The 57,671-nt window shown below is 62.7% G+C and carries 41 protein-coding genes and 2 pseudogenes (1 of these 43 running past the window's edge); 12 read left to right on the top strand and 31 right to left on the bottom strand.

The window, feature by feature from the left end; genetic code table 11:
* Together NKI24_RS18430 and NKI24_RS18425 are read left to right on the top strand one after the other, a co-directional pair.
* A protein-coding gene (locus NKI24_RS18430) for a propionyl-CoA synthetase (protein WP_352747215.1) crosses the window boundary here: on the top strand, positions 1 to 1,665 show its 3' portion. Its footprint begins 243 nt before the window's first position; the window shows 1,665 of its 1,908 coding nt (coding positions 244-1,908); the start codon falls outside the window, past its left edge; the stop codon is at positions 1,663 to 1,665.
* A 193-nt stretch (positions 1,666 to 1,858) separates the two neighbouring features.
* Positions 1,859 to 2,560, top strand: coding sequence for a metallophosphoesterase family protein (locus NKI24_RS18425; RefSeq protein ID WP_352448461.1), 702 nt, complete (start codon positions 1,859 to 1,861; stop codon positions 2,558 to 2,560).
* Positions 2,561 to 2,575: 15 nt separating this feature from the next.
* On the opposite strand, the gene NKI24_RS18420 is transcribed toward NKI24_RS18425, so the two are convergent.
* From NKI24_RS18420 to NKI24_RS18395, 6 genes are all read right to left on the bottom strand, one after another.
* A complete protein-coding gene (locus tag NKI24_RS18420; RefSeq protein WP_352448460.1) occupies positions 2,576 to 4,996 on the bottom strand; it encodes a polysaccharide biosynthesis tyrosine autokinase in 2,421 nt (806 codons plus the stop codon).
* A gap of 149 nt (positions 4,997 to 5,145) precedes the next feature.
* Entirely contained in the window at positions 5,146 to 6,042 is an 897-nt protein-coding gene (locus tag NKI24_RS18415) for a UTP--glucose-1-phosphate uridylyltransferase (RefSeq protein ID WP_023676320.1), read from the bottom strand.
* A 75-nt stretch (positions 6,043 to 6,117) separates the two neighbouring features.
* A complete protein-coding gene (locus NKI24_RS18410) occupies positions 6,118 to 7,068 on the bottom strand; it encodes a glycosyltransferase family 2 protein (RefSeq protein ID WP_352747210.1) in 951 nt (316 codons plus the stop codon).
* On the bottom strand, positions 7,058 to 8,008 hold the full coding sequence (locus NKI24_RS18405) for a glycosyltransferase family 2 protein (RefSeq protein ID WP_352747207.1): 951 nt from the start codon (positions 8,006 to 8,008) through the stop codon (positions 7,058 to 7,060). The genes NKI24_RS18410 and NKI24_RS18405 overlap by 11 nt, the downstream gene beginning before the upstream one ends.
* Positions 8,008 to 9,000 carry a glycosyltransferase family 2 protein gene (locus NKI24_RS18400; protein ID WP_352747205.1) on the bottom strand — a complete coding sequence of 331 codons (993 nt, stop codon included), beginning with the start codon at positions 8,998 to 9,000 and terminating at the stop codon, positions 8,008 to 8,010. The genes NKI24_RS18405 and NKI24_RS18400 overlap by 1 nt, the downstream gene beginning before the upstream one ends.
* A gap of 11 nt (positions 9,001 to 9,011) precedes the next feature.
* A complete protein-coding gene (locus NKI24_RS18395; RefSeq protein ID WP_352747202.1) occupies positions 9,012 to 10,184 on the bottom strand; it encodes a glycosyltransferase family protein in 1,173 nt (390 codons plus the stop codon).
* A 304-nt stretch (positions 10,185 to 10,488) separates the two neighbouring features.
* On the opposite strand from NKI24_RS18395, the pseudogene NKI24_RS18390 reads away from it, so the two are divergent.
* Positions 10,489 to 11,541, top strand: a pseudogene (locus NKI24_RS18390) (polysaccharide pyruvyl transferase family protein); the annotation flags it as partial.
* Between the two features lie 222 nt (positions 11,542 to 11,763).
* Here the strand turns inward: NKI24_RS18390 and NKI24_RS18385 are convergent.
* From NKI24_RS18385 to NKI24_RS18350, 8 genes are all read right to left on the bottom strand, one after another.
* Positions 11,764 to 13,227 carry a lipopolysaccharide biosynthesis protein gene (locus tag NKI24_RS18385; protein WP_352747199.1) on the bottom strand — a complete coding sequence of 488 codons (1,464 nt, stop codon included), beginning with the start codon at positions 13,225 to 13,227 and terminating at the stop codon, positions 11,764 to 11,766.
* Positions 13,224 to 14,510: a glycosyltransferase gene (locus tag NKI24_RS18380; protein WP_352747196.1), complete on the bottom strand. Its 1,287-nt coding sequence runs from the start codon at positions 14,508 to 14,510 to the stop codon at positions 13,224 to 13,226. Before NKI24_RS18380 ends, NKI24_RS18385 begins: the two co-directional genes overlap by 4 nt.
* 70 nt (positions 14,511 to 14,580) lie before the next feature.
* On the bottom strand, positions 14,581 to 15,660 hold the full coding sequence (locus NKI24_RS18375; RefSeq protein WP_352448452.1) for a glycosyltransferase: 1,080 nt from the start codon (positions 15,658 to 15,660) through the stop codon (positions 14,581 to 14,583).
* A 31-nt stretch (positions 15,661 to 15,691) separates the two neighbouring features.
* Entirely contained in the window at positions 15,692 to 17,023 is a 1,332-nt protein-coding gene (locus tag NKI24_RS18370) for a UDP-glucose dehydrogenase family protein (protein WP_352448451.1), read from the bottom strand.
* A gap of 85 nt (positions 17,024 to 17,108) precedes the next feature.
* On the bottom strand, positions 17,109 to 17,975 hold the full coding sequence (gene exoK, locus NKI24_RS18365; RefSeq protein WP_502901471.1) for an endo-1,3-1,4-beta-glycanase ExoK: 867 nt from the start codon (positions 17,973 to 17,975) through the stop codon (positions 17,109 to 17,111).
* Between the two features lie 132 nt (positions 17,976 to 18,107).
* Positions 18,108 to 18,509, bottom strand: a complete 402-nt coding sequence (locus tag NKI24_RS18360) for a hypothetical protein (protein WP_352448450.1) — start codon at positions 18,507 to 18,509, stop codon at positions 18,108 to 18,110.
* Between the two features lie 269 nt (positions 18,510 to 18,778).
* Positions 18,779 to 19,801 carry a glycosyltransferase family 2 protein gene (locus NKI24_RS18355; RefSeq protein WP_352448449.1) on the bottom strand — a complete coding sequence of 341 codons (1,023 nt, stop codon included), beginning with the start codon at positions 19,799 to 19,801 and terminating at the stop codon, positions 18,779 to 18,781.
* Positions 19,802 to 20,257: 456 nt separating this feature from the next.
* Complete coding sequence (locus tag NKI24_RS18350) at positions 20,258 to 20,578, bottom strand: exopolysaccharide production repressor protein (RefSeq protein ID WP_352454700.1); 321 nt, start codon at positions 20,576 to 20,578, stop codon at positions 20,258 to 20,260.
* Positions 20,579 to 21,136: 558 nt separating this feature from the next.
* Here NKI24_RS18350 and NKI24_RS18345 point away from each other — a divergent pair.
* Positions 21,137 to 21,814, top strand: coding sequence for a sugar transferase (locus tag NKI24_RS18345; protein ID WP_352448447.1), 678 nt, complete (start codon positions 21,137 to 21,139; stop codon positions 21,812 to 21,814).
* A gap of 207 nt (positions 21,815 to 22,021) precedes the next feature.
* Complete coding sequence (locus NKI24_RS18340) at positions 22,022 to 23,233, top strand: polysaccharide biosynthesis/export family protein (RefSeq protein ID WP_352448673.1); 1,212 nt, start codon at positions 22,022 to 22,024, stop codon at positions 23,231 to 23,233.
* Positions 23,234 to 23,358: 125 nt separating this feature from the next.
* Here NKI24_RS18340 and NKI24_RS18335 read toward each other — a convergent pair whose 3' ends face one another.
* Positions 23,359 to 24,630 carry an O-antigen ligase family protein gene (locus NKI24_RS18335; protein WP_352448446.1) on the bottom strand — a complete coding sequence of 424 codons (1,272 nt, stop codon included), beginning with the start codon at positions 24,628 to 24,630 and terminating at the stop codon, positions 23,359 to 23,361.
* Positions 24,631 to 24,958: 328 nt separating this feature from the next.
* Between NKI24_RS18335 and NKI24_RS18330 the strand changes: the two genes are divergently transcribed.
* Entirely contained in the window at positions 24,959 to 25,711 is a 753-nt protein-coding gene (locus NKI24_RS18330) for an SDR family NAD(P)-dependent oxidoreductase (RefSeq protein WP_352747190.1), read from the top strand.
* A 41-nt stretch (positions 25,712 to 25,752) separates the two neighbouring features.
* Here the strand turns inward: NKI24_RS18330 and NKI24_RS18325 are convergent, their stop codons facing one another.
* Both NKI24_RS18325 and NKI24_RS18320 read right to left on the bottom strand, forming a co-directional pair.
* Positions 25,753 to 26,334 carry a DUF1349 domain-containing protein gene (locus tag NKI24_RS18325; protein ID WP_352448444.1) on the bottom strand — a complete coding sequence of 194 codons (582 nt, stop codon included), beginning with the start codon at positions 26,332 to 26,334 and terminating at the stop codon, positions 25,753 to 25,755.
* Positions 26,335 to 26,371: 37 nt separating this feature from the next.
* Positions 26,372 to 27,808 (bottom strand): aldehyde dehydrogenase family protein, encoded by a 1,437-nt coding sequence (locus NKI24_RS18320; RefSeq protein WP_352747287.1) that lies wholly within the window; start codon positions 27,806 to 27,808, stop codon positions 26,372 to 26,374.
* Positions 27,809 to 27,983: 175 nt separating this feature from the next.
* On the opposite strand from NKI24_RS18320, the gene NKI24_RS18315 reads away from it, so the two are divergent.
* Positions 27,984 to 29,015: a hydroxyacid dehydrogenase gene (locus tag NKI24_RS18315; RefSeq protein ID WP_352448443.1), complete on the top strand. Its 1,032-nt coding sequence runs from the start codon at positions 27,984 to 27,986 to the stop codon at positions 29,013 to 29,015.
* Positions 29,016 to 29,040: 25 nt separating this feature from the next.
* Here NKI24_RS18315 and NKI24_RS18310 read toward each other — a convergent pair whose 3' ends face one another.
* The 9 genes from NKI24_RS18310 to NKI24_RS18270 all read right to left on the bottom strand — a co-directional run bounded on the left by NKI24_RS18310 (position 29,041) and on the right by NKI24_RS18270 (position 40,501).
* Positions 29,041 to 29,526 (bottom strand): hypothetical protein, encoded by a 486-nt coding sequence (locus NKI24_RS18310; RefSeq protein ID WP_352747188.1) that lies wholly within the window; start codon positions 29,524 to 29,526, stop codon positions 29,041 to 29,043.
* 104 nt (positions 29,527 to 29,630) lie between these two features.
* A complete protein-coding gene (locus NKI24_RS18305) occupies positions 29,631 to 32,585 on the bottom strand; it encodes a nitrate reductase (protein ID WP_352448441.1) in 2,955 nt (984 codons plus the stop codon).
* A 3-nt stretch (positions 32,586 to 32,588) separates the two neighbouring features.
* Entirely contained in the window at positions 32,589 to 32,918 is a 330-nt protein-coding gene (gene nirD, locus NKI24_RS18300) for a nitrite reductase small subunit NirD (protein ID WP_352448440.1), read from the bottom strand.
* A gap of 66 nt (positions 32,919 to 32,984) precedes the next feature.
* On the bottom strand, positions 32,985 to 35,435 hold the full coding sequence (gene nirB, locus NKI24_RS18295; protein WP_352448439.1) for a nitrite reductase large subunit NirB: 2,451 nt from the start codon (positions 35,433 to 35,435) through the stop codon (positions 32,985 to 32,987).
* 19 nt (positions 35,436 to 35,454) lie between these two features.
* Positions 35,455 to 36,756, bottom strand: coding sequence for an MFS transporter (locus NKI24_RS18290; RefSeq protein ID WP_352448438.1), 1,302 nt, complete (start codon positions 36,754 to 36,756; stop codon positions 35,455 to 35,457).
* A gap of 58 nt (positions 36,757 to 36,814) precedes the next feature.
* Entirely contained in the window at positions 36,815 to 37,012 is a 198-nt protein-coding gene (locus NKI24_RS18285) for a twin-arginine translocation signal domain-containing protein (RefSeq protein WP_352448437.1), read from the bottom strand.
* A 392-nt stretch (positions 37,013 to 37,404) separates the two neighbouring features.
* Entirely contained in the window at positions 37,405 to 38,202 is a 798-nt protein-coding gene (locus NKI24_RS18280) for an ABC transporter ATP-binding protein (RefSeq protein ID WP_352448436.1), read from the bottom strand.
* A gap of 11 nt (positions 38,203 to 38,213) precedes the next feature.
* Positions 38,214 to 39,110, bottom strand: coding sequence for a nitrate ABC transporter permease (gene ntrB, locus NKI24_RS18275; RefSeq protein WP_352747183.1), 897 nt, complete (start codon positions 39,108 to 39,110; stop codon positions 38,214 to 38,216).
* A 74-nt stretch (positions 39,111 to 39,184) separates the two neighbouring features.
* A complete protein-coding gene (locus tag NKI24_RS18270) occupies positions 39,185 to 40,501 on the bottom strand; it encodes a CmpA/NrtA family ABC transporter substrate-binding protein (protein WP_352747181.1) in 1,317 nt (438 codons plus the stop codon).
* Between NKI24_RS18270 and NKI24_RS18265 the strand changes: the two genes are divergently transcribed.
* Positions 40,485 to 40,616, top strand: a complete 132-nt coding sequence (locus tag NKI24_RS18265) for a hypothetical protein (RefSeq protein ID WP_352747178.1) — start codon at positions 40,485 to 40,487, stop codon at positions 40,614 to 40,616. The genes NKI24_RS18270 and NKI24_RS18265 overlap by 17 nt on opposite strands.
* Before the next feature lie 243 nt (positions 40,617 to 40,859).
* On the opposite strand, the gene NKI24_RS18260 is transcribed toward NKI24_RS18265, so the two are convergent.
* Together NKI24_RS18260 and NKI24_RS18255 are read right to left on the bottom strand one after the other, a co-directional pair.
* Positions 40,860 to 42,098, bottom strand: coding sequence for a CmpA/NrtA family ABC transporter substrate-binding protein (locus NKI24_RS18260; RefSeq protein ID WP_352747175.1), 1,239 nt, complete (start codon positions 42,096 to 42,098; stop codon positions 40,860 to 40,862).
* 2 nt (positions 42,099 to 42,100) lie between these two features.
* Entirely contained in the window at positions 42,101 to 42,700 is a 600-nt protein-coding gene (locus NKI24_RS18255; RefSeq protein ID WP_023676288.1) for an ANTAR domain-containing response regulator, read from the bottom strand.
* A gap of 127 nt (positions 42,701 to 42,827) precedes the next feature.
* Here NKI24_RS18255 and NKI24_RS18250 point away from each other — a divergent pair.
* From NKI24_RS18250 to NKI24_RS18240, 3 genes and pseudogenes are all read left to right on the top strand, one after another.
* A pseudogene (locus tag NKI24_RS18250) lies at positions 42,828 to 43,184 on the top strand (ABC transporter permease subunit); the annotation flags it as partial.
* A gap of 243 nt (positions 43,185 to 43,427) precedes the next feature.
* Positions 43,428 to 44,522, top strand: coding sequence for a branched-chain amino acid ABC transporter substrate-binding protein (locus NKI24_RS18245; RefSeq protein WP_352747172.1), 1,095 nt, complete (start codon positions 43,428 to 43,430; stop codon positions 44,520 to 44,522).
* 42 nt (positions 44,523 to 44,564) lie between these two features.
* Positions 44,565 to 47,069, top strand: a complete 2,505-nt coding sequence (locus tag NKI24_RS18240) for an adenylate/guanylate cyclase domain-containing protein (RefSeq protein WP_352681415.1) — start codon at positions 44,565 to 44,567, stop codon at positions 47,067 to 47,069.
* A gap of 232 nt (positions 47,070 to 47,301) precedes the next feature.
* Here the strand turns inward: NKI24_RS18240 and NKI24_RS18235 are convergent, their stop codons facing one another.
* The 3 genes from NKI24_RS18235 to NKI24_RS18225 all read right to left on the bottom strand — a co-directional run bounded on the left by NKI24_RS18235 (position 47,302) and on the right by NKI24_RS18225 (position 56,778).
* Positions 47,302 to 48,801: a helicase HerA domain-containing protein gene (locus NKI24_RS18235; RefSeq protein WP_352747168.1), complete on the bottom strand. Its 1,500-nt coding sequence runs from the start codon at positions 48,799 to 48,801 to the stop codon at positions 47,302 to 47,304.
* A gap of 146 nt (positions 48,802 to 48,947) precedes the next feature.
* Positions 48,948 to 51,014, bottom strand: coding sequence for a PAS domain-containing hybrid sensor histidine kinase/response regulator (locus tag NKI24_RS18230; protein WP_352747165.1), 2,067 nt, complete (start codon positions 51,012 to 51,014; stop codon positions 48,948 to 48,950).
* Between the two features lie 52 nt (positions 51,015 to 51,066).
* Positions 51,067 to 56,778: a HAMP domain-containing protein gene (locus NKI24_RS18225; RefSeq protein ID WP_352747284.1), complete on the bottom strand. Its 5,712-nt coding sequence runs from the start codon at positions 56,776 to 56,778 to the stop codon at positions 51,067 to 51,069.
* 287 nt (positions 56,779 to 57,065) lie between these two features.
* Between NKI24_RS18225 and NKI24_RS18220 the strand changes: the two genes are divergently transcribed.
* A complete protein-coding gene (locus tag NKI24_RS18220) occupies positions 57,066 to 57,368 on the top strand; it encodes a hypothetical protein (protein WP_352448428.1) in 303 nt (100 codons plus the stop codon).
* Positions 57,369 to 57,671 lie beyond the last annotated feature (303 nt).

The raw sequence follows: 57,671 nt of genomic DNA, 5'->3' as shown, positions 1-57,671 counted from the left end.
GGCACAATCAGGAAGTTCACCTATACCGAGTTGAAGCGCGAGGTGATCGCGCTGACCTCGGTGCTCAAGAATCGTGGCATCCAAAAAGGCGATCGCGTCATCATCTACATGCCGATGGTGCCGGAAGCAGCCTTCGCCATGCTTGCCTGTGCGCGGATCGGCGCCGTGCATTCGGTGGTCTTCGGCGGCTTTGCCTCGCATGAGCTCGCCACCCGCATCGACGACGCCAAGCCGAAGCTGATCATCTCCGCTTCCTGCGGCCTGGACCCAGGGCGCGTGGTTGCCTATAAGCCGCTGCTCGACAAGGCGATCGAGATGTCGCGGCACAAGCCGGAAAGCTGCCTTATCCTGCAGCGCGACCAACTGCGCTGCGAACTCAGGGAAAACCACGATATCGACTATGCCGACGCCGTGGCGCGGGAGCGGGCCGCGGGTGCCAATGTCGACTGTGTTCCGGTGCTTGCCACCGATCCGCTCTACATCATCTACACGTCGGGCACGACCGGCCAGCCGAAGGGAATCGTGCGTGACAATGGCGGCCATATGGTCGCGCTGAAATGGTCGATGGAAAACGAGTTCGGCGTCAAACCGGGCGAAGTGTTCTGGGCGGCTTCCGATGTCGGCTGGGTGGTCGGCCATTCCTATATCGTCTACGGCCCGCTGCTGCATGGCTGCACAACGATCCTGTTCGAGGGCAAGCCGGTCGGCACGCCCGATGCCGGCACCTATTGGCGTGTGATCGCCGAGCATGGCGTCGTCGCGCTGTTCACCGCGCCAACCGCCTTTCGCGCCATCAAGGGACAGGACCCGAAGGGCGAATTCGTCCCGAAATACGACCTGTCCAAATTCCGGACGCTGTTCCTCGCCGGCGAGCGCGCCGATCCGGAAACCATCAAATGGGCGGAGCAGAAATTGACCGTGCCGGTGATCGACCATTGGTGGCAGACCGAGACCGGCTCGCCGATGACCATCAACCCCGCCGGACTGGGCCTGCTGCCGGTCAAATACGGCTCGCCCGGCGTGCCGATGCCCGGTTATGACATCCGCGTGCTCGACGATGCCGGGCATGAGGTCAAGCGTGGTACGCTTGGCAATGTCGTGGTGAGATTGCCGTTGCCCCCCGGCTGCCTGCCGACGCTGTGGAATGCCGACGAGCGGTTTCGCCAAGCCTATCTCGACGAGTCCCCCGGCTTCTACAAAACCGCGGATGCCGGCATGATGGACGAGGATGGCTATCTCTATGTCATGGCTCGCACCGACGACATCATCAATGTCGCCGGCCACCGGCTATCGACCGGCGCCATGGAGGAGGTTCTGGCCGCGCATCCCGACGTCGCCGAATGCGCCGTCGTCGGTATTGCCGATGCTATGAAAGGCCAGGTTCCACTCGGCTTCGTCGTGCTGAATGCCGGCGTCGACCGCGACGCCGGCATCATCGAAAATGAGGTTGTCACCCTGGTGCGCGAACGGATCGGCCCGGTCGCTGCCTTCAAGACGGTGGTGACGATCAAGCGCCTGCCGAAGACGCGCTCCGGCAAGATCCTGCGCGGCACCATGCAGAAGATCGCCGACAAGGAGGAATGGGCCATGCCGGCAACGATCGACGACCCGGCCATCCTCGACGAGATCACCGCCGCGCTGAACCGGCGCGGCATCGGCCTGTAAGGGGCGCCGAAGCCGAGTTGCGTCCGAAGCTCCGGTATGGAACGACCGGCGCCGGACGTGGTATCCACGCGCGGTGTCGTCATGTTGTTTCGGAATCGAGACGCACCCACAGCCATGCGAGATGCCATACGTGACCCTATTCCAGCGATCGAGAAAGCCCCAGGCCGCGGCACGCCAGCGGCTGGAGATCGATATGCGGGGCGCAGTCGTCTATGCGATCGGCGACGTGCATGGCTGCTACAAGGAACTCCGCGCCCTGGAGCAGAAGATCCTGCTCGATTCGGCGCCCTTCGAAGGGCGCAAGCTCATCATCATGCTTGGCGACTACGTCGATCGTGGCCCCCAGTCGGCGCGCGTGCTCGATCATCTGCTGGCGCCGCCACTCCAAGGCTTCCAGCGCATCTGCCTTGCCGGTAACCACGAAGTCGTGATGCTGAACTATCTCGACGGGATCATTTCGAGAGAGTCGTGGCTGGCAATAGGCGGCCTGCAAACGCTGTTTTCCTACGGCGTCGACCCGTCGCGCATGGCCGATCTCTATGGGTCAAGCGAGGAGGTCGACAAGCGCATTCGGGAAGTCATTCCAGCCGACCACATTAGCTTCATGCGCGCGCTGCCGGTCATGGTCTGTTCGGCGAAATTCGTGTTCGTCCATGCCGGCATCAGGCCCGGCATCGAGCTGGCCGCGCAAGACGAGGACGACCTGCTGAATATCCGTTCGGACTTCTTCGACGCTGCGCATCTTCTCGACCGCTATGTCGTGCACGGACATACGCCGGTCGACACTCCGAAGCTCGAGGGACGCCGGCTCGGCATAGACACCGGCGCCTTCCAAACCGGCCAGCTGACCGCCCTCAGGATCGTCGACAACCGCGCCAGGTTGATATTTTCCTGAGCGCGATGTCGTCGCTCAGGCGGCTGCCCTGGTGCGCGCTTCCGATTTTTCCAGATAGTAGCTCGAATATTTGTCGAAGAATTTTTCCGAGCCGCCGATCGCGCCATATTTGGCCAGCTTCTTCAGTTCGACCTTGTTCAGCACCGCGCCAATGATCTTCTTGGCGATGTAGGGCTCCGAGCTGAGCATGGATTGCACCATCGCACGCGGCGTGCGTCCCCACTCGGTGACCAGCACGAAGCCGTCGACAAGCGGAGCGAAGGCCTTGGCGTCGACGACAGGCCCGAGCGGCGGCAGATCGACGATGATGTATTCGAAGGTTTCCTTGGCGTTATCGATGAAACGCCGCATGCCGGCTGAAGACAGAAGCTCGCTGGTATGCGAAAACTGGCCACGCAGGACGGCCGGGATGATAGCCAGCTTGGTCTGCCGGTCGATCTTGCCGACCGACTGCCATGTCTGCCCGCTCACCACAGCTTCCATCAGGCCCTGCTCGGCCTCCATACCGAGGCTGCGGCTGAGGCCGGGATTGCGCAGGTCGCCATCGATCAGCAGCGTTTTCGATCCGTTGACGGCAAGCAGCCCGGCAAGATTGGCCGCCACCGTCGACTTGCCCTCGCCGGGAAGCACCGAGACCACGCCGATGACCCGGCTGCCCTGGCCCTCCATCACGACGTCGAAAGCGATCTTGGCGTTGCGCAGCGTCTCGGAGAACATCGATGCCGGGGCATCGACGGTTACCCGCATCCGCGCACGTTTTTCGGCTGCCGACAATGTTTTGGAGGGCTGGGATTTGGAGGACTTGGCGGACTTGGATTCAACGACTTTGACGTCAGGCTGACCGCCATTGCGCTGGTCATCCTTGCCAGCCTTGCCGATGACCGGCAGGTAGCCGAGGAATTTGAGGCCCACACGGTCGCGGACATCCTCGCCGGTCCTGAAGAAGCGTTCCCTGAATTCATTCAGGCCACCAACCCCTGCCCCCAGCATCATGCCAAGCGCCAGCGAAAGCCCCAGCACGATGGCTGTGCGCGGGGTTGCGGCCGACTGCGGCATCGTCGCGTCCGAGATGACCCGGATCTTGCCGACCGGGAAGGATTGCTGCTGGGCGGCCTCCTCATAGCGGTTCAGGAACGTCTGGTAGAGCGTCGACAGCGCCGTCGCCTTTTGGTCCAGCTCACGCAGCTTGACCTGCGACTGGTTGTCGATGGAGCTCTTGCCAGCCGCCAAGGCGACATTTGCGCGGAGCGCGGTTTCGCGCGCCAGAGCGACCTCGTATTCGTTGCGGTAGCTTTCGGTCAGTTGCTTCAGCTCGCCGAAAATCTGCGCCGATATGTCGGCCTTCTCCTTGGCGAGCGCGACGGCCTGCGGATGTTGCGGGCCGAAATTGGCTTCGACATCCTGCTGCCGCTTGGATACGGTGAGATAGCGGTTCTTCAGCGTCGTGATGACCGAGCTGCTCGGTTGGTCGTTCGATATCGCAGCGTCCTTGAACGCATTGTCCGAGCCGCTTTCGACGATCGACTTGTACTGCTGATAGCGGGCGCCGGCACGTGCGGTATCGGCCTGCGCGACGATCAGCTGGGTGTTGAGATCGGACAATTGCTTGTCGCTGATCAGCTGGCCGTCATTGACGGCCAATCCGTGTTCGGCCCTGAACTTTTCGACCGCCAGTGCAGCCGCCTGGGAGCTCTCACGAAGCTCGGTCAGCCGGCCTTGCAGCCAGACCGCCGCCCGCTCGGTCGCGTCGAAGCTGGCATCAAGTTGATCGGCTAGATAGGCATCGGCATAGGCCTTGGTGATGGCGGTCGCAAGCGCCGGATCGGTCGCCTGAAAGGAGATGCTGATGACAAAGCTCCGGCCGATCCGCTCGGCATCGAGTTGGGTCTGCAGTTTGAAGATTGCGTAGTCACGGGGCGATGAGGATGCGGTGATCGCGTCACGCGTCGCAGCATCAAGCTGAGTGACATCGGTTGTGCTAGCGGCGCGCTTGGGGCGGACAGACTGGACGATACCGCGCACAAAGCCAGCAACCTTCGACAGGGCCGATGTCGGAGGGTTCATGAAAGCGTCGTTCTGATCGAGCTTCAGCTTGTCGACGACCACCCCAGCCAGCCTGGCCGACTGTAGTATTTCGATCTGGCTCAGAACGGCGGAGTCGGTCTGCATGCTGACCGACGCCGCCGAAATGTCGTCGACGACCTTGTTCAATCCTTCGTCGATCAGCACGCTGCTCGTCGCCACATAGGTAGGAGGCGTCGTCTGCAAATAGAGCACGCCGAGAAAGAGACCGATGACGGCGCAGGCGGCAACCACTTTCGCCTGCCGCGCGGCCATGCCAAGCAGGCGCTCGATGTCGATGAAGTCTTCGGCGTTTGCCGCATTAGAAGCCGGCAATGGCGTCCTCTTGTCGACAGGAAAATTGGCATAGTTCATCTTCGGTCCAATTCTAGTTTGCAGGCGCTACCGCCTCGAAGGTCGGGACATAGGGTGCAAACCTTGCGCCGGACAGTGCGCGTCGCGCGCGGCGCAACGGCCTGTCCTGCGTCATCAGCCGCACCCACAATGCCTCGAAAAAATGGACATTATGCGGCTTCTTCCCGACGCTGATGCGACCGGACGAATTCCTGCAGCATCTCGAAGATCGGGCCCTTCATGTCCTCCCGCGCCAGCGCGAAAGCGACATTGGCCTGAATGAAGCCCTCCTTCGAACCGCAGTCGAACATGCGGCCGTCGAAAGGCTGGGCGAAGAAGGCCTGGGTCTGTGCGAGACGCACCATTGCGTCGGTCAGTTGTATCTCGTTGCCGGCGCCGCGCTGCTGGCTGGCCAGCAACGAGAATATCTCGGGCTGCAGGATGTAGCGGCCGTTGATGTAGAAGTTCGATGGCGCGTTGGCAGGAGCCGGCTTTTCGACCATGGCCGTCACCTCGAAGCCCGTGCCGACATCAGCGCCGCGCCCGACAATGCCGTATTTGCTGGTCTCGGTCGGATCGCAACGCTCGACGGCGATAACGTTTGCGCCAGTCTGCGCATAAAGATCGGCGACCTCGGCGAGACACCCGCGCCCGCCGAAGGACACCATGTCCGGCAACAGCAATGCGAAGGGCTCGTCACCGATGACTTCGCGCGCGCACCAGACGGCATGGCCGAGGCCTTGCGGCGACTGCTGGCGGATGAAGCTCGTCGCGCCGGCGACGGGAAGCAGGCTTTCAAGCGATTCGAGTTGCGCCTTCTTGCCGCTCTGCTCCAGGGTTCCGATCAGTTCAGGATGCAGGTCGAAATAGTCCTCGATCACCGCCTTGTTGCGGCCGGTGACGAAGACGATGTGCTCGATGCCGGCCTCGAACGCCTCGTCAACCGCATATTGCACGACAGGCCTGTCGACCACCGGCAGCATTTCCTTCGGCATGGACTTGGTCGCCGGCAGGAACCGCGTTCCGAGCCCCGCCACCGGTATGACTGCCTTCCTGACTTTTTTCATTGCATGTTCCTTCTGAGGAGATCGATTTCAACCCTGTCGCAGGCGGCGAAACTGTCTTCATTCACCTGCAGCCCTTCACCTCCCCGCCACCACGGCAAACTGTGCCGCTACCCTTCGCAGCCGGACGGCGATCGGCATGCTCATATGCCGAACCGCCGCCGGATCGCTGAGCGCCGTCCATATCGCCTTGAGCGGGGACCGCGCCTTGATGTGCTGGACCAGCGACAGGAATGATGCCGCCCGGCGCAGGCTGCGAGCGCGCCTGGCGAACGCCGCCTCGGCCGCAGCATCCATGGAATGGGTCGCGGCGAAGGTGGCATCGGCCCTGCGCATCGCCTCGACGTGATGAAGTTCGAGCACCCGGGAGATGGAACCGGTGCGAATGTGGTAGATATAGCCCGTCGTCGGCTCGACCACGCATTTGCCGCCTTTAGCCAGAGCACTGGCCAGGAGGATATAGTCTTCGCCAATGATCAGGCTTTCATCGTAACGAAGCCCGTTCTCGTTCAGGAACCGGCGCTGGAAGATCGGCTTGAGGTAGCCGAGGTTGAACCTCGATTCGAAGAGGACATTGCCGCTGATGAAATCCGCCAGCGAGATTTCACCGAGGCCTTCCAGATAGTCGGCCGGGAACATCGTCTCTTCGGCAACGCCATCCTCGCGAACGACCTGCAGATTATCGACCGCGATCTCGGCGCCCGCTTTCTCCGCGCGCTCGATCATGGTGCAGAGTCGCCCGGGATAGACCGCGTCGTCGGAATCGAGGACCGCCACCCACCTGCCGCGTGCAAGCTCAAGGCCGGCATTCCTGGCGCCGCCGGGGCCACGGTTTTGCTCAAGCGCGACAACGCGTACGATGTCTTCGGGGTAGGATCTCGCCAGGTCGAGCGTCCGGTCGCGCGACTTGTCGTCGACGACGATGACCTCGACGCTGATATTGCGCTGGGCGACGGCGCTGGCAATCGCCCGATCGATGGTCGCCTCGGCATTGTAGGCGGCAATCACGAAGCTCACGTCAGGCTGCACGCTTGCCCCCTTGCTGCGGCGAAGACAGGCCGTATTGGCGGATTTCACGAACCCCGACGAGGCCGCTGACGACGCCGACATGCATAATGCCGCGAAGCAGGCTGCGGTTCCGGCGTACGGGGTCGATGGCGACCGGAATTGCCGACAGGAAACTGTAGGCGGCCTTTGCCGCGGCAATGCCGACCTGCTTGAGCCGGGCAAGGCCGTGTGCGTTGCGCCCCAGAAGATGACCGTGCGTCTGCCCGACGCGGAACCGGCGGCGGCCGAGCCAGTCGAATGCCGCCCTGGCAGGTGGCACCGCTTCGTCAACCCAAGCCTCCGGCGAAAAGGCGATGCGGCCGCCGGCCTTGACCATCTGGTCGAAGAATTCCGTATCTTCGCCGCCGGTCTGGCCACGTGCCAGGCTGAAGCGCCGGCCGCGCAGGCTCTCAGCGCCAATCCTGAGCAGGACGTTGCAGGTGTAGCCGGTGCGGACTTCGCCGCTCACCCAGACCGGCAAGGTCGAGTGGAAATCGCCTTTGCGCATCCAGGCGGGTGCATCCGGCAGGTAACGGGCTTGCACCGGCCCAAGCACCGTCGCAGCACCTGTTGCTTCCGCCGTCGCCACCAGTTCGGCAAGCCAGCCAGCGGTGGCCGTCTCGTCGTCGTCGATAAAGGCGACGAAATCCGCCCCACTGGCATCGAGGCAAGCGTTGCGCGCGATCGAGATGTTGCGGGCCGGGGCGTGCCGGTAGGTCACCGGCAGCTTCAACTCCGCAGCCAGCGTCGTCACCAGCTGTTCGGCCGTCGGCGTATCGTCGTTGTCCGCGATGACGATACCGACGTCGAACCCCGCGGGCATGTCCATGGCCGCTATGGAGCGAAGCGTGTCGGCAAGCTCCGGCCGGCGGAATGTGCAGACGCAGATATCGATGCTTCGATTTTTCCTGACCGGGTCCATCACGCTACCCCGCGCTGCGGTCGCGGTGCGAGCAGTTGCAGCCAGAAACCGACCGACCAGCCGAAATGCATGACCATTGCCGAGACCCCGGCAAGCGCAATGTCGGCTTTGCGCTGGCTGACGGCGGTCCAAAAGCCGTAGCCGAGGCAGACCGACGCCCATAGCAAAAGCGGCACGGCCGCCAGCCAGTGGACGAAGGAAAAGGCGGCGAGAAGAACCACGGGGAACACCAGAAGCGGCACCATCTGCCGGATCTTCGGGATCATGCGGTGCTTGAGAACGTTCTTCGCCCGGCCACGGCCATAGCCGAGATATTGAAAATAGAGGCCCTTCAGCGAGGAGCGCGGGTAGTAGACCATTTGCGTCTTGCCGGTCATCCAGATGCGGTAGCCGGCCTGGCGGAGCCGATAGTCGAGTTCGGCATCCTCATTGTGGCTGAAGGTTTCGTCATAGCCGCCGACCGCGGTGAAGGCCGATATCCGTATCAGTGCGTGGTGGCCATGATCGACCCATTCCCCCGCCGAAAGATGCCGGTGCTTGGAGCCGCCGGTGCCGAGCCTGGAGTTCTGCGCCGCTGCCGCTGCTTTCTGAACCATGCCGCTGCCACTGGTCAGCATCGAGACAACGACCGAATCCGCACCGGTGGCCTGCGCTTCTTCGACCAGCCGGTTGCAATAATCCGCAGGATAGCCGCCATGCGCGTCGATGCGAATGAGATAGTCGACGCCTTCCCCGAACCTGGCGACGGCGAGATTGATTGCCGCGCTCTGCAAGCGCTTTTCATTGTGCAGCAGGATCACCCGCCGATCTTTTGCGGCGATGTCCGCGACGATCGTCCTGGTGCCGTCCGTGCTGCCGCCATCGGCAACGATGATCACGGCTCCCAGCCTCTCGGCCGCAGGGCGGAGCTCTCGAAGCAACGCGCCGATATGGGCCGCTTCGTTCAGGCACGGAACCACGATCATGCAGGATGGAATGTCGGTTTGCGTCATCGGCAGTCCTTCTATGCCAATGCTTCGGCAGCATATGGACCGGGAGCCGCAGTCAGCCCGCGGAGCTTTTCGACGAGTGCCCGGCAATCGGCGCGGTCGTAGCTCCAGGTGCGCGGATTGCGGGCGAGAACACGCGCCCTCAATGTCTCGAACCGACGCTGCTCCATCGTGCCGACGGCGGCTTCGAGCGCCTCGGGCGTGGCTTCTGGCAAAAGAACCCCTATGCCTTGCCGGTCGAGGAACCGGCCGGTTTCGGTGGCTCCCATCGAAATCGGCACGGCTCCGAAGCGGCAGCCCTCATAGAGCCGATTGGGCAGCAGCCATTCGGAGTTCAGGCCCTGCTCAAAAAAGTCGATGGCCCAGGAAAAGTGGACCTCGCGGTAGATCGCCGCCATATCCTCGGGATTGCGGTAGGGCCCGCCAAACGAGAGCCAGGGTTCCGATTCGACGAAACCGTGGAAATCGGGAAATTCGGACAGCGCCGGGCGGCCCCTGAGGACGATTTCAAAGCGGCCGTCGAGGCGGCGCGAAAATTCGGCCAGAAGCTCCAGGGAGCGGCGGCAGCGGAGCGCCCCGAACCAGCCGATCCGCCAAGGCGGCGCAACGGGGTTCTCCGGCGCCGCGCGGTCATCCAGCGAGGCCGCGGCTGGCTCGAAATACTTGTTTTCGAGCAGTTCGACCGGGGCGGCAATCTGTCCGAACGGCTTGAAATAGTTGGCGATGAAGGCCGGAGAGCTGGTCACCAGAAGCTTCACATCCCTGGCCAGGAAGCGTTCTGCGCCGCGCATCGCCCAGCCCAGCGGATCGTCGCGAAGCAGCAGGCGATGGATATCCAGGCACTCGTAGACGATCGGCACCGTTGCCTGGAAAGCCGACCTGGCGCGGCGGGCAAGCGCCAGCATTTCCAGATTGCGCGCGATAATGAGGTCGGGCCGTGGCATTGAGCCCAGCTTCGAGCCGGTCGAGACGACTGCCTTCATGATCGCGGCCAGACGTTGGGCGAATCGGCCATCACGAGTCGGCCCGAGATCGATCGGCTGCAAGCCCTCGACGTCAGCAACTGCGCTTGCCGTACGACGAAAGCCCGCCAGCGTAACCTGGGCGCCGCCTGCCTTGAGCATTATGATCCGCCGGCGCACCGCCGGGTCGGAGACGTCGTGTACCAAGTACAAGACATGCAGCATGAAAACTCGACCGCTGTTGGCCCGCCCGCGACAATGCTAGTACAGCTCTTGCTGCATCGCAACATTTTTGGTTGCAGCGTAGCAAAGATCCCCGTTTTTTGTTGCACTGCAAAATCGATGGGTTAATCTCGCTCTGCTTGGGCCCACATGGACCGCGCGCTGGCCTGCCATCGGGCTGCGCGCCAATAATCACGACGCGAGGACCATCCTTGGCGTGCAGCATTTTCGGCCAACCCGCCTGCAATCCGCCCCCTTCGCACCCGTCGATGGAAGCACGGGACTACTCACGAAATGAGGTCATTCCATGAAGATCGCGGTTGAAAACACCGTCTGCCTGAATACCGGGGATGCAGCGATCCTCCTGGCGATCCGCCATGTCTTCAAGACGATCGTGCAAGACGATATCCAGTTCTACGTCTTCGACAGCCAGCCGGAGGTGGCGGCGAGGCTCTACACGAAGAAAGAGTATCCTGATCTCGAATTCCACAAGCTGCTGTCGGAATCGCTGTTCCGCTACAAATACGGCAGCGGGCTGAAGAACCTGTTCAAGCCGATCTACAATCGGCTCGTCCTCAATGCCCTGCGGCGGTTCGGCATCCGCGGCGTTCTCGGGCGTTTGTTCAGCTCAAGCAATCGCCGTGGTCTCGAGATCTACAAAGACGCCGACCTCGTGGTCACGACAGGCGGAACCTATCTTGTCGAGACTTACAATCTGGAACGGCGACTCAATCAATTCCGGATCGACGCGATTCTGGGCAAGGACCCCGTCTTCTTCACGCAATCGCTCGGCCCGTTCAACAAAAGTTACAATCGCCAGGAGTTGAGCCCAATCTTCGATCGGAGCCCGCTCATCCTGCTGCGCGACGAACGTTCGCGAGGCCACATTGTGGACATGGTGAAAGACCCCGGCAAATGCCACGTCGTGGCCGACGCCGTCTTTGCCCTGGCCGACACCGACAGGATCGGAAAAATTCTGGCCTCCGGCCAGTCGGCGACCGTCACCGGCCGCGTCGCCATTTCCGTCCGCCACTGGAACTATGTCAGCGACGGCGAGGGCGGCATGCGCCGCTACATCGACTCGATCCGCGCGATCGCGACCATCCTGGTCAGGGACCACGCCAAGGAGGTCACCTTCGTCTCCACCTGCCAGGGCGTGCCGGAATACGCCCATGACGATTCCAAGACGGCGCGGGCTATCGTTGCCGAACTCGATTCGGAGATCGCCAAGCATGTCAGCGTGGACGCTTCGTTCCACACGCCGGAGCAACTGATGGCACTGGTGAAAGGCTTCGACTTCGTTGTCGCAACGCGCATGCACATGATGATCATGTCGCTCTGCGTCGGCACGCCGGTGCTGCCGATCGCCTATGAATTCAAGACCAAGGAACTTGCCAAGCGGATCGGCGTCGCCGACCTGCTGCTCGACATCGACACGGTGACGCCCGAGGAAGCGAGCGAGAAGCTCGGCAGACTTACCGCCAATCTCGATCTCTATCGCAGGACGAGCCTTCAGGCAGTGCTTGAGGAGCATGCGTCGGCGATGTCGGCAGGTGAGCTTTTGAGGCCGGTGATTGCCGGCCTAGCGGGCGTTGCGCATGGCGCTGGAAAGCGTGGTGAACAGGGCGGTGCGCGACTGGCGAAGGGCAAGCATGAGGACCAGGCCGATCGAATAATTGAGGGCAACCGCCAGGACCACCGCGAGCAGGTCTGACTGGCCGGTCAGCGATGCCGGCAACTCGCGGTACACGGACCAGGCAAGCAGCGACGACGCGATGAAAAGTCCCTGCATGACCAGGAAGTCGGCTGCGGTCACCGGGCCGACCCGGTGGACAAGAACGGCAAGTACCGGGACGCGCAGCATATAACCGCTGATCGCGTAGGCCGCCGCGACACCGACGGCGCCCCAATGCAGGCCGATGATGAAGGCGGCGACCGTCGTCAGCGACGAGTAGATGCCCCAGTGGAACATGGTCTTGGTCTTGCCCTGGCAGATGAAGATCCAGCCGGTGGTGCTCGAGACGGACTGGATTAGGCTGGCGATGCCCAGCCAGGCGAAGATCGGCGCCACCGCCGTCCAGCGCTCGCCGAAGAGAAGCCCGACGACCTGGTCCGACGTCAGCGTCAGCGCCGCGATGCCGGGCATAGTGATGGCCGCCAGCATCCAATTGGTTCGCACATAGATGTCGCGAAACCGCGCCTTGTCCTCATGGATGCGGCTCAGCAGCGGCACCATCACGCGTGTCAGCGGCTGGTTGATGTTCTGCAGCGGAAACAGCAGGAGCTTGTAGGCGCGGTCATAATAGCCGAGGTCGATCGCGCCCGAATATTTTCCGATCAGGATGTTGTCGAGATTGCGCGAGAAGAAGTTGGCCAGATTGAAGCCGGTCAGATTGGCGCCGAAAGACAATATGTCGGTATCGACCTTCAGGTCCGGCCGCGACGGCGTCCAGCGCGCCACCTGCCATGCCGCGGCCAGCGCGACAACGGCCGATACCGCAGGGCCGATGACCAGCGACCAGTAGCCCAGCCCCGCATAGGCGGCGATTGCGGTAGTCGCAAGTCCGGCAGCAGCGGTTATCACGTCGTTCAGCGCGAGCTGGCCAAAGCGCAAGTGACGGTTCATCAGCGCCAGCGGCACCGCGGCGAGGCTGCCAAGCAGCAGCGGCAAGGCAGAGCCGATGGTGATCCCGACCATGCGTTGATCGCCATAGAAGGCAGCGATGGCGGGCGCCAGGCATGCAACCACCACGGCACTGCCCAGCCCCACCAGCGCACTGATCCAGAATACCTGGTTGAGCTGCTCGGTACTGATGTCCTTGCGCTGGACCACGGCCTGCTGCAGGCCAAGGTTTTGAAGCAGCCCGACAAAGGCCACGATCGGCCCGACGGAAGCCACCAGGCCGAAATCCTCGGGCACGAGCAGACGCGCAAGCACGATGACGGAGAGAAACTGGATCGCCATCTTGAAGCCTTGCGCGCCGATCGTCACCACGCCGCCGCGCAGGGCGACGCGACCGAACTGGGGGGGCGGGTTGGCGTTCATGCCGGCTGCCTAGCTTCGGCCAGTTGAGCAACGATCTGCGCAAAACGTTCGTTGAGTACGTCCGCGTTGAAATCCTGCTCGATCTTGCGGCGCGCCGCACGTGCGATGCGCTCGCATTTGTCCGGGTTCTCGGCCACCCAGACAAGCTTGCGGGCCAACGCCGCAACGTCTCGCTCCGGTGCGAGGAAGCCTGTCTCCTGATCCTCGATCAGTTCGGGAATGCCCGAGTGATAGGTGCTGACGACGATCAGCCCGGCGGCCATAGCCTCCATAAGCGCCACCGGAATACCCTCGAGATCGCCGTCTCGCGCGGCAACGCTAGGCAGCAGGAATACGTGGGCATTGCGCAGGCGCTGCTTGACCTCGGCGTGCGGACGCGGCCCGAGGAAAGTCACCCGGTCGGCAACGCCGAGATTTGCGGCGAGCTTCTTCAACTCTTCCAGCAATTCGCCGCCGCCAATCACCGAATAGACCCAGTCGCGCCGCGGCAGGCTGGCGAGCGCGCGAAGGGCGAATTCGATGCCCTTCTTTTCGGTCAGCCGGCAGACCGAGATGAAGGACAGCGTGTCCCGGTCCCAGGAACGCCAATGGTAGCCGATCTCACCGGGCCGCACGCCCATATGGTGAACCATGACTTGCGCCGGGGGTGCTCCGACGCCGATCAGGGCATCGCGGAAAAACGCGTTCACCGGGAGCTGGAGAACGCCCTTGTCGAAGACAACCTTGTAGCGCGTGAGCGTGTTGTCATGCAGCGGTTCGCCGACATCGCGGCCGTGGAATATGGTCACCAGCGGAGCGGAAATCCGGCCTCGTTTCATGGCGCGGGCGACGCGCATGCCGTTATTGCCGAAATGCGCGACGATCACATCGGCGTTCTGCAATTTGCGCGCAAAAGCGATGTCGACAGCGGTCGAGAGCTTATCCCAGAACCTGCCCGACCATCTCCTGAGCGTCGGGCGAAAGCGCCCCAGCCCGCCCCACCAGCAGACGACCTTGCCAGGGAGAGCCTGCCAGCGGCGATCGTCGATGTTGCTGTCCTTGCCGAAGGACGTCTCGTTGCAGACGACGCCGACTTGCATGCCGCGCTCGAGGCACCCTTCTATCTGGTCGAGGACGAAGGTCTCCGACAAAGAGGGGAACTTATCAACTACGAAGCAAATCTTCATCGAATGGACGACCTTCCGAGGCCGGTCGGCGATCTGCTCGCGCGGATGAGGGATGGCGCCCGTCGCCACCGTGCGAGGCGCCTCAAGCGTCTGGTGTTGTGCGTGTCTTTGTCCCAAGGCAGCTCCCACCCCGGTCAGGCGCGAGAGCCGGCTTTTGGGCAACGTGCATGGTTTTGGACGAAATGCATCAGGCGGCACGCTCCAGCGCGCCTTGCCTGGCGTTGTCGAGAACGCGGAGGAAGGTCGCGAACTGGCTGTCGGGGTTCATTTGCGGCCGCTCCGAAAACAGCTGCGCCGCCGCCGACAGCCGATCGTACTCGGCCTTGTCGCTCCATAGTCGCCTGACCGCGGCGACCCAGTCGTCGAGCGGTGCGTCATAGTCGAGCACCACGCCGCCGGCGCCAATCGCTTCCGGCAGGCCGCCGCGACGGGACCCGACGACTGGAATGCCGCTGCAATGGGCCTCGGATGCCACCCGCCCCCAGGCCTCTTCCCATTTGCTGGGCGCCAGCAGAATCTTGGTGCGGCCATAGACGGTCTTCATGTCGCTAGTACGGCTTTCCAGCCTGACGTTGCGCAGCGGGGCGATGATCTGTTCGATCTGCGCCCGATGGTCGTCGTCGAGCTTCCAGCTTTCGACGAACAGGAACGGGATTTCGGGGCATTGGCCGGCGATGCGCACGGCGAGTTCGAACCCTTTTTCATTGTAGGGATTGATCAGCGTGACGAATTCACCGGTGGTCGGCGTGCTGTAGAGCCCGGGATTGATGGTCGGCGGGATCACGGTCGAATCGATGCCGAACCTTTCCTTATAGGTGCGCGCAGTGAATTCGGAGTTGGCGATATAAAGCGCCGAATGCAATTCGCGCAGGTCGCCGGCCAGTTCGTGGAATTCGACGTTCCGCAGATAGACCACCAGCGGCACGCCGAGTGCCTGCAGCGCCTTTCCGATCGGCACCGATTTGTGGCACTGCACGACGGCGACATCGGGATCGAGCCGTTCGACCGCGAAGCGCGCCGCCTCCCAGGGAAACCATGCCCGCACGACCGGATAGCCGGGATAGCTGTCGATGACCGCTCGCTGACGAAGCAGCTTCATCTTGGCGCGCGCCTTGAAGCCGAACATGCCGTCACCGAACAGCGCCGCCAGAACCGAGGCGTCATGACCGTGCTCGCGCAGCTGCTCGACCAGATGGTGCGTGCTCGACTGAACGCCACCGCTGAACTGCGGCGTGTAGCCGTTGCCGCCCGCAAACAGAACTTTCATTGACCTGGCTCCTTGCTGGACCGCCCTAGCGTCACGCCGCCATTCTACCGATGCTGTGGTATTCGATGCCGTGGCGGGCGATGACCTTGGGGTCGTAGAGATTGCGTCCGTCGAAGATAACGGGCGTGGTCAGCGCGTTCTTCAGCGCATCGAAGGACGGCGCGCTGAAGCTCTTCCACTCTGTCACGATCAAGAGCGCGTCGGCGCCTCGCAGCGCGGCCTCCTTGGTGCCGCACAGTTGCAGGTCGTCGCGCAGCCCGTAGATCGCCTGGCATTCCTGCATCGCCTCCGGATCGTAGGCCTGCACATTGGCACCGGCGGCCCAGAGCGCTTCCATCAGCGTGCGGGCCGGGGCCTCGCGCATGTCGTCGGTATTGGGTTTGAAGGCCAAGCCCCACAGCGCAAATGTCTTGCCTTTGAGATTGCCCTTGAAATAGCGGTCCACCTTCTCGAACAGGACCGACTTCTGCTGGTTGTTGCGCTCCTCGACGGCACGCAGCAGCTTGGCGTCGAACTTGACGGCCTCGGCGGTCTTGATCAGGGCACGCACATCCTTCGGGAAGCACGAGCCGCCATAGCCGAGGCCCGGATAGATGAAGTGGTAGCCGATCCGCGGGTCGCTGCCGATGCCCTTGCGGACCTCCTCGATGTCGGCGCCCAGTTGCTCGGCCAGGTTGGCCATTTCATTCATGAAGCTGATCTTGGTCGCCAGCATGCAATTGGCCGCGTATTTGGTGAACTCGGCACTGCGCACATCCATCACGATCATCTTTTCGTGGTTGCGGTTGAACGGCGCGTAGAGCTCGCGCATCACCGCCTCGGTGTCCTCGTTGCTGGTGCCGACGATGATCCGGTCGGGCTTCATGCAGTCGCTCACAGCAGACCCTTCCTTGAGGAATTCCGGATTGGAGGCGACGTCGAAAGCGAGATCCTCGCGCCCGCGCGCCTTCAGCGTTGCGGCGATCCTGGCCTTTATCCTTTCGCAGGTGCCGACGGGCACGGTCGACTTGCCGACGACGATCTTGGGCTCGTCCATCTCACGACCGATGGCCTCGGCGACGGCCAGCACATATTTGAGGTCGGCCGAACCATCCTCGCCCGGCGGCGTGCCGACGGCGATCATCTGGATCTGGCCATGCTTGATCGCCGCGGCGGCGTCGGTGGTGAACTTGATGCGGCCGGCGGCATGGTTCTCCTTGACCATGTTTTCGAGCCCCGGTTCGAAGATCGGGACATGACCCTGATTGAGCCGCTCGACCTTTTTTGCATCGATGTCGACACAGACCACCTGATGGCCGACTTCGGCAAGCACCGCCGCCTGTACAAGACCGACATAGCCGATTCCAAAGACAGTCAAATTCATTCGGTTTCATTCCTGTTCAAGGTTTCGGGCCTTTTCGAGCTTCGGTTTTCCGACCACCTTCGGCCCGGCCGATTCAGATGCGCTTCTAGTTTGTCTTGCATGCCAGCGATTCGGGGAATTGGCAGGGCTGGCCAAGTGCGGTGAATGCAACACGATCCACCTGCATGGTGAGCTTGCGGCCCGGATCCGAGAACGGCCCGATCCAGCCCTTCATCGTATCGCTGCCCCACAGGCTGAAATAGATCCTTTGCGAATGGGTGGGCAGCTTCGCCGGATCGGTGATCTCGTGGACAAGCTTGCCGTTGACGTACCAGCGCAGCCGGTCCTTTTCCCAGACGAAGGCGTAGTCGTTGAAGGCCTTGTCGGTGCCGCCAGCGACGTCGACCAGTTTCTCGTTCTTGCCTTTGCCGGCTATGTAGGCGTTGACTTGAACCTTGGACGTGTCCTTGGTCAGCACCTCGAAGTCGATTTCATCATGCGGCTGCTTGTCGGCATCGCCGACGAAGCTGAAGAATGCCGCGTTGACGCCGGAGCCCGTGTCGGTCTTCATCCGCGCCTCGTAAGTGCCGTAGCCGAAGCGCTGCTTGGTCTGGATCTCGGCGCAGGCGAATTCGCGATCCTTCAGCTTGCGCTTCTCGAAACCGAGCGTCAGCATGCCGTCGGAAAGCCCGATCAGGCTTTTGGACCAGGTGCAGTTCTGATGCTTGCCGTTCGTCCAGCCGTCGGAAATGTACCAGCGCGCGCGACTGAGGCTGGTGAAATCATCGACAAAGGACGGCGCGGTTGGGAGATCCTGGGCGCGCACGGGCACCAGGCCCGCAACCATGCTGACGAGACCAATCAGCAGAAACGCGCCGTCTGAACGGAGCCGCCGCAGCTTGCCTGGGATCGGGTGCGTGAACAGGGTGCCTCGGGTTGCCGGGGCGGGCGTGCTTTTAAGATCTGCGTTCATATCAAATTCACCTTGTGCTGTGCGCCCCCAAAGCGATCGTTCGAACCGTGACGAAACAACCTGATCTCGACCTCTGTCGCTCCCAAGCTCCGTGTTGTGCCTAAAACCATTGCGCCGACCCGGGGTGTTCGCTCAGCCTGTGCCGGAATCGGCGGGCTTCACAAAATCGGTCCTTATGTCGGGACCGTTCTGCCGCTTCTCGTCGAAGATTTCATCCAGCGAATGACGGAGATCCTTCATCATCTGCATCTGGCGCGACAGCGCTGCGATGCGCCGCTCGCAATTCAGGATCGACCTGGTCAGTTCGCCGACTTCGGAAGACCTGCGAGAGGAGACCGCTCCGTTCTCCATGGCCTCGACCAGAAAGGCGGCATTGGTAGCCGTCGTCCTGTAGCGGTTCTCAAGGCCGCTCTTCTCCGCCTCGACTTCGGCCGAGATCTGGTCCAGCAGCTTTGCCAACCGATCGAGGCGCGAGGTGTCGGTCTGCGTGTCGCGCGCCGGATCTCTCGATCGGAAGCGAAAGATCGAGGCCATGCAGTCAGCGCCCCATCATCGTCGAGCTGGTGAACGGCCTTAGTGCGCGTCCACATTCAACAGACATTTCTTGCATCGTCCAGCTCCTCCGACAGGGTATGTCTCGGGCCAGTTCGGTTGGCCGTCCAAAATTGCTGCACCGCAACATAGATTGCCATTCCCTGCGCGGATAGGCAACCACCTAGATCGTAAACTCATGAATCTCGTTGAAACGGTCCGAGCCGACCGAAGGGTAAGGGAGTAGCTACCGCCGTCGCACGTTGACGGGCCTAGCTTTCGCTGGCCGTGCTGGTTCCGGCCATGAGGAAGCGCAGCGGCGGCACATGCTGACGCTTCGCGGCGAGGCCGGCGCGGCGAAACAGCGCATCCAGCTTATCGGAGGCGACGCCGCGGACGACGGCTGTGAGGTTGGACGAGCCGGCCAAGGCGTAGGCCGCGGCCGGCGCCAGCCCACGCTCAGCCTTCACGTCTAAAAACTTCCGCAACCGGTATTTGTCGCGGATGTGCCGCTCGTGCCTTCTCAGCGCAGCCTTCGATGCCTCCGGCAAACTGTCGATCGCAAGCAGCGCCAGGTCGGCATCGGCCAGATGCTTCAGGTCCTGGGTCTTGTGCCGTCCGCTCAGCGAATCGGCGCGCACGATCGCGCCGTAGCCACAGGATTTGATGACCTTGAAGCGCGCGCCATGGGCAACCGCGCGCGCATAGAGTTCATAGTCTTCACCCAGGCGCAGCTTCTCGTCGTAGCGCAGCCCATGCCGATCGAGAAAGGCGCGGCTGATCACCGGCTTGAGGAAGCCCAGTTCCCCGCGTTGCACACGGCGCCTGGAGATGTTGGCGTCGATGAAACCCTCGAAATCGAGGAATTCCGGCTCGGGCGAGAACGGTGGAGCAACGATTTTCGAAACGTCGGTTGCCGCGTCATCCCTGACAAGCATGATGTTGTCTGCGGCGAAATCCCAATCGGTGCTGGCGAACAGTCTGTGAAACCTGCCTTCGAAAAAGAAATCATCAGCGTCCAGAATGCTGATGAACGGCGACCTGGAACCGGCTATCGCGGCGTTGCGTGCAAACGATGGGCCGCGATTGACGTCGAAGCGGATGACGGAAAGGCGGCCCGTGCCGTCGCCGGCCGCGTGGGCGACTTTCGCGGTATCGTCGGTAGACGCGTCGTCGACGACGACAACTTCCGCAACCTCAGGCTCGCGTAATGCCGATGCAATGGCAGCCGGGATTGTCCGCGCCGCATTGCGGGCGGCGATGATCACGCAGACCTGGAATGATGTCATGAACATGCCTCTCGATTGCAGAAGTCGTTGCGGATTTCCTCGCCCCGTCCGCTCAATGCCCCACCGCCCATTCTGAAATGCATCGGCCCAAACGCCTATGCTGCAAGTGCGAAGCAAGCATCGCCAAAATCATCGGCGCCGTCCAGTTTTTCATTTTGCTGGGTGTCATGGCCCGGTTGGGCAGGCGGCGAGCCTCAATCGGGATGGCTCCAGAAATGCGCCGCTTGGCAGAGCCGTTCCTACACGCTCCATCAGAGCGCTCGACTGGCAGAAACCAGTTGCTGATCCTCGCCGACCGGACGGCGGCGGGGCGGAGCGAGCGCGTCGAGGCCCGCAGTGTCAAGGAATTGAAAGAGCAGGAATGCCGACTGCCGGTGTCGTTTGAGGCGAGCAATTCGTCAGAGGACCGGCGAGCTTAACCACAGGTCACATGGACATCGCAGACCGCGACCAGGCCCGAAATCAGTGAAGGCCTCTCCTGGCGCTGAGTTTCTCGCCTTCGGCCGCTTCGTTCGAACTCAGCTTTCGTTCAGCGTCGCGGATTTTGTCGGCCGGGGTCGGGGCATTTCTGGCAACCATGGCAAAGACCAGCAGAAAATAACCCAGTTGGATGACTATAGCGCAGCCGATGACACGAAACAGCGTCGTACCGAGCGAGGCGCCGCCCAAATAGGACCAGACGATCACGATCGCCAGCGCAAAACACATTCCGATAATGAACTTTGGCAGTGACATACCCGATAGCCCATCAACCGGCTCGGGAAAAAATGTCGACAAGCCCACCCCGAGCACCTCCCTTAAACTCTGCGAGCTTATTTAGGTTGCCCGCTTCTGGCCGGTTGCTTCCGGCCTAGCCCAATCTGTCCATAGTCCGACAGAAACAATTTGCAACTCTATTGAGCCGCGCAATAGGCGGCAAGGGCAGCTGCGGAATAAATTTTAAACGAATCCTCGGGATCGACTCCGCCATGGTGCAACGCACACGTCGGCATCACCACTAATTGCCGGATATCGACTCGCTCCAGTATGATTCATAATATTGAATAGTATTTTATCATAACATCAGTCATTATCTTGAAATTCTAAATGACGGCAAAGCTCCACAGGAGGGTATAAAGAGCGATTCGCCTAAAATCAGCCCAAAAATTGGACTAGCTTTTCCAAAATTGCCCATAATCTGTCTCTTTTGCGACATAAATGGGAAATTTTGTGCAGGACGAGTTTATTATTTAGTCAGTTCATGACGCGACTATTACAGCCGTCTGAGAAATTGTGTGTTGCGCTGCAACATTTTTTTGGTATCGTGCGGTAAACCATCCGTTCAACGTATGGAGTTTACGCATGAGGGACGTAGCCAAGCCGGCCGATGCGGATTTTTCGCAGGCCGGCGTCGATTTTCCGCCACCGATTGGCGGCCTGCTCAAACGCAGCTTCGATATTGTCGGTTCGCTGATCGGCCTGGTCGCTCTCAGCCCGCTGTTCGTAATGATAGCGCTGCTTGTCAGGTTTTCCGATGGCGGGCCGATTTTCTATGGTCACAGCCGAATCGGCCGCGGAGGACGGATTTTTCCGTGCCTCAAGTTCCGCACCATGGTTGCAGACGGCGAGCGGGTGCTTGCTGCCTATCTCGCCGCGAATCCGGAGGCCAACGCCGAATGGATAGCGACCCGCAAGTTGAAGAACGACCCGCGGATCACGCGCGTCGGAGCGGTGCTGAGGAAGCTCAGCCTCGATGAGTTGCCGCAGATCATCAACATCCTGCAGGGGGATATGAGCCTGGTCGGGCCTCGTCCCGTGGTGCGCGATGAGCTGGAGATATATGGCAATTCGGCCGTCTATTACCTGAAATCGCGCCCCGGCCTCACCGGGCTCTGGCAGGTCAGCGGACGCAACGATGTTTCGTATGACAGCCGCGTCGCATTCGACAGGCACTATGTCGAGAACTGGTCGATGTTCGAAGACATTCGCATCATCATCAAGACCGTACCTGCGGTCTGGATGTCGCGAGGCTGCTACTGACGGCCGCTTGCTGGCCGTGCATCGAGGAGCGGCTGTCCAGAATTCGGGCCCGGAACTCAGGCCCCTAACTCAGGCATCGGCAGCTCATCGGGCGGGGCAAACCAGATCGGAAACGCTCAGTTGAAAGCAGATATAATCGATATCTTTTGCACCGGCATTCTCTCCAGACGCATGCGGCGAGTACGGCTTTTGACGACTTGCCTTACAATGGCGACCGGCCTGACCCTGTCGCTAGCCTTGCCACAGTTTGCCTTCGCCGACGACTATCGGCTTGGAGCACAGGACAAGCTGACCATCCGCGTGGCGGAATGGCAGACCGTCGAAGGCACGTTTCGTGACTGGTCGGCCATCAATGGAGAATACACGGTCGGCCCCGCTGGAACCTTGTCGGTTCCCTTCGTCGGCGAGATGCCCGCATCCGGCAAGACGACTTCGGAGATCGCGGCATCGCTCGGCGAGGCGCTGCAGCGCAAGCTCGCTCTGGCCGACAAGCCGGAGGCTTCCGTCGAAATGGCGCAGTACCGGCCATTCTACATCTCTGGCGAGGTGCAATCGCCCGGCCAGTATCCTTGTGTGCCTGGGTTGTCCGTGCTGAAAGCGATGAGCATTGCCGGCGGAGCCCGGCGGAACCCGGAGAGCGGACAGCGCTACGACCGCGACCTGATCAATGCCAAGGGCAATTTCGACGTACTACAAGACCAATTGGTCAGGCTGACCGTCAAGCGCGCCCGCATCGAAGCGGAACTGGCGGACAAGCCGACATTCGCGGTGCCGAAAGAGGTGGCCGACGATCCGAAGCTGCCCAGCATCGTTGCCGATGAGACGGCGATCCTGGCGGCCGACCAGAAGAAACTCAAGCTGCGCTTGCAGGCGCTCGACGATTTGAAGGCGCTGCTGCAGAGCGAGATCGATTCGCTGCAGAAAAAGATCGTCAACCAGCAGAAGCAGGTTGATCTGGCGAAGGAGCAGCTCAACGGCATCGGCTCGCTGGCGCAAAAGGGCCTGGTCGTCAACACGCGGGTTTTGAACTCGCAGCAAACCATCGCCGACCTCGAGGGCCAGATCCTGGATTACGAAACGGCGATTCTCACGGCCAAGCAGTCGATCAGCAAGGCCACCCAGGACGCCATCGATCTCGAGAACACCCAGAACTCCAGCCTCGCGACCGACCGGCAACAGACGGAAGCCGATCTCAACGAGGCGACGCTGAAGCTGAATATGGAAAAGGCCTTGATGTCCGAAGCCTTGTCGGGCAGCCCCATGCCGCAATTCTACGGCAACAACGAACCAGCGGCCTTGTCATTTTCCCTGGTGCGGGTGGTCGACGGCAAGACCAGCGAAATCACCGCCGATGAAGACACGCCGGTGCTGCCAGGGGACGTGATCAAGGTCAAACCGGCGCCCATGGCCATCCAGTAGCTTCTTTCCACCGGAGCAAAGCACCAACCCCGCAGGCAGCGGTCTGCGGGGTTTTTGCGTTTGGGATCTTATGGATCAGAAAACAAGGCGGCCTTCGGGCAACGAACCGCCTGGATCCGCCCGCTCTAGCCTCGCACGGCGTCCGGTTCCTCGAGATGGTTCACGGCGCTCCACCGGGAAGGAGCGACGGCCGGCACCCTCACCAGCTTGAAGTAGCTGTAGTACAGCAGGAACGATCCCATGATGTAGGGATTGAGGGTCTCGACCTCGACGAAGGATCGGATGAACAGAAGCACCATGACGCCGGCAAGAATCACGGAGTCGGCTTGCCATGTCCTGAATATCAGCGCCGAGACGTGACCCCAGAGCGTGCGCAGGATGATCAGCGAAAGCAGTGTCGCGCCGACGAAGCCGAGTTCCACCAAGGTCTCGATGTAGGTGTTGTGGAAGTGGAAGCCGCTTCGCGCGGCGATATAGAATTCGTTCCACAGCCGCTCGGCCTCGGAGAAGCCCTGCACCCAATAAGCCGCGTAGCCGACGCCGAGGATGGGCGATTGCTGCGCGGCATTCCAGCCCTGTTGCCAGAGGTAGGTTCGTCCGGTGAGCGTCGAATCCTTGCCGAAAAGGCCAAGGACAAAGTCCATCAGCCCGAGATTCAGCGCAATCACGGTGCAGGCGACCAGCCCGCCCGCACCGATTATGAAAATTACCCGGCGATGGCGGAGCGAAAGCAGCTTGCCGATGGAAAGCAGGGCGACCAGAGCGAGAACCGCGGGGGTAGATGCCATCGAAGTGGCGGAATGCGACACCACCAGCAGATAGCCCGATAGAAGGACAATCGGTACGATCAACAAACAGCTTATCCGGCCGCGCCTGAGAAAGGCCAGGTAGACAACGCAGAAATAGATGCCAAGCGATGCGACAAAGCCGATCTGGTTCTTGGAGCTGAACGCGCCGACGAAATTATACGTCCCATCGAGAACGTCGTAGGAATAGCTCGCGACCTTGAGCGAGTAGAGCAGGACGACGAAAATCCCGATCAGGGCGCCTATGGTCAAGGTCCGGACGCTGACGGTGCGCGCGGCAATGTAGGCGCAGGCGATATGGGAGCAATATTGGACGGCCGTTCTTGCCGTGGTGCCGGGAGCCGCCGACCAGAACACCGAGAAGCAGACATAGGTTGCAAAGGCCAGCGGAAGCCAGGCGCTGGAAGCGTGCCTTAATATCTTGCGGTAGTCGACCAGGATGAGCGGTAGCCAGACTGCATAATAGGCCAGGATCATGGCCTGGCCGAAAATGGTCGAGTAGGAAAACGCCCAGATCGAGACGGCAACGGCAAAGCTGCCATAGACCGTGTTCTTGTCCGGATCGATCAACAGAGATTTTGGAATCTTCATCTCGATAGCGGTTTTCCGTCCTTGCAGCTCAATGCCGATTTCATGGGCCGCTCGTGGGCCGATTCGTCGGATCGATGGGAGCCTCGCCTGCAGGCGCTCGCATTGTGCAGTGCAATATAACCCATCCGGCGCCGCCTGTCACCCGGATGCCAACCGGGCGCGTCGTTCCAGCCGTTCTCTCCATACCGGGCGAGACGATTTGGCCAGAAGGCAGTGCCGTACAATTGACCGGTGCTGGCCCATCATAAGCTGTTCTGAGGTTGCAAGTCCGCGCTTGAACTTGTCCGCCGTTGACTTCACATTCGCCGCCAATTGGGAGGAAGACCACATGCCGATGAGTTTCGCGGGACGATTTGCCGGACGATCTGCTGTTATCACCGGCGGCGCCTCAGGCATCGGCCTGGCTGTCGCGCAAAGGATCACTGGCGAAGGCGGGCGTGTTTCGGTCTGGGATCGCGATGCCGCCCAGATCGAGCAGGCCAAGGCCATTGTTGCAGGCCTGCACAGCGTCACCTTAGACGTCGCCGACCCCATAGCGGTCGAAGCCGCCGCCGGAGAGACGATCGAAGCGCTTGGCGCGGTCGATGTCCTTGTCACCAGTGCTGCCATCACCGGGCCGAACATGACGACCTGGGAGTATTCGGTGGAGGATTGGCGCCGGGTCACCGACATCAACATCAACGGCGTCTTCTTCTGCAACAAGGCGCTGGTCCCGCATATGCTCGAACGCAATTACGGCAGGATCATCAACATCGCCTCGATTGCCGGCAAGGAAGGTAACCCGAACGCCTCGGCCTACAGCACCTCCAAGGCGGCGGTGATCGGCATGACCAAATCGCTCGGCAAGGAACTGGCCAAGACCAAAGTAACGGTGAACTGCGTCACGCCGGCGGCCGTGCGCACCGCGATCTTCCAGCAGATGAGCCAGCAACACATCGACTTCATGCTGTCCAAAATACCGATGGCGCGGTTCGGCGAGGTCGAGGAGGTGGCGGCGCTGATCTGCTGGATCGCGTCCGAGGAATGCTCGTTCACAACGGCGGCCGTCTTCGACGTCTCCGGCGGCCGGGCGACCTACTGAGGCGGGGCCGGACGCAAACCGCCCGACCGGATCGCGGCGCCTCAGTCGTGAAGCTCCCGCGAGATCGGCGGGCCGATCGAAAAGTCGCTGAATGTCACTTCGAAGCCCTCGCGCTGCGGCGAACAGCACATCATGCCGACATCGACCGTTTTCGACGGGGGGAAATAGGCAAGCCGCACCGGTTTCCAGTGCTTGTCAGATGGGTCGCGATACTGGACGCGGATCGTCTCGGCATGGCGGGTCATGCGGATCCTGACCCCGTCCGGATCGGCCGGAATGCTGGCCAGCGACCAGTCGGAGGCATCGTTGGTGACGACGACGGAAAAATACATCAGCCCGTCGGTGTATTCGATGCCGGCCTTGATCCAGTGCGTCTCGCTCAGACGGACCATAAGCCCGGCCTGATCGTAAAGCACCTCATAGTGCCCCTTGACGGTGACTTCGGCGCTGAAATCGCCCTCGACCTCACGATAGAGGAAATGGCCATTGTCGCGCCAGAAGCCGTAGAACGTCTCGCGCCAGAAGTCGGTCTCCTCACCGGTCCGTACATGCACCGTATTGTTGCCGAAGGCGTGGTGCGGCGGCGGATTGAGCCAGGTCAGGTCCGTATTCTCAGATGCCATCGACTTGCTCGCTGCCTGGCTGGTCTGCCGCCTTTTCTTAGCCGGCAAACGTGTAAGCGATCTTCACCGTGGTGTAGAACTCTGCGGCATAGCGGCCCTGCTCGCGCGGGCCGTAGCTCGATCCCTTGCGCCCGCCGAAAGGCACGTGGAAGTCGACGCCGGCCGTCGGCAGATTGACCATGACCATGCCGGCTTCCGAATTGCGCTTGAAGTGCGTGGCATGCTTGAGGCTCGAGGTGCAGATGCCGGACGTCAGCCCGAACGGCGTGTCGTTGGCCACCGCCAGCGCCTCGTCATAATCCTTGACGCGGATGACGTTGGCGACCGGGCCGAAAATCTCCTCGCGCGAGATGCGCATGGCGTTGGTGGTTTCGGTGAACAGCGCAGGCTGCAAATAGAAGCCGCGGGTTTCGCGATCGAGCCGCTCGCCGCCGAAGGCGAGATCGGCACCTTCCTGACGTCCGATGGCGATATAGTCCTCGTCCTGTTTGAGCTGGCTCTGGTCGACAACCGGCCCGATCTGCGTCTTGGCATCGAGAGCGTCGCCGACGACCAACTTGGCCATGCGGTCCTTGAGCGCCTCGACGAAGCGGTCGTGGATGCCGTCCGTCACCACCAGGCGGGACGACGCCGTGCAGCGCTGGCCGGTCGAGAAGTAGGCACCGTTGATGGCGCAGTCGACCGCGACGGCAAGGTCGGCATCGTCGAGCACCACAAGCGGGTTCTTGCCGCCCATTTCGAGCTGGAACTTGCGCATGTGCTCGACGCTGGCGGCGGCGACGCGCTTGCCGGTGCCGACCGAGCCGGTGAAGGTGATGGCGTTGAGGTCAGGACTGTCGAGCATCGCCTGGCCGACCACCGAACCTTTGCCCATCACCAGGTTGAGCACACCCTTGGGCAGCCCGGCGCGGTGCAGGATGTCGACAATGGTCCAGGCGCTCTCCGGAACGAGTTCCGCCGGCTTGAAGACGATGGTGTTGCCGTAGGCCAGCGCCGGAGCGATTTTCCAAGCCGGAATGGCGATCGGGAAATTCCACGGCGTGATGATGCCGACGACGCCGACCGCTTCGCGGGTGATCTCGACGCCGACGCCGGGCCGCACGCTCGGCACCAGCTCGCCCGACAGGCGCAACGCCTCGCCGGCGAAAAAATCGAATATCTGGGCGGCCCGCACAGTCTCGCCGATGCCCTCGACCAGCGTCTTGCCTTCTTCGCGCGCCAACGCCCGGCCTATTTCATCTTTCCGCGCGGTGATCTCGTCCGACGCCTTCCTCAGCACCGCATGGCGTGCCAGCAGGCCCGATCGAGACCATGCCGGAAATGCCGCTTTCGCCGCCGCGATGGCCTGCCGGGCGTGCTCGGCGCCTCCCGATGCATATTCGCCGACCACGTCGTCGAGATTGGACGGGTTGATGTTACGGGAGCCGGCATCGCCTACCCACTCTCCATCGATGAGGTTCTTTCGAAACGGGATCATGTCGCTGTCTTCCTTGTCGTCCTTCGATCGCCGTCTATCTGGACCACCGACCGCCGCACCGCAAGGCCGAAGGCAGGCAAACTTCTCCTCCTCGACAGGCATGTGATAGGTGTCGGGGCGGGGAAGACGATTCTAGTGTGGTGCGACGCGGATCGCACGGGAGGAAATCATCATGTCCGACAGCGCCTTGCCGCTGGTGATCAGCGCACCCGAACCGCGCACGCTCGACCTGATCTTCACGCCGGCTGCGCTGGCGAAATTTCGATCGAAATACCGCATCGTCGAAATATCGCCCGAAGCGGTGGCGGCGCTGCCGGCCGATATCCTTGCCGAGGCGCGCTACATCGTCGGCCAGCCACCTATCGCGCCGGAGACGCTGGAAAGAATGAAGGCGCTGCGCTGCATCTTCAATGTCGAGAGCAACCTCATCAACAACATGCCCTACGAGACGCTGTTTTCGCGCGGCATCCATGTCGTCACCACCGGGCTGGTGTTTGCCGAACCGGTGGCCGAGCTCGGCCTTGCCATGGCGCTCAACCTCGCCCGCGGCATCGTCGACGCCGATCTCGCATTTCGTCATGGCAAGGAGCTGTGGGGCGGCGACGGCAACCGGACGGCACGGCTTCTTTCCGGCGCGGATGTCGGCATTATCGGCTTCGGCGATCTTGGCCGTGCGCTCAACCGGCTGCTGTCAGGCTTTCGCACGCGGACAAAAGTCTTCGACCCGTGGCTGCCGCCGTCGATCCTGATCGAAAACGGCGTCGAGCCGGCCTCTCTCGACGACGTTCTGTCGAACAGCGATTTCATCTTCGTCGTCGCTTCGGTGACCAGCGAAAACCAGGGTTTCCTTGGTGCCGAGGCGTTTGCCAGGATGCGCAAGGGAGCCGCTTTCATCCTGCTCAGCCGAGCCGGCGTGGTCGATTTCCCGGCACTGATGGACGCCGTCCGCAGCGGCCATATCGTCGCCGCCAGCGATGTTTTTCCTGAGGAGCCTCTGGCCCAGGATCACCCGGTCCGTACATTGCCGGGGTTCCTGCGCTCCGCCCACCGGGCCGGCGCGCTTGACATCGCCTTCAAGCGGATGGGCGACATGGTGCTGGAAGACATGGACCTGATCGACCGCGGCCTGCCGCCGATGCGTTCGAAGCGGGCCGAGCGTGAGACCGTTTCGCGAATGCGTTCGAAGCCGGTCGACAAGAATTAAGCCGCCTGCCGACGGTCGCACATGCTCAGACGGTGAAGGACCAAAACAGGCAGGCCAGTGTCGCTGCGGCGACGACGACGAAGAACAGGCTTCTCAACAAGATGTTGCGGCGCAGCTCGTTGATGAACAGATGACACCCGACGACGGCTGCGACAAACAGGAAGCGCCAGTTCAGCAGTGCGGAGAGCACATCGCGCTGACCGAAAGCAAATCTCGCGGCGAGACATCCAACGATGACCGCAAACAACACGATGACCGTCCAGAAGATCGCATCGGCGGCATGTGTCAGGACGATGCCAGCGAGCCTGATCGGCAGAACCATCATCAGCAGTGCGCTGAAAAAATAGATCGCCGCGAGCGGAATGAACGTCCCCGCATCGGCGACGTCGCTCAAGCGCTTGGCGCCGATCGCGCCATAGGGATAGCCATGCCTGGCCACCGCCAGGCTGAGCGCCATCAGCAAGGCCGTCAGCATGGTGGCAAGCGCGAATGAGGTCAGGGCTTTGCTCATGGGGCTCCCGTTCCGAGCGAATCGAAGTCAGGACGTTGGTAGCCCATGGTTTGTAAATTGCTAGTAAGCATCATGCAGCGGCACGGCAGAGTTTCTCGGTGCATTCACTCCGCAGCTTGCAGACGCCGCCCGTCGATAATGGTCTTGATCTCGGCGCGGCAAGAGCCGCAATTGGTGCCGGCGTGAAGGGCGGCGCCGATTGCCGCGACGCTGGTACAGCCGCCGCGTACCGCTTCCGCGATCTGGTTGGCACCGACCCCGAAACAGGCGCAGACGGTGGCACCGCGGTCGACGCTGTTGCCGCCCGGCCGCCCGGCGACAATCGCCAACCGCGCCTGCCGATCGGCATGGTCAGCACCAAGTTGTTCGACTGCCCACCCGCGCGACACCGCTACCGGGGTAGGCGCAAGATAGAGCGCGCCGACCAGCCGATTGCCTGCGAAACGGGCGAAGCGATGGTGCCCGCCGGCGATGTCGTGATAGGCGAGCGTCTCGCCTTCCATGCCTAACAGGGAGGCGGCAAACCCGGTCCAGTCACGGCTGTCCTGCAGCGCAATTTCAAGCCGCCAGCCGGCGGGGCAGCGGGCGAGGCTCCAGTAATCGGCGTCGATCGAGGCGGGCCGTTCGGCAAGCACCGCGAAACCGAAGGCTGCGGCAGCGAAGCGTTCGAGGCGGGCGGCAACGTTCTTCGAGGCCGGCTGACCTGAAATCGCATCGGTCGTCGGCGGGACCAGTGCATCGACACGCGCGCGGGCGGAGATCTGATCGGTCCAGTGCATCGGAACGAATACAGAGCCTTGGCGTTGGCGCACCGTCACCAGGGCGCGGACCAGCACCTCGCCATGGCCAGTCGAGACGCGCACGATGTCGGCATCGCCGATACCGAAGTGCTGCGCATCCGCCGGGTGGATTTCGACGAACGGTTCGGCCATGTGCTGCGACAGGCGCGGGCTCTTGCCGGTCCGCGTCATGGTGTGCCAATGGTCGCGGACGCGCCCGGTGTTGAGGACGAGCGGGTAGTCCAGGCTGGTGCGGGTTTGTGCGGCTGGGCGGATGGCAATGAAGCGTGCCTTGCCGTCGGGTGTGTAGAAATTGCCGTTGGCGAAGAAGCGGGTGCTTTTGTCCTCCGGCTGGCGCCGCGCGCGCCGCTCTGGCCTGCCGGCCACCTCCCCCTCAAGGGGGGAGATTGGCAGTTTTGCCGGCTGCGCCCACTCATCAACCTGGGAGACTGGCGATAGCCGAGCAGCAGGCTGATCTCCCCCCTTGAGGGGGAGATGGCCGGCAGGCCAGAGGGGGTCATCTGCGACGGCCTCCACCTCGGTGGGGCGACCCGGAGAGGTCGAGACTTCACCACCGACCCCACCCCGTCCCGCTTGTTTCGCTTTGCTCAACGCGCGTGCCGACCCTCCCCTCAAGGGGGAGGGTGGAGCCGGCGCTGGCCATTGGAACGGCAGAAGATCCTCATAGGCCTCTGCACCGATATCGCCATACGCGCCTATATCAAAATCGCGCGCGCCGTCATTCTCGAAGCCCGACAGCGCCGCGTGCTCGGCGAAGATGTCGGCCGGCGACACATGCGAAAAAGCCTCGCCGAAGCCCATCCGCTTGGCGACTTCAGTGATGATCCACCAATCTGGCCTTGCCTCGCCGGGCCTGGCCAAAAAAGCCCGCTGGCGCGAGATGCGGCGCTCCGAATTGGTGACGGTGCCATCCTTTTCGCCCCATGCGGTGGCCGGCAGCCGGACATGGGCGTGGCGGACCGTGTCGGTCTCGCCCAGCACGTCCGAGACCACAACAAACGGGCAGGCCCTGATCGCCGCTTCGACGGCATCGGCATCCGGCATCGAATCGACCGGGTTGGTGGCCATGATCCACAGCGCCTTGATGCGTCCGTCGGCCACCGCTCGGAACATCTCGACCGCTTTCAGGCCGGGTTTTTCGGCGACGGTTGGGGCATTCCAGAAGCGCTGCACGCGTTCGCGGTGCTCGGGGTTTTCGATCTCCATGTGGGCGGCCAGCATGTTGGCCATGCCGCCGACCTCACGGCCGCCCATGGCGTTGGGCTGGCCGGTCACCGAGAACGGCCCGGCGCCGGGCTTGCCTATGCGGCCGGTGGCCAGATGGCAGTTGATGATGGCGTTGACCTTGTCGGTGCCCGAAGACGACTGGTTCACGCCTTGGCTGTAGACGGTCACCGTCTTCGCCGTCGCGGCAAACAGGCTGTAGAAGCGGGCCAGTTCGTCCTCACTGAGACCCGTGGCAGCCGCGATGCCGGCAAGATCGAGCGCCGAGGCGGCGAAAAGCGCTTGCCCGAAGCCGGTCGTGTGCGCCGTGATATAGGTGCGGTCCAGCGCGTTGTGCTGGCCGAGATAGGCGAGCAGCCCGGTGAACAAAGCGACGTCGCCATCGGGCGCGATCGCCAGATGCATGTCCGCGATGTCTGAGGTCATGGTGCGGCGAGGGTCGATCAGCACCACCTTCATCTCGGGCCGCTTTTCCCGGGCGGCGGCAATGCGCTGGTAGAGTACCGGATGGCACCAGGCGAGATTGGAGCCGACCAGCACGATCAGGTCGGCAAGTTCCAGGTCCTCGTAATTTCCCGGAACGGTGTCCGAACCAAAGGCGCGGCGGTGGCCGGCGACCGACGAGGCCATGCACAGGCGCGAATTGGTGTCGATATTGGCCGAGCCGATAAAGCCTTTCATCAGCTTGTTGGCGACGTAATAGTCCTCGGTCAGCAACTGGCCGGAAACATAAAAGGCGACCGAACCGGGGCCGTGTTCGGCAATGGTTTGCGAGAAGGTCGAAGCGACAAGGTCGAGCGCTTCGTCCCAGTCGGTGCGGCGACCGTGGATCTCCGGGTATAGCAACCTGCCGTCGAGGTCGATGGTCTCAGCCAGCGCCGAGCCTTTGGAGCAGAGCCGGCCGAAATTCGCCGGGTGGTCCGGGTCGCCGCGAACGGTTATTTCACCGTCCGCGGCGACCTTCGCCAGCACGCCGCAACCCACCCCGCAATAGGGGCAGGTGGTCCTCACCTCGCGCGCTTCATCAATCTGCATGGTTCACGCCGCGCGGCTGGCCAGCGCTTCCAGCGCAATGAACAGCCGCTCGCCGTCGACCCGCACGGCAATGGTGCGCACCGCGCCCTCGTCCGCGCCGAGCGCCTTGCCTGTCTCCAGCGAGATCACCCAATTGTGCAAGGGACAGGTCACCGCCGTGCCATGGACGATGCCCTGGCTGAGCGGCCCACCTTTGTGCGGGCAATGGTCGTCGATGGCAAAGACCTGATCGTCGGCCGTGCGAAAGACGGCGATCTTTCCTTCCGGCGTGGCGACGCAGCGCGCGCCGCGACGCGGAATGTCCGAGAGCGTGCCGATCGATACCCAGTTCATGTGGCCATTCCTCTTTTGCGCGTGTTCTTGTCCGAAAACCGCATTCCACTTTTCGGGAACACGCGCCTACTCCGCCGCCTGGGCAAAGCCGACCGAAGCCATCGGCCGGAATTCATGCTTGTCCTTGCCGGAAGCACGTTCCGACCATGGGTCGACCTGGGCGAATTTCTGCGAAAAGACGAAGCGGTCGAAATAGGCTTTGCGCTTCTCGCCATCGTCCATGATCTGACGCTTGATCTCAGCTATGCCGACGCGCTTGGCCCATTTGTAGATACGCTCGAGATAGCGGCCCTGCTCGCGATACATCTGCGTCAACGCCACGATATGCTCCAGCGCCTCGTCCTCGGTCTTGACCTGGCCGAGCACTTCGGTGCCCTTGATGTCGAGACCGGCGGCGCCGGCGAAATGGATCTCGTAGCCGCTATCGACGCAGATCACGCCGACATCCTTGCAGGTCGCCTCGGCACAGTTTCGCGGACAGCCCGACACCGCCATCTTGACCTTGGCCGGGGTCCACGAGCCCCACATGAATTTTTCGATACGGATGCCCAAGCCGGTCGAATCCTGCGTGCCGAAGCGGCACCAGTCCGAGCCGACACAGGTCTTCACCGTGCGCAGTCCTTTGGCATAGGCGTGGCCGGAGACGAAGCCAGCCTGGCCGAGATCGGCCCATACCGCCGGCAGGTCTTCCTTGCGGATGCCGAGCATGTCGATGCGCTGGCCGCCGGTGACCTTGACCATCGGGATCTCGAACTTGTCGACGACGTCGGCGATGGCGCGCAATTCGGCGGCGTTGGTGACGCCGCCCCACATGCGCGGCACTACCGAATAGGTGCCGTCCTTTTGGATGTTGGCGTGGACGCGCTCGTTGATGAAGCGCGACTGGTAATCGTCGGCGTATTCGTCGGGCCAGTCGCAGACGAGATAGTAGTTGAGCGCCGGCCGGCATTTGGCGCAGCCGCAGGAAGTCTTCCACTCCAGTTCCTGCATGACGGCGGGAATGGTCTTCAAGCCCTTGGCCTTGATCAGCCGGCGGACCTCGTCATGGCCAAGCGCGGTGCAGCTGCACATCGGCTGGACCGCCGCGGGGTTGTATTTGTCGCCGATGGTCAGCACCATCAGCTTTTCGACCAGCCCGGTGCAGGAGCCGCAGGAGGCCGACGCCTTGGTGTGGGCGCGCACATCGTCGAGCGAGGTCAAGCCCCTGGCCGTGATCGCGCCGGTGATCTTTCCCTTGCATACGCCGTTGCAACCGCAGATTTCCGCATCATCCGGCAAGGCTGCAACGGCCGCCATAGGGTCCAGGGGGGCGCCTCCCTGGTAGGACTGGCCGAAGATGAGCGTATCGCGCATCTCGGATATGTCGGTCTGCTTCTTCTTGAGGTCGTTGAACCAGGCGCCGTCCGCCGTCTCGCCATAGAGCACGGTGCCGATGATGCGGTCGTCCTTGAGTACCAGGCGCTTGTAGACGCCGGCCGCGGCATCGCGCAGCACGATCTCCTGACGGTCATCGCCCTCGGCGAAGTCGCCGAGAGAGAACAGCTCGATGCCGGTGACCTTGAGCTTAGTCGGCGTGTCCATGTGGACGAAAGCCGCCGCCTCATTGCCGGCCAGATGGCTGGCGGCGACGCGCGCCATCTCGTAGAGCGGCGCGACCAGCCCGTAGACCTGGCCGTTGACCTCGGCGCATTCGCCGATTGCGTAGATATCGGGATCGTTGCTGCGCATGCCGGCGTCGACGACGATGCCGCGATTGACCGCAATGCCGGCTTCCTTCGCCAGCGCCGCATTCGGCCTGATGCCCACCGCCATGACGACGAGCGTTGCGGGAATGACTGTGCCGTCGGCAAGCTCCACCCGCTCGACCTTGCCGTTGCCGGTGATCGCCTGGGTGTTGGCCTTGGTGATGACCTTGATGCCGCGCTGCTCGACGGCGCGCTGCAGGAGATATCCGGCGGCCGGATCGAGCTGACGCTCCATCAGCGTCGGCATGACGTGCAGCACGGTGACGTCCATGCCCTGCGCGTTCAGACCCGCAGCCGCTTCCAGGCCGAGCAGGCCGCCGCCGATGACGACAGCCTTGGCCCGCGACTGGGCGGCAAGCATCATCGCCCGGACGTCGTCGAGATCGCGATAGGTGAGCACGCCCGGCAGGTCATGGCCTGGCACCGGAATGATAAACGGCACCGAGCCGGTGGCGATGACGAGTTTGTCATAAGGCTCGGTCACGCCATGATCGGAGGTGACGGTCTTTGCCTGCCGGTCGATGGCGACGATCTTGTGGCCCTTGTAGAGGGTGATGCCGTGCTTGATGTACCAGCCGTCGCCATGGATGATGATCTCCTCATAGGCCTTTTCTCCCGACAGAACCGGCGACAGCATGATGCGGTCGTAGTTCACGCGCGGCTCGGCGTTGAAGATGGTGACCTGGTAGCGCCCAGGCGCCTTTTCCAGGAGATGCTCCAGCATGCGCCCGGGGGCCATGCCGTTGCCGATGATGACGAGTTTCTCGGTCATGTCCTGATCCACTCCGCTCTCACTCAGCCGCGTAGGAAAGGCCTGAAGCTTCGTCAGACGCCGTGCGCTCCATCCGCCGGATGGAAAAATGCATCCAGGCAAAGCAGGTGGCGACGATGACGAAGAGCAGCATGAAGCAGCTCGACCAGACGCCGGTGAGGTCGTTGAGCACGCCGAAGGCGATTGGCAGGATAAAGCCGCCGAGCCCGCCAATCATGCCGACAACGCCGCCGACCGCGCCGACACTCTGCGGATAGTAAGCCGGGATGTGCTTGTAGACGGCGGCCTTGCCGAGGCTCATGAAGAAGCCGAGCACACAGGCAACGGCTATGAAGGCGAGCGGGCCGATCTCGAAATGGAAGGCGATCGGCCCGCTGATACCGCGCACGACGTAGTCTGCCGAGGGGAGAGACAGAACGAGAGTCGCGACGGCACTGACAGCGAAGGTGCAGTAGAGCACGGTGCGGGCGCCGATCCGGTCGGAAAGCACGCCGCCATAGGCGCGGAAAATACTTGCCGGAATTGAATAGGCCGCGCCAATCATGCCGGCGGTCGCAAGCCCGAAGCCGTAGACGCCGATCAGGTACCGGGGCAGCCACAGCGAGAGCGCCACGAATGCACCGAAGGCGAAGAAATAATAGAAGGCGAAGCGCCAGACCTGCAGGTTCTTGAGCGGCGCGAATTCCTGCAAGAAGCTTCTCTTGGGCGCTGCCTTGCCGGCGCGGCGCTCGCGGATGACCGGGTCGTCGCCAGTCGTGAACCAGAAGACGGCGGCCATGACGACGAGTGCTGCCGCCCAGATCAGCGCGACCGACTGCCAGCCCCAGGAGAGAAGCACGAACGGTGCCAGGAACTTGGTGACCGCGGCGCCGACATTGCCGACACCGAAAATGCCAAGCGCCGTACCCTGCTTGCCGGCCGGGAAGAAGCGCGAGACATAGGCGACACCGACGGCGAAGGAACCGCCGGCGAGCCCAACGCCTAGTGCGGCGACCAGCATCTGCCCGTAGGTGTGCGCAAAAGCGAGCAGAAAGGTCGCGACCGCCGCCGCAAGCATGGTCGCGGTGTATACCAGCCGTCCGCCAAAACGGTCGGTCCAGACACCGAGCACCATACGCACGAGCGAGCCGGTGAGGATCGGCGTGCCGACGAGCAGGCCGAACTCCGTCTCGTTCAGCCCCAGCTCCTGCTTTATGCGCACGCCGATAATTGAAAAGATCGTCCACACCGCGAAGCAGACGGTGAAGGCGATGGTGGACATGGCAAGCGCCTGCCGGGGAGCGCTGTCCTGGCTGGGCGCGGCTGGGAGATTTGCGGTCATTTTCTGGCTCCGGTTTGCGGCGTGGGAGGCACCGCCCTTGTCTGTTCGTTCGCGACTGTCAGCGGCGCAGCATCGGCGAACTGGTTGAAACCGAGCTGTGCGCGGTCACTTCGAGACCCTTGCCGTCAGTCTTGGCGCCGTCGGGAAAGAGGAGGAGCGCGGCGGTGAACAGCGCCGCCGTCAGCGCGCTGACGGCCAGAAAATCACGGCGCGTGAAGTCCGCGAGGGACGCGGCAGTTCCGATCCGTTTCGTCATCGTCGTCTCCGGTTGGACGCCGCTTGGGATCAGCGCCGTCGATTGCGTTAAAACAAAAAAGCCGCCGGCCAGGTCTTCGCGTCCGGGTTCCGGGAGCGCGTGTGGACCTGAGCGGCAGCTTTGCCTGTGGCGCCCGCCATTGGACGCCGTTTCACTTGGCCCTTGCGGACCCTACATTTCGGAAAGCAGGAAGCGTGCCAATTCGACAGCGCTCTTAATTATCGAATGAAATCAATATGAACCGCAGCCGCGCGACTTTTGACCAAGCTCGGCAGCGGATCAAAGATTAGTCAAAATGCCTTGCACAGCAGCATAATATTTGTGCAATGCGGTAGATTGCCCATTGCCGATGCAGATTGCCAATGATGATGACGAGTTTTCCCGTTATGGCCTTACTCCGCGGCTTCGACGAAGCGGTGGCGTTCGTAGAGGAATTTCAGCACCGCCTCGCGGCAGCGCAGGAAGGTGCGGTCGGAGGAAAGCTCGATGCGCCGGCGCGGCCGGGCCAGCGGCACGGCAAGAACCTCGCCGATGGTGGCCGCCGGGCCGTTGGTCATCATCACGATGCGGTCGGACAACAGCACCGCCTCGTCGACATCATGGGTGATCATGATCGTCGTCGAGCCGAGCCTCGAATGGATATCCATCACCGCGTCCTGAAGATGGGCGCGCGTCAGCGCGTCGAGCGCCCCGAACGGCTCGTCGAGCAGCAGGATCTTCGGCTCCATGGCCAGCGCCCGGGCGATGCCGACGCGCTGCTTCATGCCGCCCGAAATCTCGGCCGGACGTTTGTCCTTGGCATGCCCCATCTGCACGAGATCGAGATTGCGCATGATCCATTCATGCCGCTCGGCCCGGCTCTTGCTCCGGCCAAAGACCTTCGTGACTGCCAAATTGATGTTTTCGTAGACGGTGAGCCATGGCAGCAGGCTGTGGTTCTGGAACACCACGGCGCGTTCCGGGCCGGGACTATCGACCTCCTTGTCTTCGAGCAGAACGGCGCCGGCCGAGACCTTGGTCAGGCCGGCGATCAGGTTGAGCAAGGTCGACTTGCCGCAGCCGGAATGGCCGATGATCGAGACGAATTCGCCCTTGTCGATGGTCAGCCGGATGTCCTTCAGCACGTCGCTGACCTGGCTGCCGCGGGCGAAGGATTTGTCGATGTGGTCGAGTTTCAGATAGGCCGTCATCGTCCCTCTCCTCACTTTGCCGTTGTGCCGCGGGTGACGAAGACGCCGACCGCCGCGACCAGGCGGTCGAGGCAAAAGCCGGTGACGCCGATATAGGCGAGCGCGACAATGATGTCGGGCAGGCGCGACGAGTTCCACGCGTCCCAGATGAAGAAGCCGATGCCGACGCCGCCGGTCAGCATTTCGGCGGCGACGATGGCGAGCCAGGACAGGCCGATGCCGATCCGCAAGCCCGTGAAGATGTAGGGCGCGGCCGCCGGCACCATAATCTTCACAAAGAACTCGAACTGATTGAGCCGGAGGATACGGGCGACGTTGCGGTAGTCCTCGGGGATGTTGCGGACACCGACCGCGGTGTTGATGATGATGGGCCAGATCGAGGTGATGAAGATGACGAAGATCGCCGACGGGCTGGAATCGCGGAACGCCGCCAGCGACAGCGGCAGCCACGCGAGCGGCGGCACCGTGCGCAGGATCTGGAAGACCGGATCGAGACCGCGCATCGCCCAGATCGACTGGCCGACGAGCGCGCCGAGCGCGACGCCGACGATTGCTGCCAGGCCGAAGCCCATGGCGACGCGCTGCAGCGACATCAGCACCCGCCAGGCGAGTCCGATGTCCTGCGAGCCATTGTCGAAGAACGGGTGGGCGATCAGGTCATAGGCCTCGTTCCACACTTGGCTCGGCGGTGGCAGGCTGGCTGTGGGCGACGAACAGGCGACCTGCCAGACGACGAGCATAATGGTGATGACGATGACCGGCGGCACCAGCGTGCTGGCCAGTTTGGCGGCGATCGCGGCCGGGTCGAAGCGGCGCCGCGCCCTGGCGGTCAAGGCGATGACCTCGGCGGGCTTGGCCGGTGCGGGGAACGGCTTCACCTTGCGGTCCTCGATGGCTTGGATAGACATTTCTCGAAAAACTCCTTGGCGGCGGGTGCAAGGCAGGCGGCGCTGCCACCGCCTGCCGCGCATCTATGTCAGGCTCAGGCCGATGCCTTGATCTTCAGGCTGTCGAGATAGGCGGACGGGTTCTCCGGATCGAAGATCTTGCCGTCGAAGAAGGTCTCGACGCCGCGCGACGTAGACGCCGGAATATCGGCCGCGGCGACACCAAGATCCTTGGCCGCCTCGCGCCACAGATCCTCACGGTTGACTTGGCCGACCAGTGCTTTGATGTCGGTGGTCGGCGCGAACTTGCCCCAGCGAATATTTTCGGCGAGGAACCAGCTGTCGTGGCTCTTGAAGGGATAGGACACGCCGCCCTGCCAGAACTTCATGTAGAGATCGGTGCCGTTGGCGACGCGGCCATTGCCGTAATTGATGTCGCCCTTGAGGCGGCCGATGATGTCGGCGGTCGGCACGTTCATCCATTGCCGCTTGCCGATGATGGCGGCCATCTCGTCCTTGTTTTCCTTGGCTTCGCACCATTGCTGGGCTTCCATGACGGCCATCAGGATCGCCTTGGTGGCGTTCGGATACTTGTCGATGAAGGCGGCGCGCAGGCCGAGCGCCTTTTCCGGATGGCCCTTCCACAGCTCGCCAGTGGTGGCGGCGGTGAAGCCGACGCCCTGGTGAACCAGCTGCTCGTTCCACGGCTCGCCGACACAGAACACGTCCATGTTGCCGACCTTCATGTTGGCGACCATCTGCGGCGGCGGCACGACGATGGTCGAGACGTCCTTGTCGGGATCAATGCCGCCGGCGGCCAGCCAGTAGCGCAGCCAAAGATCGTGCGTGCCGCCCGGAAAGGTCATGGCGGCCTTCACCTCCTTGCCTGCGGCCTTCTTGACGGCGAAGGCGTCCTTCAGCTTTGATGCGTCGAGGCCGACGCCGGTGCCGGCATATTCCTGGGCGACGGAAATGCCCTGGCAGTCGTAGTTGAGCCGGGCCACGATCGCCATCGGCAGTGGCTGCTTGTTTTGAGTCACCTTGCCGGTGTGCATCAGATAAGGCATCGGCGTCAGGATATGGGCGCCGTCAATGCCGTTGGCTTCGCCGCCGAGCACCAGATTATCGCGCGTCGCCCCCCAGGAGGCCTGCTTGAGCACCTCGACGTCGGGCATGCCGAATTTCTCGAACAGGCCCTTCTCCTTGGCAATCATCAGCGGCGCCGCATCGGTCAGCGCTATAAAGCCGAGCTTGGCGCCGGTGACTTCCGGCGCGGCGGGCGCCGCATAGGCGCCGGAGGGCAGCAGCGCACGCGCCGCGGCCAGCGTTGCCGTGGTGGCCGCGCTGATCCTCAGGAAATCGCGGCGGCTGATCGCCGTTTGGGCGGAATGGCTATTGCTGCTTTTCGTCATCGTCATCTCCGGTTGGGCGCGGCTTGGGATCGGCGCCGTCGATTGCGTGTTCGACCAAAACAAAAAAGCCGCCGGCCAGGCCGCGCGCGTCCGTCCATCCGGGATCGCGTGTTGACCTGAGCGGCAGCGTTGCCTGTAGCGCCCGCCATTGGACGCCTATTCCGTGACCCGAGAAGAGTCTGCCTATTGCAACGCAGGAACCGTGCCAGTTTCGGAATGGATGACAAACATCAATGAGATCAACGACTTGCCAAAATCGTCGGCGCGCCGGCCCGCTGGGCGAGCAAGCCAAAGATTGTTCATTAGCGCAGTTGCACGCACATTTTTTGTGCAGCGCACAAGAATGGCGCCGAAATGATCAGACTTCGGCGCGCGCCAATTTCTGGCCGGCAATGTAGGCGTCGATCTCGTCGGGATCGAAGATCTGGCCATCGAAGAAACCATCGGGACCGAGCACCAGGCTTGCCCCCGCCGAACCGACCGGAGTCGCGGCCTTCAGCGCGCCCTCGACCTTGGCATTGGCACCGGGAAGCGCTACGCCAAGCGGCTTCAACGCCGAGCGGTAGAGATCGGGGCGGTAGCAGTCGCGGGCAATAGCGAGGTTTTCCGGCGTGTGCGCGACATGCCCCCAGCGCACCATCTGCGTGTAGAACCACAGCGCATGGCTCTTCCACGGGAAGTTCGCCGCCTTGCCGAAGGGCAGAAAGAAGTCGCCGACGCTGAGTTCGGCGCCGCCGCCGAGCGCCAGATGGCCGCTGAGGATCGGCATCTGCAGCGCCGGCGCAAGCCCGAGGAAGGCCGGCTGCGCCATCAGGGCCGCGAGTTCGTCACGGTTTGCCGGATCCTGGCACCAGCGCGCCGCGTGATGAAGCGCACGCAGCAGGGCTGAAAGCGCGTCCGGCTCTCTTTCCGCCCATGCCTTGCGCACGCCGACGACTTTCTCGGGGCTGGTCTTCCAGATGGCCGCCTTGACCGTGGCGATATGGCCGGTGCCCGCGACGACCGAGGCACTGTTCCAGGGTTCGCCGACGCAGTAGCCGTCGATCCTGCCGGCGGCGAGTGCGTCGGCCATGAACGGGGGCGGCACGATGACGATCTCGATTTCACGCGACGGGTCGATGCCACAGGCGGCGAGCCAGTAGCGCAATTCATAATTGTGCCCGGAGTGCGGATGGACGACGGCGAAGCGAAGCGGATCGCCGCCGGCATTCACCCGTTCACGAATCAGCGCTCCCAACGCCTTGCCGGCCCGCGCCGGATCGAGATCGGGTTGGGCGCCGTGCGCGGCCATGCCCACCCAGACCGCGTTCGAAACCGTCACGCAATTGCCGCCGAGGCCGAGCGAGAACGGCACGACGGTATCGGAGGCGAGCGGTGTCAGCCCCAGATTGCAGGCGATCGGCATCGGCCCCAGCATGTGCGCCAGATCGAAATGGCCGATGGCGATGCGGTCGCGGATGTTGGCCCAGGACGTTTCCCGGTTGAGCGTCAGGTCGATGCCTTCGCGCAGGGCGAAGCCGATTTCCTTCGCCGCGACAAGGATAGCGCTGTCGAAGAGCGGCATGAAGCCAGCATTGATCCGGTGCTCGGCCGCCATTCTCAACTCTCCTCGGGATCCAGCAGGCCTGCCGCCGTTACCAGGCTCTGGGCGATCTCGGCGATCTTGCGGTTCTGGTTCATGGCGGTCTTGCGCAGCAGCGTGTAGGCCGCGTCCTCCGACAGGCCGCGCGACTTCATCAGGATGCCCTTGGCGCGATCGATCACCTTGCGGCTCTCCAACTCGCTGCGGGCTTCTTCCAGTTCGCGCGCCATACGCGAGAAGGCGTTGAAGCGGCTGATCGCCATGTCGAGGATCGGCTTGACCCGCTCCTGCCGCAGGCCGTCGACGACATAGGCTGATACCCCCGCTTCCACCGCGGCTTCGATCGAAGCCTGATCCGAGCGGTCGACGAACATGGCGATCGGCCGCTTCACCACGCGCGAAAGCTGGAACATGTTTTCGAGCATGTCGCGGTTGGGATTTTCGAGATCGATGACGATGACGTCGGGTTCGATCTCGGCGATCCGTCGCGCGATGCCGGCGACGTCGTGGATGACCGTGACCTGCTGATGCCCAGCCTCCCGCAATCCCGCTTCGATTATCGAAGCGCGGATGTGGTTTTCATCGATCACCAGGACAGTGAGGGATTTGCGGATCATGCCGCATTTTGCGCAGGCGAGACGATTGTGCAATGCGGCATCCCGAGATTCACGGAAACAATGCCGGCGTCCAGGCGTCGCCTGAGGAATTGGACGCGACGGCCAGCGTCGCGGCGGTGGTGCTGGGGCGGTCGGCGACAACGAACGGGCAACACGCCTGTCCGGCGTACGCTGCTGGCAGGTGATCACGGCGCTCTACGTTATCTCGAGCGTGCTCGTCGGCACTGCACTACATCGGCCTGATCAAGGCCGTCGCTCGCCGACCCGCTGGTGCTGCCTTGGGTGGCCGCCGCCGTCGTCGGCGGCACCTCGATCTTCGGCGGCCGCGGCGCCTGCACCGGCACAATCAACGGCGCTGATCCCCACCGCGCTGACGACGCTGCTGACGATTTTGCAGATGCCGGAAGGGGCGTGGTGGATATTGTTTGGGTTAATCGTGCTGTTTGTGACGGCGGCTTATTTGCGGATTGTGGAGGAGAGATAGGGGGAAGCTGAGGCGGGGGGCTGCTTTGACCCAATCACGACGCTCACTCCGGTCAGTGGTAACGTCCGGATTTGGCGCGCGATTCCGACCTCAGTGAACGAAGTTATGACACGCCATTCCAGTGTATGCTTGCTTCGCCAAATTGGGTGTGCGCTGCAATAGCAGCCCGAGACAGTCGCGCTTGCCGAAGGGGCTGTCGGCTTTGACGGGATTGGCGTAAGCTACAGTTAAGGGGGTGCACACATGCACCGCATCATCGCCATAGCGATCTTAGTTCTCGCGGCCGTGTTCAGTTCCGCGCAGGCGGAGGTGCTGATCGGCGTCTCGGCTGCGATGACGGGACGGCTCGCCTGGATCGGCGAGCAGGGACAGCGCGGCGCGGAGATGGCAGTGGCCGACGTCAACACGGCGGGCGGCGTGCTCGGCCAGAAGGTGAGGCTCATCTCGGTCGACGACTTCTGCGATCCCGAGCAAGCTGTGGCGGCCGCCAAAAAGCTGGTGGCTGACGGGGTCGTGCTCGTCGTCGGGCATTATTGCTCCGGGGCCTCGATCCCCGCATCAAAAGTGTACGAGGAGGCGGGCGTCGTTGAGATATCCCCAGGCTCGACCAATCCGCAGCTGACCGAACAGGGCCGTGCCAATGTCTTTCGCACCATTGGCCGCGACGACGCGCAAGGTTTCATCGCCGGCAACTACCTTGCCGATCGCTGGGGCAACAAGAAGATTGCGATCCTCCACGACAATTCGACCTATGGGAAGGGTCTCGCCGACGAGACCAGGAAGCAGCTGAACAAGCGGGGCGTGACTGAGGCCGTTTACGACGCATACATTCCCGGGAAGGACGACTATTCGGCCGAGGTCGCTACGTTGCAGACCGCCGGCGTCTCCGCCTTATATGTGGGTGGGTATCATGCCGAGGTTGCGCTGATTGCTCGCGCTGCACACGACAGTGGCTACACGGTTCAGCTCATATCCGGAGATGCTTTGGCGACCGAGGAATTTGCCCTGATCGCCGGCCCCGCGGCGGAGGGGACCCTCTTCACGTTCCCGGCGGACCCGAGGCGAAGCCCCGAAGCGGCCGCGGTCGTTGAGCAGTTCCGTGCGGAGAATTTCGAACCCGCGGGCTACACGCTGTTGAGCTACTGCGCGGTCCAGGTTTGGGCCCAGGCAGTCTCGAAGGCAGGTTCGCTGGAGCAGAAGGCCATCATTGCGGCACTGCACGAACAGGAATTCGACACCGTCATCGGCCGGGTCGATTTCGACGACAAGGGCGACCTCACGAAGCAGAGTTGGGTTTGGTACGTCTGGCGCGGCGGAGAGTACGTGCCGGTTGAATAGGGTTCGCTGATCGCCGGCGTGCCGGCTGAGATGTCTAGTCTGATGCAGACCAGTGTGGCCGGACTGTTCCGACTCGCCGAGCTTGAACGCCTCGGCATACGCGGCCGGCTGTTGCTCGCCTTTTTCGGGATCAGCGCCCTTGCGGTGCTGGCAACCGCTGCGGCGCTTTATGCCTTCCTCCAGGTTGGCGACGTCGTGGACCGAATTACCACGGATCGAGTGCCGTCGGCGCTCGCCTCCCTCCAGCTGTCGCGCCAGGCCGAACGGGTCGCTGCTGCCGCGCCATCGGTGCTAGCAGCGACAAGCAGGGCTCAGCACAGCGAGGTCTCGGCTGCCGTCGCGCTCGAGATGTCCCGCCTCGAGGCCCTGCGCACGGACCTCCGGGATGCCACGTTGGGCACAGTGCCTTTGGCCGAGATCGAGGAAGCCGCGATTGTTCTGAGGCGCAACCTGAAGGAGCTCGACTCTCTTGTTGTCGCCCGGCTCGACGTGGTCGCCCGCAAGGAGGAGCTCCTGAACCGCCTCGCCGCGACGACGACCGGAAGCCAGCGCCTTGTGGCCACCGGCATCCTAGTAATGGATTCCAGGCTCCCGCAATGGAGGGCGGTCGCGGCCGACACGTCGCTGTCGCCCGATCGACGCGCAGCGGCGATGGCCGACCTGGTCCAGGCGATTGCGGCTTACATTCCCCAGCAGAAGGCGCAGCTGGAGATCTCGGCGGTCAACGACGCGCTGGTGAAGGTCGCGAACGCGCCGACGCCGGGCGACCTGGCGTTGATCCTTTTTCCGCTACGCCGTTCGCTCACTGCTCTTGAAAAGGTTTCCACGGAGATCGACGAAAAGCTGCGGACCCGCTTCCGGCAGCGTGTTGACGAGTTCAGGGGTTTGACCGACGGCGAGGACAGCATCCCCAAGGTGCGGGAGGACGAGTTTGCTGTCCTGGCACAGGGCGAAAGGCTTCTGGCCGAGAACAATCGACTGTCGCGCAATCTCACCGCTGGTGTCGATCGCCTGGTCGCCACGGCAGATCAGGAGATCGCTGCGTCCGGTCGCGAAGCCGCGCTCGTCCAGCGCTACGGCACCGCGGTTGTACTCGGCTCCGCCTTTCTCAGCCTCCTGAGTTCGGTTCTGGTTGTCTGGCTCTATGTCGACCGCAGCCTCCTCGCCCGACTGGGGGCCGTGAGCCAAGGCATGCTCGCGATTGCAGGGGGCAATCTTCGTGCGCCGCTGCCAGCCGCGGGCAGCGACGAAATCGGGCGCATGGCCGAAGCGCTGAGACTCTTCCGGGATACTGCTGTCGAGGTCGAGGAAAAGAACCTGCGCGACGTTGCGGAAGCTCGTCAGCGGCTCATCGATGCCATCGAAAGCATCTCCGAAGGATTCGCTCTGTACGACTGGGAGGACCGGCTCGTCCTCAGCAACAGCCGCTACCGCGAATTGCTCTACACCGGTCTGGAGAGCGAACTGACGCCCGGCACGACATTCGAGCAAATCATTCGCCGATCCGCTGAGCGCGGCTACATCAGGGACGCCGAGGGGCGGGTCGAGGAGTGGGTCGCCGAGCGCCTCTCGCGGCACCGCAACCCTGGCGAACCTTGGGTGCAGAGGCGAGGCGACGGGCGATGGGTCATGGTCAGCGAGCGGCGGATCAGCGCCGGCGGCACGGTCGCCGTCTATTCGGACATCACTGAGCTGAAGCAAAGGGAGGAGAATCTCGCCGAGAAATCCGTGGTTCTGGAGGCGCTTTCCAGCAAGCTGGCGAAGTATCTGGCGCCCCAGGTGTATCGCTCGATATTCACCGGCCGCCAGGAGGTCAGGATCGCCAGCCAGCGGAAGAAACTGACAATATGCTTCTCCGATATCGCCGGCTTTACCGAGACCACTGACAAAATGGAATCCGAGGATCTCACCCAACTCCTCAATCACTATCTGACGGAAATGTCGAAAATTGCTTCGGATCACGGCGCGACGATCGACAAATATGTCGGCGACGCGATCCTGATGTTTTTCGGCGATCCCGAGACTCGCGGCGTCAAGGAGGACGCGCTGGCTTGCGCGCAGATGGCACTTGCAATGCAAAAGCGGATTAGCGAGCTTGCCGAAGTCTGGCGGGACATGGGGATCGAAACACCGCTGCGCTGTCGCATCGGCATCCATACCGACTACTGCACCGTCGGTAACTTCGGCAGCGAGGACCGGATGGACTACACGATAATCGGCGGCGCCGTGAATCTCGCCTCGCGCCTGGAGCAGGAGGCGCCGCCGGGGGCCATCCTCATTTCCTACGAGACGTTTGCGCAAGTGAAGGACGCAATCGACTGTGAGGAACTGGGGCAAGTCCAGGTCAAGGGGATCGCCTATCCCGTCGCCACCTACCGCGTCATCGATCTGAAGGCCAATTTGGCGGCCGCTCGTCGTGCTGTTCGAACGGAGCTGCCGCACTTCAGGTTGGAACTTGAACCGGAGCTGATGTCCCCTGACGAGCGTGGCGATGCCGCCAATGCACTTCGAGACGCGCTGGATCGGCTTCGTCACAAGCCTGGGTAGTAGGGCTTGGTCCACAACGACCCCTCCCAATGGACACAAGGAGTGGGATGTGGGACGCCGCTCATTGGCGCTATCGATGCGAAGGTCGCAGAACGGTCGCGGTCAGTCTTCGAACTCGGGCGGAACGTCCGCATCGGAGCCGAGACTTAACATTCACGGCATCACTGGCAAGGTCCGGATATGGCGCTTTGCTGATGTTGAGTAACGTCAGTTTTGGCCTAAACCACCCCAATTAAACAGCCACCCTCCCCTGCACCACCTCCTCCGCATTGGGGTCGCCCGGTGCCGTCGCCCAGGCCAGTTCGACGAGTGTCACCGTCCGCCGGCCAACCCCATCCAGCTGGCAGACGATCAGGCCCTGTTCCTCGATATAGCTCAGCAGGCGCCGGGCGCGGCGTAGCGAGTGCGAGCCGTAGGCGCGAGCGATTGCCGCGTCGCTCGGGCAGGGCCAGCCCTCCTTGGCGGCGCGAGCGATCATCATGAACACGCCTTGCATGTCCTCGGGCAGCAGCGAGGCGCGCGCCGAGACGTCCTGCCAGGCGTCGTCGCCTGCCATGTCGGAGCCGAGGCCGGCACGGGCGCGGGTCAGCATGCGGCGGAACTCGGGCAGGTCCGGCACGACCGAGGCGAGGCCCTCGATGCGGCAGCGGACCACGAACTCCTGATAAAGCACGCCGATGACCCGGAAGCCGGCATCGGGTTGCGCCAGCACGGCGCGCAGCACCCGGTCGACGCGCTCGCGCCGCTCCGCCAAATCCTCGGCGCTGATCGGCGGCTCCACCGCTTCGGGGCGGATTTCCAGCGCCGCCGATTTTGCTGCCATCAGCTGATCGAGCAGGTCCGGCGACGAGCGGCGCTGCGGCCGCACGGTTTCCGGCGGCGGCGCCGCCAGGATGATCGCGCGGGCATCCTCCAACGCCGATTCCGGCAGCGGCATCAGGCGCGGGGTCGCGTTGCGCGGGCTTGTATCTGTCGGGCCGATGCGCAAGCCGAGCGGACGGCGCGACAGCGCCGGGCCGAGCGCCATGAACTGCCCGCGCTCGAGGTCGCGAAAGGCCTCGGCCTGGCGCCGCTCCATGCCGAGAAGGTCGGCGGCGCGCGCCATGTCGATGTCGAGAAAAGTCCGGCCCATGAGGAAATTGGAAGCCTCGGCGGCGACGTTCTTGGCGAGCTTGGCCAGCCGCTGGGTGGCGATAATCCCGGCCAGCCCGCGTTTGCGGCCGCGGCACATCAGATTGGTCATGGCGCCGAGCGAGAGCTTGCGTGCCTCGTCCGAAACCTCGCCGGCGACGGCCGGCGCGAACAGCTGCGCCTCGTCCACCACCACCAGCATCGGGTACCAGTGGTCGCGGGCGACCTCGAAAAGCCCGCCGAGGAAGGCGGCGGCGCGCCGCATCTGGTTCTCGGCGTCGAGCCCCTCGAGATTGAGCACCGTGGAGACGCGGTGGATGCGCGCCCGCTCGCCGGCGCTCTGCAGGCCGCGCTCGGTATGCTCCTCGGCGTCGATCACCAGATGGCCAAAACGGTCGCCCAGCGTCACGAAGTCGCCTTCGGGGTCGATGATGGTCTGCTGCACCCAGGGCGCGCTCTGCTCCAAGAGCCGGCGCAGCAGGTGGGACTTGCCGGAGCCCGAATTGCCCTGCACCAGAAGCCGCGTCGCCAGCAGTTCCTCAAGATCCAGCGCCGCCGGGGCGCCTGCGCTCGTCTGGCCCATCTCGATCGCAACGGTCATGTCTCGAGTCTCCTTGCGGAGAGGGCTTATCAACCGCATCACAGCCCGTCGAGCGCGCCATGGCCGGCGCTCCGTGTTGCGCACAGGCTGGATGTCGCGGACGATCGAGGATACGGAACCGTTTCGATTCGATGAGGCTTGTCTCTTCAGGTCGAAAAGCGGTACCCGCCTTTCACCGGGTGGGCCTGCCTGGCTTTCTGCGAGCCGGCGCGCGCGGCCGCCGCAAGAATGCTCTCCATCAGGTCCTTTTCGCGCAGCGGTTTGCCGAGCAGCGGCACGTCGGGGGGCCGGTCGGCGATCGCGTCGGCATCGGCATATCCCGTTATCATCACCGCCGGCCAATCGGACCGCAGATTGCGGGCGAACCGAATGACCTCCAGGCCCGAGACCAGCGGCATGGCAAAATCGGTGACGATGACATCGAAATCGTACGGCGCCCGCTCGATCATCGCCAGCGCTTCGGCACCGCCCCCGGCACAGGTAACCGCAAAGCCATGTTGGCGAAGCGATTGCGCCGTCAGTTCCCTCAGTGCGTTGCTGTCGTCGATCAGCAGGACCGATGGATAGTCCTCGCCGGCATTCACGACGGTGTCGTCGGCATCGGATTTCTCGGCGATTTCGACCGGACGCTCGATTGAACGCGGCAGCCAGAGCTGGACGGATGTTCCACTGCCGACGGTGCTTTCAATGCGAAGCGTGCCGCCCGATTGCTTGACGAAACCATGCACCGTGCTCAGACCGAGGCCAGTGCCTTTGCCGACCGGTTTTGTGGTGAAGAACGGTTCGACGACCTTGGCGAGAATGTTAGCCGGTATGCCCGACCCCGTGTCCTTGACCGTGACCACGACATAGTCGCCCGCCGAAATATCCTCGGCTGCACTGCCTAGCGTTCGATTTTGCGCCTCCACGATTATCGTGCCGCCGGACGGCATGGCATCGCGCGCGTTGAAGACCAGGTTCATCAGCGCGAGCTCCAGCTGGCTGGCATCGACATGCGCCGGCCACACAGTGTCGTCGACAAGCCAATCGAAACGGATCAGGCCGCCCAGGACCGGGGCCACCAACCCGTTCATTGTATCGCCGAGCGCGGCGAGGCGCACGGCCCGCGGCCTCAGCGTCTGGCGGCGCGAGAAGGCAAGCATGCGGTTGACGAGCTCGGCGCCTTGTTTTGCCGACCGGCGTGTCAGTTCCAGAACCTGCCTGGTCTGTCCGTCGAACTCGGCATGGCGCTCGAGCAATCCCAATCCGCTGAGAATTGCGGCAAGCAGATTGTTGAAATCATGCGCCAGGCCGCCGGTAAGCTTGCCGATCGCGTCGAGGCGCTGCGACTGCAGCAGCTGGTCCTCAAGCTCGCGCCGCTCGGTAACGTCCAGCAATGTGCCGAGGATCTCGGGCTTCCGGCCGTCGGAGCCATTCGACAGGACGCCCTGGTCGAGAAAAATCCGGTAATTGCCGTCGGCGCATTGCCAGCGGAATTCGCAGGTGTAGGAGCCGGTGGCCTTGGCTGCGAGCAGGACCTCCCTCACTCTCGGCAGATCGTCGGGATGAACGCGGCTCAGGCCTAAGCCTGGATCGGCGGTCAGCCGTTCCGCAGGAAAGCCGGTCAGGCGTTCGACCCCTTCGGTGACAAAGCTGGCGCCGAACGGCGGCTCCGCCGCCCTTGCGTGGAAGCAGACCGGAAGAGAGCTCAAAATGGCATGCTGCCGCTCCTGTGCGCTGCGCAGCGCCCGCTCGGCCTCGAGCTTTTCCTTCTGCGCCTGCAGTGCCTGGGCCAGCAGCCGTTGCTCGGCAGCCGCCTTTTGCTGGATTTCGAGCGTCTTCTCATGAAGTTCGACGAACACGGCAACCTTGGAACGCAGCATGGCCGGGTCGAAAGGCTTGAACACGTAATCCACCGCGCCGGCGTCGTAGCCGCGCAGCATGTGCGCGTCTTCCTTGTTGATGGCGGTGAGAAAAATTATCGGCGTTCGCCTGGATTGCTCGCGCTGGCGGATCAATCCCGCGGTCTCGTAGCCATCCAGCCGGGGCATCAGCACGTCCAGCAGGATGACTGCGAAATCCTCCTTCAGCAGTGCGCGCAGCGCTTCTTCGCCCGACTGCACGCAGACGACTTCACCGATAGGGGCCAGAACCTCGCCGATCGCCAGCAGATTGCGCTCGTCGTCATCCACGGCCAGGATGCGCGCCTTTGCCGGCCCCGCTGCCGGCGCCATGACCTCCAGCTTCCTTGCTCCGTTTCTCGATAGCTTCTGCATCGAGCGGCCGTCAGTTCACTGCCATGAGCATCTTTTCCGGACCATGGACACGGGATCGCGAACGGCCGATCCAGACACGCAGCAATGCCAACAGCAGATCGAGGTCGACAGGCTTGGCGATGTAGTCGGAGGCGCCGGCATCGAGGCACTTCTGCCGGTCGCCCTTCATTGCCTTGGCTGTGACCGAGATCAACGGGATATGGGCGATCGCCGGCATGCTGCGGATCTGCCGCATCGTCTCGTAGCCATCCATTTCCGGCATCATGATATCGATCAGTGCCGCATCGATGTCCGGGCTCTGCTCCAGAAGCGCGATACCTTCCCGGCCGCGCTCCGCATGCAGCACCTGGATGTCATAGGTCTCGAGAACGCTGGTAAGCGAATAGATGTTGCGGATGTCGTCGTCGACGATGAGGACCTTTGCGCCGGCGAGGTCGAATTTGTCCGGCTGTTCGGCTGCCGCACCATCGTTTTCGTGGCCTCGCCCGGGGAGTGTTGCCGACATCAGGAGAGCCAGCTGCGCGAAATTCTCCGCCCGCGGAACATCCGCCAATGCCGGATGCAAGGCGAGCGACTGTTGCAGCGCTTCCGGATGAGGCGCAAAGAACAGCAGTCGCGACACCGACTGCCCGAACAGGATGGCAATCTCATCCAGCATCTGGGCGTTGTCCTTGGCCGAGCGGCCAAAGCCGAGCACAACGGCATCATAATTGGCGATGCCGATTTCGTCCGCATTCGCCGCGACGCGGCCGATCGCCGTAACCGAGGTGACGCCGTCGCGGATCGCCTCGATCAGCGAAAGGCGGCGCTCGGGATCGGGATCGGCAATCAGGACGCGGCTCTGGACGCGGAGCTTTCTGGAATGAATATCCTGGAAGACCTTCATCAGTTCGTCCGACGATACGGGCTTGGTTGAAATGCTGAATGCACCCTTGCGGGCAAGCACCTCGATGTCTTCGGCGCCCGAGATGACATGAACGGGAATGTCCTTGGTTTTCGGGTCATGGCGAAGCAGATCGAACAACACCCAGCCGTCGATATCCGATAGTCCGAGATCGAGCGTAATCGCGTCGGGAACCAGCTTGCGTGCCAAAGCCAGCGTGCCGGAGCCCGCGGTCGACAGGACGCCTTTCAGCCCGGCCGAACGTGCAAGGCCGAGCAGCAAACCGCCGAAGGTCGGGTCGTCCTCGACGATCAGCACGACCCGATCTTCCGACGAGATCGTATCGCGGTCATCGAGCAATTCGGAGGACGGCGGGCTCGGCTGCGCTGTCGTCGCGGCCACCTCCATCGCCGGCAGCAACGCCGCTTGCGGGGCCAAGGCCATCCGGGGTCCGTCGAATGGAATGACCAGAGTGAACGTCGAACCCTTGCCCGGCGTGCTCTCGACCCGCAATTCGCCGCCGAGCAGCCGGGCAATCTCGCGGCTGATCGAGAGCCCAAGCCCGGTGCCGCCATATTTGCGGCTTGTGGTGCCGTCGGCCTGCTGGAAGGCCTCGAAAATCAGCTTCTGCTTGTCCTGCGGAATACCGATGCCGGTATCGGTGACCACGATCGCGAGCGCCTCCATCGGTTGCGCCGAAACGTTGTGACGGCCCGTCTTTTCGGCCCGGAAATTCAAGCGAACCTCGCCTTGCGAGGTGAACTTGAAGGCGTTCGACAAAAGGTTGAGCACGATCTGCTGCAATCGCTTCTCGTCGGTGCGGACGGTCTCCGGAAGCTCGGGATCGACGTTGATGGTGAAGCCAAGCCCCTTGTCGGTCGCCAGCTGCCGGAAGGTTCGCTCCATGTGCTGGCGAAGATGCACCACCGGCATGTCGTTGATGTCGATCGAGACGGTGCCCGATTCGATCTTCGACAGGTCGAGGATGTCGTTGATCAGGCTCAAAAGGTCGGTGCCGGCCGAATTGATGGTGCGCGCGAACTCGACCTGCTTGTCGTTGAGATTGCCCTGCTGGTTGGTTGCGAGCAGGTTTGAAAGGATGAGCAGCGAGTTCAGCGGCGTGCGCAGTTCGTGGCTCATATTGGCGAGGAATTCCGACTTGTATTTCGAGGTAAGCGCCAGCTGCTCGGCCTTCTCCTCCAGCGCCCGCCGCGCCATCTCGATTTCCAGGTTCTTGTTCTCCACCTGCTTCTTTTCGTTCTCGAGCAGCTGCGCCTTTTCCTGCAGCTCCTCGTTGGTGGCGTGCAGCTCTTCCTGCTTTTTGGTCAGCTCGGTCTGACGCGCCTGCAATTCCGAGGTCAGCAGTTGCGACTGCTTGAGCAGGCCTTCGGTGCGCATGGTGGCGGCGATGGTGTTGAGAACGATGCCGACGGATTCCATCAGCTGGTTGAGGAACGACTGGTGCGTGTCGCGGAATTCGCTGAACGAGGCGAGTTCGATGACGGCCTTCACCTCGTCCTCGAACAGAGCCGGAAGAATGATCACGTTCGCCGGCGCGGCATTGCCAAGGCCGGAGGTAACGCGCAGGAAATTCGGCGGCACATTGTCCAGCATGATGGCGCGCTTGTCGGCGGCACTCTGCCCGACAAGCCCTTCACGCAGATCGAGGCGTTGCTTGATTTCCGCCTTGCTTTCGGCGCCATAGGAGGCGGCGAGCTCCAGATAGAATTCATCCTCGTCGCGGTTGGTCACATAGAACACGCCATATTGCGCATTCACCAGCGGGGCGAGTTCGGACATGATGAGGCGCGAGATCGTGGCCAGGTCGCGCTCGCCCTGCAGCATGCGCGAGAAGCGGGCGAGATTGGTCTTCAGCCAGTCCTGCTCGGCATTCTTCAGCGTCTGGTCCTTCAAATTGCGGATCATCTCGTTGATGTTGTCTTTCAGCGCCGCCACCTCGCCGGAGGCCTGGACGCTGATCGAGCGGGTCAGATCGCCCTTGGTCACCGCCGTCGACACCTCGGCGATGGCGCGCACCTGAGTGGTCAGGTTGGCCGCGAGCTGATTGACGTTGTCGGTCAGGTCGCGCCAAAGGCCGGCAGCGCCGGGCACCCGGGCCTGGCCGCCGAGCTTGCCTTCGATGCCCACTTCGCGGGCGACGTTGGTCACCTGGTCGGCGAAGGTCGCCAGCGTCTCGATCATGCCGTTGATGGTGTCGGCGAGCGAGGCGATCTCGCCCTTGGCATCGACCGTCAGCTTGCGCTTGAGATTGCCTTGCGCGACCGCGGTCACGACATCGGCGATGCCGCGCACCTGGTTGGTCAGGTTCGTCGCCATCAGGTTGACGTTGTCGGTCAGGTCCTTCCAGGTACCGGCGACGCCCTCGACCCGCGCCTGGCCGCCGAGCTTGCCCTCGGTGCCGACCTCGCGGGCGACACGCGTCACTTCGCCGGCAAAGGAGTTCAGCTGGTCGACCATGGTGTTGATCGTCGATTTCAGCTCCAGGATCTCGCCCTTGACGTCGACGGTGATCTTCTTCGACAGGTCGCCGCGCGCCACAGCGGTGGTCACCTCGGCGATGTTGCGGACCTGGCCGGTCAGGTTCTCGGCCATTGAATTCACATTATCGGTCAGATCCTTCCAGGTGCCGGCAACGCCGCGCACCTGCGCCTGGCCGCCGAGCTTGCCTTCAGTGCCGACCTCGCGCGCAACGCGCGTCACCTCCGAGGCAAAGGAATTCAGCTGGTCGACCATCGTATTGATGGTGTCCTTGAGCTCGAGGATCTCGCCGCGCACATCGACCGTGATCTTCTTCGACAGGTCGCCCAGCGCCACCGCAGTCGTCACCTCGGCGATGTTGCGCACCTGGCCGGTGAGGTTGGCAGCCATCGCATTGACGTTGTCGGTCAAATCTTTCCAGGTGCCGGCAACGCCGCGCACCTGCGCCTGGCCGCCGAGCTTGCCGTCGGAACCGACTTCGCGCGCCACGCGCGTCACCTCGGAGGCGAAGGAATTCAGCTGGTCGACCATCGTGTTGATGACGTCCTTGATCTGCAGGATCTCGCCCAATGCATCGACGGTGATCTTCTGGGTCAGGTCGCCGGTCGCAATTGCCGTCGCCACCTTGGACACGTCGCGCAACTGCACTGTCAGATTGCCGGCCATGGCATTGACGTTGTCGGTCAGGTCCTTCCAGGTGCCGCCGACGCCCTCGACATGCGCCTGGCCGCCGAGCTTGCCTTCCGACCCCACTTCGCGCGCCACACGCGTCACTTCCGAGGCGAAGGAATTGAGCTGATCGACCATCGTGTTGACGGTGTCCTTGAGCTCGAGGATTTCGCCCTTGACGTCGACGGTGATTTTCTTCGACAGGTCGCCGCGGGCAACGGCGGTCGTCACCTCGGCGATATTGCGGACCTGGCCGGTCAGGTTGGCGGCCATCAGGTTGACGTTATCGGTCAGGTCCTTCCAGGTGCCGCCGACGCCCTTCACTTCGGCCTGGCCGCCGAGCTTGCCCTCGGTGCCGACCTCGCGGGCGACGCGCGTCACTTCGGAGGCGAAGGAGTTCAATTGATCGACCATCGTGTTGATGGTGTCCTTGAGCTCGAGGATTTCGCCCTGCACGGCGACGGTGATCTTCTTCGACAAGTCGCCCGAAGCGACGGCGGTCGTCACCTCGGCGATGTTGCGGACCTGGCCGGTCAGGTTCTCGGCCATCGAATTGACGTTGTCGGTCAGGTCCTTCCAGGTGCCGGCGACGCCGCGCACCTGCGCCTGGCCGCCGAGCTTGCCCTCGGTGCCGACCTCGCGGGCGACGCGCGTCACCTCGCCGGCAAATGAATTCAGCTGGTCGACCATGGTGTTGATAGTCGATTTCAGCTCGAGGATCTCGCCCTTGACGTCGACGGTGATCTTCTTCGACAGGTCGCCCAGCGCCACAGCCGTCGTCACCTCGGCTATATTGCGCACCTGGCCGGTCAGGTTCTCGGCCATCAGGTTGACGTTGTCGGTCAGGTCCTTCCAGGTGCCGCCGACACCTTCGACGCGCGCCTGGCCGCCGAGCTTGCCTTCTGTACCGACTTCGCGCGCGACGCGCGTCACTTCCGAGGCGAAGGAATTGAGCTGGTCGACCATCGTGTTGATAGTGTTCTTGAGTTCGAGGATTTCGCCTTTCACGTCGACGGTAATCTTCTTCGACAGGTCGCCGGAAGCGACGGCGGTCGTCACCTCGGCGATGTTGCGCACCTGCCCGGTCAGGTTCGTCGCCATCGCGTTGACGTTGTCGGTCAGGTCCTTCCAGGTCCCGGCCACGCCTTTCACGCGGGCCTGGCCGCCGAGCTTGCCCTCGGTGCCGACCTCGCGCGCCACGCGCGTCACTTCCGAGGCGAAGGAGGCCAGTTGCCCGACCATGGTGTTGACGATCTTGCCGATGCGCAGAAACTCGCCGCGCAACTGCCGGCCGTCGATTTCGACCATCATCGTCTGCGACAGGTCACCCTTGGCCACCGCGCCGATGACGCGCGCCACTTCGGCCGTCGGCTGAACCATGTCCTCGATCAGATCGTTGACGGAACGGACGCTCGATTCCCAGCTGCCGGTGGCGTTGCGGACACGGCCGCGTTCGCCGATCCGGCCATCCTTGCCGACGACCTTGCTGAGGCGCTCAAACTCGCGCGTGACCTGATCGTTGAGCTCGACGATTTCGTTGAAGGTGTCGGCGATCTCCGAATCGAGGCCAGAATAGATATTGTCGATGCGAACGGAGAAGTCACCGCTCCGAAAAGCCTTCAGCGCGTTCAGTATTTGACGGTGGTCCAATTGCCTTGTGGATGCAAGCACGCTCACAGCGCCCCTCCCAGCTCACGGATTTCTTAAATGTCCTGGTGAAACTGTCCCCTGCGGCCGACACAACTCCCCGCAAGCGCAAGAACGCGGCATGCTCGATTTGGTTCCAGACGAAATTGCCGCTATGCGGCAGGAATTTCGCAGCCGCATTCACGAAACGACGAGCAACAAAGATCCATAATGATTGTATCGATCAATATTTCTGCCCAACGGAACATCTCGAAAAAACTCTCGTTGGTATAGATCGCGATAGAGCGATGCAACTCGATGGAGACACTAAGATGATGAAAATTCTCTCTGCATCCCTACTTGCTATCGGCCTGGCCACATCTGCCATGGCACAATCCATGGGCTCCGGGACCGGTAACGACCCCAATACCGGCGTCAACACAAGCACTTCCGGCGGCAACACCGGGACTGGCAGCGCAACTACCCCGAACACGATCGATCCGAACGCAACGAGCGCCACCACGCCGCAGACAAACGGTATGGAGGACCGCTGTAAGGATACGGCGAGCAGCGATACCGACAACAATACCCCCAGCGGCGCCATGACGTCGGATATGCAGAACTGCAACAAGTAACGGCGTTTTGCTCAGCCGTCATTTCAGCCCGCTGCCTGGTCCAGACCGGTGCTCGCGGTTCAAACCACAGCCAGAAACATGCACAGACCGGGCACGGGCTCATTACTTCTGAATGGATCGGCGAGCCCAAGTAGAGCGGCCGATTACACTAGTCTCAGCTGGGTTCAGCGATAGGCGGCGGCCAGCCCGGACGGGCGGGCGTTCTGCTGATTTTCGCGGTGCGCGGCCTGAGACATAGGTGACGTTTTGTACCGGACACATGGGTAACACTTTTGGCTTTTGGCCGGAGGTGTTGATGCCGTG

It is taken from the genome of Mesorhizobium sp. M0701, from assembly GCF_040320365.1.
GTDB lineage: Bacteria > Pseudomonadota > Alphaproteobacteria > Rhizobiales > Rhizobiaceae > Mesorhizobium.
Note: the sequence above shows the minus strand (reverse complement) of the source record. Positions and strands in the feature narration are given on the sequence as shown.

Excerpts from the sequence above, each read along its gene's own strand:
- NKI24_RS18280 (WP_352448436.1), bottom strand. The coding sequence starts at position 38,202 with ATGACGGCCTATCTGAAACTCGACCACATCGACAAATCCTTCGCCCGC.
- NKI24_RS18420 (WP_352448460.1), bottom strand. The coding sequence starts at position 4,996 with ATGAACTATGCCAATTTTCCTGTCGACAAGAGGACGCCATTGCCGGCT.
- NKI24_RS18270 (WP_352747181.1), bottom strand. The coding sequence starts at position 40,501 with ATGACGAAAAGCAGCAATAGCCATTCCGCCCAAACGGCGATCAGCCGC.
- NKI24_RS18385 (WP_352747199.1), bottom strand. The coding sequence starts at position 13,227 with ATGAACGCCAACCCGCCCCCCCAGTTCGGTCGCGTCGCCCTGCGCGGC.
- NKI24_RS18220 (WP_352448428.1), top strand. The coding sequence starts at position 57,066 with ATGATGAAAATTCTCTCTGCATCCCTACTTGCTATCGGCCTGGCCACA.
- NKI24_RS18335 (WP_352448446.1), bottom strand. The coding sequence starts at position 24,630 with ATGAAGATTCCAAAATCTCTGTTGATCGATCCGGACAAGAACACGGTC.
- NKI24_RS18285 (WP_352448437.1), bottom strand. The coding sequence starts at position 37,012 with ATGACGAAACGGATCGGAACTGCCGCGTCCCTCGCGGACTTCACGCGC.
- NKI24_RS18230 (WP_352747165.1), bottom strand. The coding sequence starts at position 51,014 with ATGGCGCCGGCAGCGGGGCCGGCAAAGGCGCGCATCCTGGCCGTGGAT.
- NKI24_RS18310 (WP_352747188.1), bottom strand. The coding sequence starts at position 29,526 with ATGAGCAAAGCCCTGACCTCATTCGCGCTTGCCACCATGCTGACGGCC.
- ntrB (WP_352747183.1), bottom strand. The coding sequence starts at position 39,110 with ATGTCTATCCAAGCCATCGAGGACCGCAAGGTGAAGCCGTTCCCCGCA.
- NKI24_RS18405 (WP_352747207.1), bottom strand. The coding sequence starts at position 8,008 with ATGGACCCGGTCAGGAAAAATCGAAGCATCGATATCTGCGTCTGCACA.
- NKI24_RS18260 (WP_352747175.1), bottom strand. The coding sequence starts at position 42,098 with ATGGCGGCCGAGCACCGGATCAATGCTGGCTTCATGCCGCTCTTCGAC.
- NKI24_RS18240 (WP_352681415.1), top strand. The coding sequence starts at position 44,565 with ATGCAGACCAGTGTGGCCGGACTGTTCCGACTCGCCGAGCTTGAACGC.
- NKI24_RS18245 (WP_352747172.1), top strand. The coding sequence starts at position 43,428 with ATGCACCGCATCATCGCCATAGCGATCTTAGTTCTCGCGGCCGTGTTC.
- NKI24_RS18375 (WP_352448452.1), bottom strand. The coding sequence starts at position 15,660 with ATGAAAGTTCTGTTTGCGGGCGGCAACGGCTACACGCCGCAGTTCAGC.
- NKI24_RS18360 (WP_352448450.1), bottom strand. The coding sequence starts at position 18,509 with ATGGCCTCGATCTTTCGCTTCCGATCGAGAGATCCGGCGCGCGACACG.
- NKI24_RS18400 (WP_352747205.1), bottom strand. The coding sequence starts at position 9,000 with ATGACGCAAACCGACATTCCATCCTGCATGATCGTGGTTCCGTGCCTG.
- NKI24_RS18305 (WP_352448441.1), bottom strand. The coding sequence starts at position 32,585 with ATGCAGATTGATGAAGCGCGCGAGGTGAGGACCACCTGCCCCTATTGC.
- NKI24_RS18345 (WP_352448447.1), top strand. The coding sequence starts at position 21,137 with ATGAGGGACGTAGCCAAGCCGGCCGATGCGGATTTTTCGCAGGCCGGC.
- NKI24_RS18395 (WP_352747202.1), bottom strand. The coding sequence starts at position 10,184 with ATGCTGCATGTCTTGTACTTGGTACACGACGTCTCCGACCCGGCGGTG.
- NKI24_RS18235 (WP_352747168.1), bottom strand. The coding sequence starts at position 48,801 with ATGACCGTTGCGATCGAGATGGGCCAGACGAGCGCAGGCGCCCCGGCG.
- NKI24_RS18355 (WP_352448449.1), bottom strand. The coding sequence starts at position 19,801 with ATGTTCATGACATCATTCCAGGTCTGCGTGATCATCGCCGCCCGCAAT.
- NKI24_RS18255 (WP_023676288.1), bottom strand. The coding sequence starts at position 42,700 with ATGATCCGCAAATCCCTCACTGTCCTGGTGATCGATGAAAACCACATC.
- nirB (WP_352448439.1), bottom strand. The coding sequence starts at position 35,435 with ATGACCGAGAAACTCGTCATCATCGGCAACGGCATGGCCCCCGGGCGC.
- nirD (WP_352448440.1), bottom strand. The coding sequence starts at position 32,918 with ATGAACTGGGTATCGATCGGCACGCTCTCGGACATTCCGCGTCGCGGC.
- NKI24_RS18415 (WP_023676320.1), bottom strand. The coding sequence starts at position 6,042 with ATGAAAAAAGTCAGGAAGGCAGTCATACCGGTGGCGGGGCTCGGAACG.
- NKI24_RS18315 (WP_352448443.1), top strand. The coding sequence starts at position 27,984 with ATGTCCGACAGCGCCTTGCCGCTGGTGATCAGCGCACCCGAACCGCGC.
- exoK (WP_502901471.1), bottom strand. The coding sequence starts at position 17,975 with ATGAACGCAGATCTTAAAAGCACGCCCGCCCCGGCAACCCGAGGCACC.
- NKI24_RS18340 (WP_352448673.1), top strand. The coding sequence starts at position 22,022 with ATGGCGACCGGCCTGACCCTGTCGCTAGCCTTGCCACAGTTTGCCTTC.
- NKI24_RS18425 (WP_352448461.1), top strand. The coding sequence starts at position 1,859 with ATGCGGGGCGCAGTCGTCTATGCGATCGGCGACGTGCATGGCTGCTAC.
- NKI24_RS18370 (WP_352448451.1), bottom strand. The coding sequence starts at position 17,023 with ATGAATTTGACTGTCTTTGGAATCGGCTATGTCGGTCTTGTACAGGCG.
- NKI24_RS18290 (WP_352448438.1), bottom strand. The coding sequence starts at position 36,756 with ATGACCGCAAATCTCCCAGCCGCGCCCAGCCAGGACAGCGCTCCCCGG.
- NKI24_RS18330 (WP_352747190.1), top strand. The coding sequence starts at position 24,959 with ATGCCGATGAGTTTCGCGGGACGATTTGCCGGACGATCTGCTGTTATC.
- NKI24_RS18325 (WP_352448444.1), bottom strand. The coding sequence starts at position 26,334 with ATGGCATCTGAGAATACGGACCTGACCTGGCTCAATCCGCCGCCGCAC.